This is a genomic window from Bradyrhizobium sp. SZCCHNRI3052, from assembly GCF_032484895.1.
In the GTDB taxonomy this organism is placed as follows: Bacteria; Pseudomonadota; Alphaproteobacteria; order Rhizobiales; family Xanthobacteraceae; genus Bradyrhizobium.
The window spans coordinates 1-55,851 of record NZ_JAUETW010000017.1 but is presented as its reverse complement, the minus strand read 5'-3'; the positions used below and the strand labels follow the sequence as shown (position 1 = coordinate 55,851).

The window sequence follows — 55,851 nt, the reverse complement described above, 5'->3', positions numbered from 1 at the left end:
ACGGCCCACCGTGTCAGCCATCGTGGCGCCGCGGGTGCCAAGTGGCTGTGCGGCGCCGGTGGTGGTGTCGCGCAGGGTCTGATGCTCCAATTCGGCATCGAGCTCAGCACCGATCAGGATCACGATGGCGGAGATCCAGATCCAGGTCATGAAGCCGATGGCGGCGCCGAGCGAGCCGTAGGTCGCGTTGAAGCTGCCGAAATTCGCCGCATACCAGGAAAACAGCGCCGAGCCCGCGAGCCACAGCGCCGCCGCCAGCGCGCTGCCCCAACTGATCCAGCGCCATCTGGGCTCCTCGCGGTCCGGCCCGTAGCGATAGATCAGGGCCAGTCCGAGCGCGACGCAGATGAAGATCGCCGGCCAGCGGCCGATCCGCAGCACCAGGTCGCCGGCCCCGGACATGCCGAGATAGTTCAGCAGCACCGGGAGCACGACGACGGCGCCGATCGCAAGCAGCGCGAACAGGATCGCGCCGCCGGTGAACAGCAGCGAAATCGCGTTCAGCTTGATGAAGCCGCGCCTCTCGGGCTCGCGATAGACGATGTTGAGCGTGTCGAACAGCGACTTCATCGCCGCATTGGCGCTCCACAGCGAGATCGCGAGGCTGACGAGGAAGGTGATGCCCAGCGCCTGACGGCCGTTGGCAGAGACGCGCGTCAACTGGTCGCGCGCGATGTCGATGGCGCCGCCGGGCATCACGCCCTGCAACTGTTCCAGATGTCCGGTGATTTTGGCCGGATCGGAGAACAGGCCGTAGATCGCCACCAACGCGGCCAGCGCCGGAAAGATCGCCAGCAGGGTGTAGAACGTCATGCCTGCGGCGAGCGCAACGATCCTGTGCTCGGTCACGTTTTCATAGACCCGGAACAGGACGTCCTTCCAGCCGCGCGCGGGAAGCTCCGCGGGCGAACGCGCCAGCCGGCCGTGTCCAGCGCCGGACCGGCGCGCGCCTCCCGAGCCTTCCGTCTGTTCGGGCCGCTGATCGAAATAGTGGATCAGGAACGCGAACCCGAGCAGAGCCAGCATCCCGCCGGTGCCAGGTGCGCGCGGGCGGCTCGCGAAAACGCTCGAAGAGTCGCGATGTGCGGCGTCTGACGTCTTGGATCGGCGAAACATGGGATCGGTCCATCACCAGCGGCCAAAAGCAACCGGAGCGGTGGACGAATGTTCCGGCATCACGCCATGACGCGCGTTGCCAAGCTCCGCAACGGTGGGCTCCTCCGATCTTCAAAAGGCCAACTCGGGCAAGCGCCAACATGCAGACAATTTCGTCGGCCAGTGAACGCGTCGCAGCGCCGCCGACACAAAACAGTTGATGTTGCGCGAGGAACGGGCCTGCGCCCCCTCGCGTTGCAACGGTACTTTTCAACGCAAGGATAAACGCATGCGCCGCCTGTTATTTGCCTCGCTGTCTGCCACCGCCGTCCTCGCGAGCTTCGCCGCGATCTCACCGGCTTCCGCCGCGCAAGACCGCTTCTGCCTGCAGGGCAGGATGTGGGGCTATCCGGGCAACTGTCAGTTCTCCACCTATCGTCAGTGCCAGGCGGCGGCCTCGGGGACCGATGCGGGCTGCGGCATCAACCCCGCTTACGCCTATGCCCGGCAGCGCGGCTACGACCCACGCTATTGACGGGTCATTGCGTCAGCCCTCGCGCGGGGAATGAGCCGCGCGATCCATCCAAACCTGGCAACAATTGAAACATGGCTGGCGGCGACATCTCTGGCCGCCACGCCCCCCTGGCCCTGCTCTATTGCATCGCGCAACGGCACCATGATCCTTTGGCTCATGATCCGTTAGCTGTTGCGGCAAGTCCCATCTGAGGCCGGCGGCCACGCGTCCTCTCCTCCTCCTCCTCCTCCTCCTCCTCCTCCTCCTCCTCCTCCGCTGATACGTGCACGGAACATTGCGCCTCGCTGTTGCTTATACGGCGACCAATGTCGAACCGGAGGAGGACCATCATGGACGGACTGATTTATCTCGTGGGGTTGATCGTGGTCATCATGGCCGTTCTGTCGTTCTTCGGTCTGCGCTGAGACGACATCATGGCCATGGAAACTGCGCCGGTCGTCACATCACCCCTTTCAAGCGCGACGGCCGATAGCTGGACCCTGCAATGGACGCCGGTCGTTGCAGGAGCCCTGACCGCCGCCGCGGTCTCTTCGATCCTGATCAGCTTTGCCATGTCGGTCGGCCTCGGTGTCAGCTCCAGCGCGCCGACATGGCGCGACGCCTCGGTGGCGCTCTGGCTCCTGTCCGGCCTCTATCTCGTGCTGCAGGCGCTGATCAGCTTCGGCTGCGGCGGCTACATGGCGGGTCGCTTGCGCGCAACGCACGGGCTTGCCGAAAGCGAAGAGATCGAAAAGCGCGACGGCCTGCATGGCGTCTCAGCCTGGGCGCTGGCAGTCGTGCTCGGCGCTACCCTCGCCGTGCTCGGCGCGTCCGCGGCGACGCGGACCAATCCGCTGACTGCGCCGGCGACGGCCAATGAACCATCGATCCTGAGCTATGAGCTCGACCATCTGTTCCGCGCGCCCCGGCGAGCACCCAGCCCGGATCTCGCCCCCGCACGCGGCGAGGCCGGCCGCATCCTGCTCACGGCGTCGAGCCACAATGGCGTCAGCCCGGAGGATCGCAGCTATCTCGTGCAGCTCGTCAGCGGCACGACCGGTCTCGCTGCTCCCGATGCCGAACGGCGGGTGGATAGCGTGATCGCGGAAGCCAAGACCGCGATCTCGCGCACGCGCGCCGGCACCGTCATCCTGGCGTTCTCGGTGGCCACCGCGCCGCTGCTCGGCGCCGTCGCCGCCTGGGCGGCTGCGGAGAGCGGAGGCCGTCACCGCGACGGCAAGCCTGTCACCGGATGGATGCTGCACGCCAACCGCTTCAGCCGGCGGCGCGACATGTGGCGGCGGCCGATGTCGATGCCGGAATAGAGCACGTCAAGAACAGCGAGCGGCCCGGCCCATCGCCGGGCCGCTACGCATTGTACCCCCCGCCGCGAAAGTAGCGCGCGCAATTCAGGCGAGCCGCAGGATCATCAGGTTCGCGTCGCTGCCATAGCTGCCGGTCGGATCCGCGGCGGCTGCCTTGTCGACCGCAAATCCTTGCCTCTCCCAGAATGGCGTCGAGCCGTTGACGGCGATCAGCGACAGCGACTCCAGGCCGAGCGCACGCGCGTGTCGGATCAGTTCCTCGACGATCACGGTCGCCGAGCCGCTGCCGCGAACCGCGGGCAGCAAGGCGAGATCGTGGATGTAGTAGGTCGATGCAGCCGACGGAATGCTTCCGATCAGCCGGTTCAAGGCCGGCGGCCGGCCGAGATGCCAGGGATGGCTGAGCACATAGCCGGCGATGCCGGCGCCGGTCCCACGCAGCACGCGGCATCCATCAGGGTGGAGACGCAGGCGCTCCGCGAAAACACTCTTGTCCTCGGGATAGTCCGGGTGCACGCGGGCTGCGATCCCATCGACATCAGCAAGATCGCTTGGCGCCATTGCACGCCAACTCATGCGGCCCGCACCGGTCTGGTTCGTCCTCACTCGCCCTTGCTCACTTGGCAAGCGCCAGCCAGCGCTCGCTGGCCGACAGCGCCGTCGGCCACAGCGCCTCCGTCGGCTGCCCGCGATGCAGTGCCTTGCCGACCTCGCAGATCGACATGAAGGCCGCCGAGCGCGCCTCCTCCACCTCGAGCGGCTGCTCCGCGCTCGGGCTGCGGACGAGGCCCATCAGGCCGTTCAACGTCTGCAGTGCCGCTTCCGGGGGGCTCGCCTCCGCCGCCCTCAGCGCAGCCACGATCTGCTGCGCCTTTTCCGATTCGGTCATCACGTCGGTCATCGTCTTATCGCTTGCCCGTGCCTCATGGGAGAACGCTAGCAGCCGGACGAAGGTCGGGCAATGCTCGGGCAGGCGGCACTCCGATGCCGAACGCGCAGTGCCGACGTGCGATTTTCCGCCGGTCGCGGCTCGGCCATCTTGCGAGGCTGCTTCGCCAGCGTCTCGGCCAGCGTCGCATTGGCCTCGTGGTCGGCAACTTGTCCTTCAGATGGCGCGATCATTGGCGATCACGACGCCCGGACGAGGCTGAGGCATCGTGGTCGCTCTGGCCCATGTCATTTCGCCAATGATTTCGCCATGTCGAGGTGCTTCTGCAGCACCGGCACGGTCTGCTGGGCGAAGTCCGACAGCGGTGAGTTTGCCGCGGCCTGCTTCTGATACTTCTTGATATCCTCCTGGTGATCGCGAACCATCGCCTGCGCGAACGCCTGGTCGAACCGACCGCCGGACATGCCTTCCAGCCGGTTGTAGATGGCCTTCTGCTTCTTGCTCGGCTCGGACGGCACCTTCATCCCGTTCTGGCTCGCAAGCTGCTGCGCCTTCTGCAGATGCTCGCTATGGTCCTGCTGCAAGGCCTGCCCGAACTGCTTGACCTGATCGCTCTGCCCCTTCTGCTGCGCCAGCCTGCCCATGTTCACCTCGGACATGTCGCCCTCGATCGCCTCGGTCATGAAATGCTGATCCTTGGCGGGCGACTGACCTTTCGGAGCGGCGACCGCGCCGCCGGCCACCAACACGGTCACGGCAGAGGCGGCCATGGCAATTCGGATCGCTTTCGTCTGATGGTTGTGGATCATCCTGCTCATCGTTGATCTCCGAGGGGTTGGCTCCTGATCGTCCCGACGGCAAGAGCCTCGCCCGACGATCGTTCCTAAGCCCCGCGTGGCTGCCCTGCAGAATGTGTCCGCGCGCAACTACGCGGCGGGTTCCAAATGCTGCGGCACGCCCCCGCAGCACGACGTCGATGACTTCTCGGTATCGGACCCGCGCCAGACAGCGCTCAGTGAGTGCGTGCATCTCCTCCGAGCGCCCGAGCCAGCACGCGTCGAAGCAGGCCGGCCTGCGCCGCGCTCCCGCGCCACGCCACGATCTGATCGGGACGGATCAACGCGAGGTCGGCCTCGTAGAGATCGCGCAGGGCTCGCGGCAAGGTGACGATCTCGACATCGGCACGCAGCGGCCCCATGGCCTCACGTAGTTGATCCTCATCGAGGCCGCTGCCCTCACACCGCAGCAGCGTCCATTCGAAGCCGAAGCGGTCGTACAGCGAGATACCTTGCTCCAGCCAGGCGTGCGGCGCGCGTCCACCGGGACAGGCGCTCGGCACGTAGGCGTTGGCCGCATCCGGCGGCGGCCGGGTGCCATCGGGGACGATGATCGGTGAGCCATCATAGCGGCCGCCGAAGGTGACGCCGGGGATGTTGAACTCGGCGCGCGCATGCTGATCGAGATAGGCGCTGGCGATGCGCCGTGCCTCGTCGCCGGCCGCGGTCGCGTCCTCGATCTCGGGCACCGCGGCAAACAGGCCTAGCGAATCCGCAAAGCCGCGCGCGTAGTCGGTGTTGCGCAGCGCCACCGGACGGCGCTCGGCCTCGTAGCTGTCGAGCAGCGAGACGGGGCTCGTTCCCTTGACGACGCTCGCGAGCTTCCAGCCCAGATTGACCGCGTCCTCGATCGCGGTGTTGTAGCCGAGTCCGCCGGTCGGCGTGAACAGATGCGCCGCATCGCCGCCAAGGAAGACCCGGCCGCGCTGCAGGCGCTCGGCGACCAGCGCATGACCCGCGGTCCAGGTGAGGTGCGAAAGCACCTCGCAGGAAATGGGCGCACCGCAGGCGCGCTGGAACGCTGTCCTTGCATCATCGGCAGTAATCGCGCTTTCGTCCTCGCCGGGCCGCAGCTGGGTGTGGAAGGCAAACTCGTCGCGTCCGTTCACTGCGGCCATGAAGGCGCGGCGGTCTCGATTGAAGCAGACATACATCCAGGCCCGCGCATGCGGGACACTGGCGTAGAACTCCGGCGAGCGGAGATAGACCGCGAGCATGCGGCCGCCCATGAAATCGCGCCGTATTCCCGTCGTTCCGCCGTAGGAGATCCCAAGCGATTGTCGCACCGGGGAGCGCGGACCGTCGGCGCCGATCAGGAAATCAGCCGCGACCTCGCAGCGCACGCCGTCGCTGACACGCTCGACGTCGGCGGCAATGCCGCCGTCATCCGTGACGTAGCCGATCAACCGATGTCCGTAGCGCAACTGAATGCCCGCAAGCTGCGCCGCGTGCCTACGCAGGATCGCCTCGACGAATTTCTGCGACACCCGGTGCGGCAGCTCTGCTGCGCTCCACGAGCCGGACAGACCCTTCACCAGTTCCGTCGCGCGTGCTGCGGACGGCAATTGAAAACGTGCCAGCTCATGCGCCGTGTAGCGCGTGAAATAGGCGACGTCGGTCGGGTAGTCCGCGGGCAGGCCCGCGCGCCGGACCTCGTCGGCGAAGCCGAGCCGGCGGAAATGCTCCATCGTCCGCGCCTGCGTCGCGTTGGCCTGCGGGTTGAAGGCCGTTCCCGGCTTCTCGTCGACCAGGATTGCGGACACGCCGCGGCGGCCAAGCTCGTTGGCCAGCATCAGCCCGCACGGACCGCCGCCCACGATCAGCACCGAAGCACTCAGACGTTCGATCACGGCGCTTCTCCTCGCAACGGAGGAAGGCTACCGCGCCCGGCACAATAGTCAAGCAACCTGACTATCTGGTGTCGTCGAGCGTATCGAAGCGGGCGCCATAGGCCGACAGTCCTTGCAGGATCGCGTCCATCACGACCTTGCCGAGCTCCTTGCGCATCTCGGCTTCGGCCACATCGACGGCATCGCCAAACGCCTCCAGCCATTTCAGTCCGGCCGGCGTGAAGCGGACCAGTCGGGCGCGACGGTCGCTCGGATCGGCCTCGCGCGACACCAGACCCAGCTCGACGCATTGATCGACCAGCTCGCCCATCGCCTGCTTGCTCATCGAGGCCCGCCGCGCGAGCTCGGTCAGCCGGGTGCCCTCGACGTCGAGATTGCGGGTGAGGCTGACATGGGCGATCCGCGTCCCGCCGTGGCCGCCCTCGGCCATCAATTGGAGAACCCGGGATTCGAACCGGCGCACCGCATTGTTGAGCAGCCGGCCGACATTGGCGTGCCGCCATGCCGTCTGCCCGGTGGGCCGCGCCTTGCGTTGATCTCGCGCTGTCATATCGGGACTACCTCTCCATACCGAGCCACGCCGGGTCAACGTCGCAAGCGCAAGGTGAAATGGGAAACGCGTGAGATGTCACGCGAAGAATGGTCGGAGCGGCAGGATTCGAGCCTGCCGCCCCTTGCGTCCCGAACGCAAATAGCGAACGAAAAGGCCAATAAGGACAATGAAGTTTGCGCGTGATTGACGACCATTATCGCCGTCTGTTCACAGGGGTTCGGTGGTCAACCGGTGGCCGGCCTGCTCATGCGCCAAGGCGAGCCCGCTGTACCGTCGCCAATGCAAATAGCTTGACCGCCGCCGCGTCCCGTCGCCAGCTTCAGCAAATGTTCGCAATAGCCGCAAAGCTGGCCGTCAGCTCGTAGCAGCGCACGGCGTACGCAGTGATGCCACGCTTCGCCAGATCGGTGATCGTGCGGACGGTGGCGCCGAACAGGTCCCAAGCGCGGCAGCGCTGATGGTGTCAGCCATGATCCAAATTGCATTAGGCTGAAACGAAGACCGCTAATGCAACGGTGAGGCCAGCAACTAAAACGGCTACCCTATGGCATGACACAGCTTGATGTTCACCAAGCAATCCGCAAAATTGATTATTAGATGTACTATCTATTATGTCTTGGTTTCGCGAGGCAACAATTGCTGCAACGACAAGCACCATGTGTGGGGCAAAACCTGCAGCCCGTGCCGCAAGTTGAAGTATACTCGCATCTACCAATAGGCTCCGCCTTTATCGGCTTATGTGGAGCCCCTTTGGCATGTGCCACGGATAGGCCCAGCGGTATCAACACCGCGAGGAAGACAACCAATCGCATTGACCCTCCTTCTTGCTTGTCTTGCATTACATTTATAGGTTGACTTCTATCGCAAACGCAACTCATAGAAGCGGCATTTATCAACCGCCGATCAAATCAGACCTCCGTTAGGGAACATCGAGTGTGCGGGTCAGATTGATCTCGGGACGTCGAAAATTTTCTTTTTTTGGCAAGCGATATGCCGGAAGGTGGCGTCCCCCAGCTCGAAGCGGGTGCCCTGAACCGCGCCACCAGCGCCGTGGAGATCTTCCACAGCCTTGAAATGCGACCGGCCGAAGACGACGTTGGCGGCGTCCGGCTTGACGATCGGCACCACGAGCGACCATGCGCGCGGCATGAAGCGCCCGATCGCGCAGCGCGGCTTCGATCGCTGACGGCGTCCCCTTGCGTTAGTCCGGCTGACGCAGGCGGCCCGCATGGCGCGTTCATGCATTGCCGCGCATCGCGTCTTCCGCCGCAAGCAGTTCGTCGAAGAGATCCCATGCACTCGACGCTTCGGCTTCTGACATCTTCCGGATGGCGTAACCGACATGAACCACGACGTGATCGCCGGGATCGATCGTTTCATGCTGAAGCAAAAACAGACTCACCATGCGCTCGATGCCTTTGGCCTCGCATCGCGCCATGACTCCGTCACACTCCACGACCCGCATCGGGATGCCAAGGCACATGTCGGTTCCACGCAATTACTTGGGTGCTAAATCATAGCCCGATCGATGAACTCGATTTGACGTGGATCAAGATAAGAGCATCATATTCGCTGCATAGAATATGAGGCGCCTGATCTCGCAGGAGTTCTCCTATGCGGACGCATGTCGCGGCGACCCACACGCTGGTGCTCGGAATCGGCAATATCCTGCTGAGCGATGACGGCATTGGCGTGCACGTCGTTCGGGCCCTCGATGCACTGGAATGTGCGGGCGAGATACCGCATCGTGTTGCTCTGCGGGATGGCGGGACGCTCGGGCTGTCCCTGTTTTCGGAGATCGAAGATTTCGGCTCGCTCATCGCCGTCGACGCCGTGGAACTGGGCGCGAAGCCCGGCACCGTAAGAATCTTTCAAGGTCCGGAGATGGACCGGCAGCTGACGGGAAAGAAGCGGACGGCTCATGAGGTCGCGCTTGCCGACCTGATGTCGGCGGCGCGGCTGACCGGCTGCGAGCCGGCGCGTCGGGCGCTCGTCGCAGTTCAACCCGAATCCACACAATGGGGCCTGTCGCTGACGCCCGCGGTTGGCGCGGCCATTCCCACCGCATGTCAGCAGATCAAAGCGCTCCTCAGCAGGTGGCACCATGACAGTTGAAGCGGATGCCGCAGCGGGGTTCCGCACCGGGATGATCGACAGCCTGCTCCGCGAGATCGCCCATCACCTCGATGTGCTTGCCAATACCGGCGCTTGCGCGGCGATCGATCTGTGCAGCCTGCCTCTCACGGTTGCGGACCGCAGCGAATTGGAGGAGCGGTTGGGCCACGGTGACCTGGAGGCCGTTTTGACCGCAGCCGGCATCAGCGAAATCTGGGAGACGCGCTATGCCGGCGTGTGGTGGGTTCGCCACCTGGGCGCCGGGGACAAGCTCGCCGCCGAACGCATCGAAATCACGGCGTCCCCGGAGATCCTGACAAGCCATGCGGCCGACATCGCTGCGGCCAGCAACAAACTGTCTGAAGATCTGATCGACCGCGTCTCTTCAGAGGATGCCGAAGATGCATGAAACCGAGACAATCGGCGAGCTCTTGACGCGCCGGGGCGTCTCCCGCCGCGCCCTGCTGAAATATACGACCTATCTCGCCAGCCTTCTGGCGTTGCCCCCGATGGCCGCGAAGGGCATGGCGGAGGCGTTGGCAAATACGCGGCGCCAATCCGTGATCTGGCTCTCGTTTCAGGAATGTACGGGCTGTACGGAATCGCTGACGCGTTCTTTCGGTCCGACCATCGAGGACATGATCTTCAATCTCATCTCGCTCGACTATCACGAAACGCTGATGGCGGTGTCGGGTGCTGCCGCGGAAGCGGCCCGCCTCGCTGCCATGAAGGAGAACAAGGGCAAATATGTCGTCGTGGTCGACGGCTCCGTTTCGACGAAAGATGGCGGGGTCTACTCCACCAACGCCGGCAAGACCAACCTCGAGGTGCTGAAGGAGACGGCCGCAGATGCGGCCGCCGTGATCTCCGTCGGGACCTGCGCGGCCTTCGGCGGCATTCCGCACGCAAATCCCAACCCCACCGGCGCAGTTCCTGTCAGCGACATCATCACCGACAAACCGGTGATCAATGTCTCCGGTTGCCCGCCCATTCCGGAAGCCATCGCTGGCACGATTGCGTATTTCGTGACGTTCAACAAGCTTCCCGAGCTCGACGACAAGGGCAGGCCGAAAGCGTTTTTCGGCGATACGATTCATGACCGCTGCTATCGCCGACCGTTCTACGACAAGGGGCAGTTCGCCAAGCAGTTCGACGATGAGGGAGCACGCAAGGGCTGGTGCCTCTATGAAGTCGGTTGCAAGGGGCCCGTGACTTACAATGCGTGCGCGACCGTGAAATGGAATGGTGGCGTCTCCTTCCCGATCCAGTCCGGACACGGCTGTCTGGGGTGTTCCGAACCGAATTTCTGGGATCGCGGCAGCTTCTACCAGCCGCTTTCCTCGAACACGTTGAATGATCCGGAGATCATCGCCGGCGCCGCGGCTGCGGGCGCGGCGGTCGGGATTGCCAGCGCATGGCTGGCGCGCCGGCGCAAACAACGAGCGGAGAGGGAGACCCTGCCATGAGGCTGCTGGATTTCGTGCGCGGGCCCGCGATCGAGATTGCAATCGCGATATTCGTGGGCGGCGTGGTGTGGCGGCTCGCGTCACTGTTGCTCCTGCCCTGGACCAACGACAGATCGGCGAAGCGAGCCGGTGCACCGCACGCCGTGGTTGGCGCGTTCCGGGGCTTCGTGCGTCACCTATGGCCCGCGAACACCCATCTGCGCGCGTCGCTGTTCAGCACGGTGAACGGCTATGTCTTTCACGTCGGCCTTGCCATCGTCGTGTTCGGACTGGCGCAGCACATTCTATTCCTGCGCGGATTGTTCGGCTTTTCATGGCCGAATTTGCCCACCGGCGTGATCTCGGCCGCGTCGGTGCTCACGCTCGCGTCGCTCCTGGCTGCGCTGGCGCGGCGGATGACGAATCCCGTCTTAAGACTGCTTTCGACGCTTGACGACTACTTCAGCTGGCTGGTGACGTTCCTTCCGGTCGTGACAGGGCTGATCGCGGTGAGCCACCTATGGGCGCCGTATGAAACGCTCTTGTCCGTGCACATCCTGACCGTGTGCCTGTTCCTGATCTGGTTCCCGTTCGGAAAGCTCATGCATGCCTTCCTCGTCTTCCTGACCAGAAGCGAGACCGGGATCTTCTACAGCCGCCGGGGAGTTGAGATATGAACCAGCGCATCGTGGTCGATCCCATCACGCGCATCGAAGGGCACCTGCGGATCGAGGCGGAAACAGATCCCCAGGGCGCCATCACCGGTGCGTACAGTTCCGGCACGATGGTGCGCGGCATCGAACTGATCCTCAAAGGACGCGATCCGCGCGAGGCCTGGGCTTTCGCGCAGCGCATATGCGGCGTGTGCACGCTGGTCCACGGCATCGCCAGCGTCCGTGCCGTGGAGAATGCACTGGGATACGCCATTCCGCCGAACGCGCAACTCATCCGCAACCTGATGATTGCCGCACAATATGTGCACGACCATGTCATGCACTTCTATCATCTGCACGCGCTCGACTGGGTCGACGTGGTGTCGGCGTTGAAGGCCGATCCCGCGGCGACGTCGCAACTGGCGCAATCGATCTCGAGCTTTCCGAAGTCGAGCCCAGGCTATTTCGCAGATACGCAGAAGAGACTGAAAGCCTTCGTCGAAGGCGGCCAGCTCGGCATCTTTGCAGGTGGATTCTGGGGACATCCCGGATTCAAGCTGCCGGCCGAAGCAAACCTGATGGCGGTCGCGCACTATTTGGAAGCGCTCGCCTGGCAGCGCGAGGTGGTGCAGCTCCATACCGTCTTCGGCGGCAAGAATCCGCATCCGAATTTCCTGGTCGGCGGCGCCCCGTCGGCGATCAGCCTGAACACCGGCGGCACCGCCATCGGCATCGACGGCCTGCAGACGGTGAAGACTGTGATCGGCCGAATGAAGGATTTTGTCGAGCAGGTCTATCTGCCGGACACGCTGGCCATCGCATCCTTCTACAAGGACTGGTTCGCGCGCGGCGAAGGCGTGGGCAACTTCCTGACCTACGGCGACTTTCCCGAAAAGGGCATGGACGACCCGGCCAGTTGGCTGATCCCGGCGGGCGCCATCCTCAATCGCGACCTGACCACGATCCATCCCGTCGACATGAACAATTCGGAGGAAATCCAGGAGTTCGTCTCCCATTCCTGGTACGACTATGCAACCGGCAAGGACAAAGGCCTGCATCCCTACGAGGGCGAGACCAATCTGCATTACACCGGTCCCAAGCCTCCCTTCGAGCAGCTCGATGTCGGTGCGAGCTATTCCTGGCTGAAGGCGCCTCGCTGGAAAGGCCATGTCATGGAGGTCGGCCCGCTCGCGCGCGTGCTGATGCTCCATGCCAAAGGTCACGAGCCGACGCGCGAACTGGCCGGCTACGCGCTGGGCAAGCTCGAACTGCCGCTGACGGCGATGTTCTCGACCATGGGACGCACTGCGGCGCGCGCCCTGGAAAGCAAGATCGTCGTCGACCAGATGTCGACCTGGTACGACCGTCTTCTTTCCAACATCCGCGCGGGTGATCTGAACGTTCACAATTCGAACAAGTGGGATCCCTCAACCTGGCCCGCCGAAGCCAAGGGTGTCGGCTTCATGGAAGCGCCGCGTGGGGCGCTGGCGCATTGGGTGGTGATCAAGAACAAGCGCATCGATAATTATCAGGCCGTGGTGCCCTCGACCTGGAACGCGGGACCGCGCGATTCCAAGGGCCAGCCCGGACCTTACGAAGCGGCATTGATGGATCGCCACACACTCCACGATCCTCGGCAGCCGCTCGAGATCCAGCGCACGATACACAGCTTCGATCCGTGCATTGCGTGCGCGGTGCATGTGATCGATCCGGAAGGCGAAGAGCTGATGCAATTGCGGGTGAGGTAAGGCGATGGGCGGCGAAATCGACGTCGAAGCAGCCAGCAGAACGTTCCTGGCGCGAACCGAGGGACATCTGGTCAGCTATCTCGAGGCCTGCGTCCATTGCGGGAACTGTGCCGAAGCCTGCCACTTCTATCAGGCCTCCGGAGATCCGCGGCACACGCCCGCCTACAAGCTGTTTCCGATTGCCAAGGCGTATCGCCGGCAGAAATTCCCGCTCTCGCTCTTCGCCCCCCGCGTCACGGAAGAGGACCTCAGGGAATGGGAGGAACTGCTGTTCGATACCTGCACCATGTGCGGTCGCTGCACCACGATCTGTCCGATGGGGATCGACATCGCTTCCATCGTGGGCGGCGCGCGGCAGGCCTTCGTCAAGGCGGGACTTGGACCGAGGGACCTTCTGCAGGCCGCCGACAATTCGCGCGATCATGGAAGCCCGCTGGGCGTGACGGCCGAAAAGCTGCGCGATCGTATCGAATGGCTCGAAGATGAGCACGACGTGCCCATCGCGCTCGACAAGGACAAGGCCGACATTCTGCTGACGCTCTCGTCCGTCGAGACGATGAAATACCCCGATTCCGTGGTGGCCATGGCCAAGCTGCTCAACCACGCGGGGGTTGACTGGACGCTGAGCACGAAGGGCTATGAAGCCACGAATTTTGGCTATCTGGCCGGCAAGGCGGACGTCGCCAGGATCATGGTTCAGCGGATCACCGAGGCCGCCGAGGCGGTGGGAGCCAAGACGGTGGTGATTCCGGAGTGCGGCCACGCGTTCGGTGCGCTGCGCTGGTCGGGTGCCAATATGCTCGGCCGCCCCCTGCCCTTCGCAGTCGTGCACATTTCGGAATTCATGGCGCAACTCAAGCGGGACGGCAGGCTGAGGCTGAAGCCGATCGAGGAGTCGATCACCTATCACGATCCCTGTCAGATATCCCGTCGCGGCGGCGCGACCGAAGATGCGCGATTCCTCCTGCAGGATTTCGCGAAGGACTTCCGCGAGATGACCCCGACCGGAAATCTCAACTGGTGCTGCGGTGGCGGGGGCGGCGTGCAGGCGATCGCGCGCGCTGCCGATCTTCGCCACAAGGTATTCAAGATCAAAATGGATCAGGTCGAGAAGACCGGTGCAAAGACGATGGTCTCGGCATGCTCGAACTGCCGGCTGACCATGGACGAGAGCAAGGCCCATTGGAAATGGGAAGGCGGGCTCGCGAGCCTGGTGGAGATCATTGCGGACCACCTGATCGAGGACGCCCCGGCGAAGACGCAAGGGTGACGGTTCACAGTCGTACGCCTTGCAGCGTGGGCAAACGGCGGCGAAACGCCGGCGGCGGAGCACGCAGACTGCACCGGTCCCCCTCCGTTGGTTGCGGTTCCGCTCTCGGTCAAACCGAAAGGCACTCCGGCGTGGCAGAGATTGCGTAGCGTCAGGACGTTCGCCTGATCAGGAATTCGAACTGCTTGCCTTCCGACTTGGATTCCAAGAGATCATTTCCGGTCGTGCGACAAAACGCCTCGAAGTCCTTCACAGCGCCGGGATCGGTGGCGAGCACTTGAAGCGTCCCACCGATCGGCACGTCCTTGAGTGCCTTCTTCGCGCGCAAGATCGGCAGCGGGCAGTTCAGTCCCTTGGCATCGAGAACCTGGTCAGCCATCCTGTCTCTCCGTAATTTCTGGTGCTGGCTTCGTGATACATTCAAATGAACAGGTTGATGTCGCTCTTGGTCGCCGTCTCGATGTAGGTCGCAGCGCCGCCGAGCACCGGCCCCTCGATCATGTCGTCCTTGGTGTACTCGAATAGATCCATGGTCATCTGGCAGGCGATCATCTTGACTTCGGCTTCGATGGCCATCGTGCGCAACTCCTCTATCGATGCGACCCCCTTTTTCTTGATCAGGTTCTTCATCATTGTCGTCGCCGCCGCGTCGACGCCGGGGATGGCCGATACGAGATTCGGCATGCCGATGTGCATTCCAAACATCGGCATCTCCATGGCCGGATTGCCGAGCGTCGAAATCTTCAGGTCGAGATTCTTCTTGAGCAGCGTCAAGCCGTAGAAGGTGAAGAACATGGTCACTTCGAGGCCCATGGCCGCCGCTGTCGTGGCCAGGATAAAGGGCGGATAGGCCCAATCCAGCGTGCCCTTGGTGACAATCATCGACATGCACTTGGTATTGTTATCATCGGCCATTGCATCTCTCCGTTTGGTCTCTCGCAGGCGCAACCGCGCGCATCACTGGATTCCTGCTTTCCAACGCACGACCATCAGCACGAGAACTGCGAGGAACAACGTCTCGGCGACGATCAGCGCGATCGCCCGGCCGCCGACATCGGCCATCGCCTTGAGCGACGTCTTCATCCCGAGCGCTGCGATCGCCGTCACCAGGCACCACCTTGAAATGTCCTTGATGAGGGCAAGCAGGAATGCGGGAATGACGCCGGCGCTGTTGAGCATCACCAGAACGGCGAACACCACCAGGAACCCCGGCAATTGTCGCCCGGCCCTACCGACGTGATGGGCGCGGAACACGTAGGACAGCATCACCACGACAGGCAGCAGCATGGCGACCCGGAGCAGCTTGGTGAAGGTCGCGACGTTTCCGGTCTCCTCCGACACGCTGAAGCCGGCGCCAACCACTTGCGCAACGTCGTGAATGGTGCCGCCAAGAAACATGCCGACTGCAGCGTGATCGAGATGAAATCCTGCGATCACCAGCGGATAGACGATCATCGCGATCGTGCTGAGCGCGGTCACGCCGATCACGGTAAAGACCGTGTCGCGTTCGTGCTGCTCCCCCTTGGGCAACACCGACGAGATCGCGAGCGCCGCCGACGCTCCGCAAATCGCCACAGCCCCGGAGGTGAGGATTCCGAACCGCCGGCTCAAACCCATGGCACGGGAGGCCAGCGCGCCGAACAGGATGGTCAGGATCACCGCGCCGACGACCGTGATCACGGGCGTCGGACCAAGCTTCATGATCTCGGCAATCGTGATCTGCGCCCCGAGCAGGCCGACGGCGACGCGCAGGATGTGCTTCGAGGCGAGTTCGATGCCGGCAACACAGCGCCCCTCCTGCGACAGGAAATAGAAGGCCATCCCAAGCAGCAAGGCGAACAGCATGACCGGCCCGCCATAGTGCTCGGACAGGAAGGTTGCCGCGATCGCGATGATCAGACTGGCCAGGACACCCGGGAAATAGGTCGGCAGCGACATGAAGGCCGCGAGGCCGCGACTTATCATCGATGTCCTGATTGCGACGGTCTCAGTCACGGCCTATCCACTTCCTTACGCGCAGCCAGCGAAATTCTCGGCAGCCATCTTCGCTTCGTAAGGGGCGGCGGCCGCCGTGCCCGGCACGAGGCCGGCCTTGGCAGCAGCCCAGTCCTTCGGGCGCACCTTGACCATCCATCCCTCGCCATATGGGTCGGTGTTGGCGAGCTTGGGCGCTGCGCTCATTGCATCGTTGACCTCGACGATTTCCGCATTGAAGGCGACCTTTGCCGGGCCGACCCACTTGCCGGATTCGATCGTGGCGCAGGACTTGCCCGCATCGACCGACCGGCCGGCCTTCTTTGGTGTGAAGGCGACAAGCTGACCGGCCATGGCCGCTGCCACAGCGGTCATCCCGAGCGTCACGGTGCCGTCGGCGTTCTCGCGATACCAGATGTTGTTTTCGACGTCGTAGAGGAGGTCGTCGGGAAGGTTGCAGCCGCGGACGATGGGCATCGTCTTCTCCTTGTCTCAAACAGTTTCGTTGGTCTGCATCGATGCATCGAGTTGACGTAGCGGCCGGGACGCGCAGCAGAAGTCGCCGAGCCCGACCACCTCCAGCTTGCCTCCGATGAACAGCACAAGGTGCCGCGCGACCATGGCGCCCAGCCGCAGCCGCCGGGCGACCTCCGCGTGGCCCGGCTCGAGGCGCACCAGATTATAGTGATAGACGAGCTCGCGGCACGTCTCGCGGCAAGCATTGAAGCTTGCATCGCCGCGCGCACCCTGCCGATGCAGCGCCAGCAAGCGGAAGGTTTCGACCTTGCGATCGGTCGCGATCTCGCCGTGCGCAGCGAGCCATGTTTCGAGAATCATTTCGCCGAGCTGCAACAGCTCCTCGGCAAGTGGCGCGGCGTCCGCCGCGAGTGCAGCATCGGACGCGGCCAACATGGCGTCAAGCCGCATCGTGACGTTGTCGAGGCTCGTGATACCGATATCCGCCATCAGCCGAGCCCCCGCGCACGCAACAGACCAGTCGAATCCGAGAAGTTCTCCTGCACGCCGACCCTGCGCGCCGACAGCCCGAGCGCCATACCGAGGAGCTGGGTGAAGTACAGGATCTTGACGCTCGTCTTGCGGCCGAAGACCTTTTCGGCGCGCACCTGATGCATTTCGAGCCCGGTGTGGCAGGTCGGGCATTCGGTGGCGATCACGTCCGCGCCGCAGGCCTCGGCCGTCGTGAGCAGGTTGAGAACGAGCTTGGTCGAGGTGTCACTGTCGGACAGTGTGTGAGCGCCGCCACAGCATGCCGTCTTGAGGGGGTACTCGACATTTTCGGCCCCCGCCGCGGCCAGCAGGTCGTCCATGAAATGGGGCTTGGAGGTCGATTCCGAGCCGGGCCCCTTGTCCTTTTCCGGAAAGATGTGACGCGGCCGCGTGTACATGCAGCCATAGTAGTTGGCGACCTTCAAGCCGTTGAGCGAGTTCTTCACGCGTGCCTTGAGGCCTTGTTCGCCGACCGATTCCTTGATCCAGTCCAGCGCGTGAATGGTCGTGACCTTGCCCGCTTCGTAGGTCGCGTGGCCGGCCTTGCGCGACAGTCGGTCCGTCACCTCGCGCGACGCGGGATCCTTGGCGAGGTCGTATTCGGCCTTCTTGAGATTGTGATAGCAGCCATTGCACGGCGCCATTACGGTATCGAACCCCATCGCATCGGCGATCGAGAGGTTGCGTGCCGACAGATAGGTCTGCAGCTTGGGATCGATGTTCTTGACCTCCATGGCGCCGCAGCAGTTCCAGTTCTTGAGCTCGACCAGATCGAGGCCGAGTGCCTTGCCGACCTCCTTGGTCGAGCGGTTGTAGGCGTGCCCGGTTCCTTCGAGCGCGCAGCCCGGATAGTAGGCGACCTGCTTGTGTTTGTCGCTCATCACTCAGCTCCCTGAACGTCCAGCCGAAGCGCCTTGCGGGCAGCTGCTTCGCACTCATGGACATACTCGTCGATCGCGAGGCTGGCGCCCCGCCATCCGCGCGTGCGGGGACGGATCACGCTGGCAAGTCCCAGCTTCACCAGGAGGCCGACCGGCAATCGGCTGGCGAGACTGCGTATCAGTTCGACAAGCCAGCCCTGCGACAGGGACTGCCCGGTCCGCGCGAAGAACCGGCGCAGCACGCGGCCTTCCTCGATCTTGCCGGTGGCGAAGACCTGCTCGGAGAAGACCTCATCGAACGTGGTGGACGGCTTCTTCTCCGTATAGCCCTTCAGCTCCAGCCAATGTGCCGTGGCCTTCATCACGCCTTCCGGACTGACGTCGCGCGGACAGGCATAGGTGCACTTGTTGCAGGAGACGCACTGCCAGATGATGTCCTTGTCACGCAGCAGCTCGCTTTCGAAGCCCATGCGGATCAGGTAGATCCAATAGCGCGGGTTGAAGTCGGGATTCACGGCGTTGATCGTGCAGGCGTTGGTGCATGAGCCGCATTGCCAGCAGCGATGGATGAACTCGCCTCCCGGGAGCGCCGCGATCTCCTCCTGCATCTGCTCGTTGTAGTCGGTGATGGCGCGCGAGGTGATGAACGTGCTCCAGTGCCCGGAGACATCGACGCCATCGATTTCCAGGTGCTCATGCGTGACGAGATTCTCGGGCCGGATCAGCGATTTTTCGTGAATCGGCATGGATGTTCCCTCATTCGCTCAGCAGGCGAGGCTGCCCGAGCACATAGGCCCTGCCATCGATCAGCTTCAGGCGGGTGCGACCCGACTCGGTATCGACCGCATCGAGTCCCAGGAGACGGCGAGTATGCGCCATCCCGTCGGCCTTGAAGCCGCCGCAGAAGTCCGCGTGCAGGAACTGGCCGCCCTTGTCGTTGATATAGTTTGCATAGGTGTGGGCGCAGAGCAGATCGACATAGAAGGCCAGATCGCGGAAGACACCGTTCGCCTGCAGGAAACCTTCGAGCTCCTCGCGTAGCATCGTGAAAGTGGCGAGGCCGTCGCCGACGGCGATCGTACCGGCCTCGGCATCCCCGTCGTACCATATCTCGCGCAACACGCCGGTATTGACCCTGGCGTCCCACATCCAGCGCGTCATCAGCGGATAGCGATCGGGCGCGGTGAAATGAAGGAGCTCGGCGGCAAGATCGCGCGACCAGCGGTGCTCGCGATCGGCCGGAAAGCTCGCGACGAACGCGGCGACGCGCTGGTCGGTGGTGCCGAGGTCGGACCATCCGCGCAGCAGGGCCTCGAGCCTGCTGCGCATCGCCGCGAATCCGTTGCGGCCGAGCCACGCACCCACACGCCGGCGCACCGGCGTGATGAACGTGGCGAGGTCGCAGAATTCGGCCTCCGTCAGCTCGCTGACCCGCCCCTTGCCCAGCACCTCCTCGAACAGCGAGGCCTTGAGCGCGAGCGCTCCGACATAGCGCTCGACGCCACCGGTGCCGTCGGCGGATTCCACGAGGCTCTCGAACGCCCGCCGCAGCCTGGGGCCGGACAGATCAAGCACCGGCCGCGTCGGCTCGGCCACCACCGTACCTTTATGGCTGGTGATCGGCCACATCACTCGGCCGCTTCCATCATGGCGCCGCGGACCAGGGCCAGCGCGGCCATCGCTGCCGACTGGCCCTGTGCGATGGAATCGTCGATGGTCTCGGGCCCAGTCGCCGCGCCGGCGACGAAGACGCCGGGCCGCGAGGTCGCAGACGTGTCGGAATAGACCGATGCCTTCTGGATATGGCCGTGCTTCTGCAGTTTGACGTCGAACACGGCCGACAACGTCATGTTGTCGACATTGGGATCCATGCCGATGGCGTGCACCACCATGTCGAACGGAATCGAGATCGGCCGCTTCACCAGCGTGTCCTCGCCCTTGACGATCAACCGCCTGCCGTCCGATGTCACTTCGGCGATCCGCGCCTTGATGTATTTGACGCGATGCTTCTCCTGGCTTTCCCAGTAGTAGAGATCCTCGTAGAGACCGAAGGTGCGGATATCCATGTAGTAGATATACACGTTGCACCGTGGCATCGCCTCGCGGATCTCCATGGCAATGTTGGCGGAGACCGTGCAGCAGATCTTCGAACACCACTCGCGACCGATCTGGCGGTCGCGCGAGCCGACGCATAGCAGGATCGCAACCCGTTCCGGCTCGCGTCCGTCGGACGGACAGCGCACGCCCTTGCCGGAGGAGAGCATCTGCTCGACCTGGGTCGTGGTGACCACATCAGGGTAGGTGCCGAAACCCCATTCCGGCTTGTTGACGGAATCGAAATGCGTGAAGCCGGTGCACAGGATCGCCGCCCCCGCCTCCAGCACCGTGCCATCCGACAGCGTCACGCGAAAGTCGCCTGGGCTGCCCGAAAAGGCCTTTACCGTGACGCGCCTTCGGATCTCGACACGGCTGTCGGTTTCGACCCGGCGCACCATGCCACCGATGGCGTCCTTGGCCCATTCGCCGGACGGCACCAGCTTGGCGTAGCCCGACTGGATCGGCGCGCCGCCGAGCTGCTCCGCCTTCTCGACGAGAACGACGCGCTGGCCGGCAGCGGCCAGCGCATGCGCGGCGGAAAGCCCCGACGGCCCACCGCCAACGATGAGAACGGGACGAATCATGATGCGGCTCCTGACAAGGTCGCCGTCGGCTTGACATAGCCTGGGCCCGACGTAATCGCGCGTTTGGGGTCGTAGAGCGTTTCGATGCGGCCGGCCTTCACTTCATCGAGATAGGCCTCGAACTCGGCTTTGGCTTTCTGCCAGTCGATGCCGAGCTTCTCGAGCAGCCCCTCGAACGGCGAGGCGTGCCAGTGAAGCTGCGCGAGCTTGTATGGATGCGCACCGAGGGCGAGCGCCGCGAACTGGCAATCGGCCATGACTGGCAGCGCGTAGACCTTGTCGACGGCTTTGCCGATCCACTGGTTCTTGTCGAGCGTGGTGATGCAACCCGTGTCGTGGCCGATCATGACGTCCGCCCGCGCCTCCTCGACCGCGACCCTGATCTTGCGGTCGATGGCGAAGGAGCGGGTGAACTCACGTTCGCCAATGATATGACGAAAACCGAAGCCGCAGCAGTCGTACCAGGTGGAGTAGTCGATCACCTGTGCACCCAGCGCCTGCATCAGGCCGGTCGATACCGCGACGCGATTGCCGTCCATGACGGTGTCGTCATAGATCACGTCTTCCGGAACCATCTTGTAGACGTGACAAGCCGGATGAACGGTGGCGCGAAGGCTGCTCACGTCTATGACCTGCCGCTCCCGGATGCGATGACGCATGACGTGCAGCCATTCGGAATAGTGCACGATCTCTTCGGGGATCAGCAGCTTGCCGTCGACCAGGCGGCCCAGCTTGCCGAGAATCTTCTTCACCTGCTCGCGCAGTTCAGCCGAATGCATCAAGAAGATGCGCATCTCCTTGTAATTGCCGAACGACGTGCCGCAGTGGACCAGCGGGAAGTAGGTTCCGACCGGCAGCCCCTGCGCCTTGGCCGACATGTATGCCTGGTGGAAGTTGCGCAGGAAGACGGCGGCCAGACTGACGACATTGCCGACCCCGGAGCCGTGATAATTCCAGGCGGTGCAAGAGGTTTGATCGGTCTCGTCGAGATAGCGCACACCGAGCTGGTTCATCAGCCACATCACGCTCGACGGATAGCCGGGGATATTGCCGCACTGTCCGCAGGATTTGTGCTGCCAGAGGTTGGTGGTGGGAATGCGCTTGTCCCAGCCGTACAGCGTGCGCGCCACCACCGGCTCGTGGCGCTCGTCGATCCGATGGACGACGATTTCGCCGTCCTTCTCCAACTCCCACATCGCGTCGCGGATGTCCTGGACACGGTCCTTGTTGGTCAGCATCGAGCGACGGTCGATCCGGGTTTCCACCCAGGCAGTCGCTGTCTGCGCCTCGCCCGGCGTCAGATTGGAAGGGCGCCACTCCGCGCCAAAGCCGGCGTAAGCCGACTGACTGTCACTGCGCTTTTCGTCCATCGTTTCCTCCGTCGTCCACCGCAGCGATTGATCTCGCCGTCTGTTGTGGTCGTCTCAACGGCCTATTCTTCCTGCTGCTCTTCAAGCCACTCGTTGTATTCCTCGCGCTTCTCATCCATCACGTCACTGACGACATCGAACAGATTCTCGTCGATCGTCTCGAGCTGATCGAGCACGCCGGTCGCCTCCCAAATGGTGTAGAGTTCGACGGACGTCTTCAGGTTGACCTCCCAGGCCGTGTCCATGGTGTGCATGGTTGGGACCGGAATGGCCTTGCGCAGGATATTGAGCGGGGCGTCGACCTTGGCGACGTTCGGGCCCCAGTCGGGAAACGCATCGCGCGTGATCATGTTCGGCGCGAGCTGGTTTCCCGTGGAAATGACCTTCAGAAGCACCCGCGAGAACGGCCGCAGCACATCCTTCGCCGACTGCATGCCGTGCTTGATCGCGACCTCGCGCATGATCATGACGAGCCCGCCCGGCGAATTTTCGAACGGACAGCGGGCCGCACAGGTGTAGCACTGCGCGCAGGACCAGATCTTCTCCTGCATCGCGTCGTAGATGCCTTCGAGATTTTCGGTCCACAGCAGCTGGACGATCTCGCGGGGTGAATAATCGTAGTAGTGCGCCGAGGGACAGGTCGCGGTGCAGATGCCGCAATTGAGACAGCCATGCAGCTCATGATCGTAGAGGACGTGCGAGCGAATGTCGTCGAACACCTCTTCCAGCTTCTCGTAGGGAACGACCGGCGCTTCGGAGACCGGGTCGCCGATAGGGGTCAGCTCCATTGAAGCTCCGCTCGTCATCTGGCGGCTCTCCTCAGTAGGTCAGCACCTTGGCATTTTCGTTTTCCATCACCTCCTCGATGACCTTTGCACCCCCGACGATGCCTTCGCATTCAGGGATCAGATCCTGCTCGGTCATGTCGAACAGATCGAGGTTCGGAGAGCAGCAATAGAACTTCACTCCCGCTCCGTGCGCGTCCTTGATGAAGTCATAGACGGTCTTCGGAGACCCGGGCTTGACCACGAGCTTCTCTGCCACGCCCTTTTTCATGAGCTGCCCCGACGTCGCGGTACAGACGACCTCCACCTCGTAGTCCATCGCCGCGGCAACGGTGGCCTGGAAGAACGGCGCGCCCAGTTCCTCGCCGTTGCGAGGATCGGTATTGACCATGATGATGATGAGCTTTTTGGCCATTCTTACGATGTCCTCCCGATCATCTGCTATTGAGCGTGCGCAACGCACATCGACACACGAGCGTGCACAATAAGTTTATCTTGAGGCGCATCACCTTGGAGTTGATGAAGATCAACATGCCCAAGAACCGAAGTCCTGGGTGAACAACAAGCTCACATCGAATTCATCCAATCCGTCGGACGAACGCACAAAACATATTCCATTTTTTGAATGACATCTATAGGCTGAAGAAAATAATTCGTTGCTCGGGAGAACGGTCCTACGGGAGCGGCCGCATCAAATGCGTCGACTCGATCAAACCAATCATCAGCGGTCCGAGCGCCGCAGCGATCTCGCGCTGCACCACGCGCAGGTCGGCGAGCGTTTCCGCCGTGCGATCAGGACATTCTTCGGATTCCATGATCAGATCCTCGATCATGGCCGACTTGATTCCGGGATGGCCGAGGAACCCGAAGCAGTTATCACGAAGCTGAAACACCGCCGGCTCCCCCGCAGCGTCGATCGCGAGAACACGGGCATCGGCCGGCAGCACCGGGCGATCGCGCATGTAGATCGCGACGGGAAAGGATTGCGGCAGATGACCGCCGAGCGCCGCGGGATCGACCCGTCGGGCCGTCTCCACAACGAAGCGGAGCGGAGCTTCCTGAGTGCCGCCGGCGCACGCGGTTGCAACTATGCAGCTGCCGGCTCCGATGCCGATGACGGGCAGGTCGCGCGCCAGGAAATCCTGTACCAACCGCAACTCGGGCCCAAGGCTCGGAAGCAGGTTGCCGCTGACGACTCCGAGCGGTCCGGCGCCAAGAACAACGAGGCCGTCAAAATCCCCGGCCGTCGCAGGTATCGATCCTCCGGCCGTAAACGGCCGGCAATAGCGAAAGCCGACGTTGCGGCCTTCGAACTGGTCTTCCATCAAGCCGAGATAGTCCGCCTCAAAATGCTGCAAGACGCAGAGTGTCTTCATGGCGAACCGCGACAACTGATGAGGCATCAATGACGGCCGAAGCCGACGGCGGACCTACATTATATATGTTTTTTCGCATATGAAAAGCGAGGAACGCAATGGCGTGGTATGAGAAGCTGCAGGAGATCGAACCGCTCGACGACCTGCGTTTTGATCGCGAGCTCGTCGACGCACTCGAGGCGGCAGCCCGCGAGCGCGCACTCGGACCGATGCGGTTCTACACGCCGACGTTCCGCGCCTATGCCAGCGAGGAGCTCAAGGGCTGCGGCAAAGCGAGTTTTCCCGCCTTTTCCATCACCGGCGGCGCCTGCGCGCTGAATTGCGATCACTGTCAGGCGAAGATCCTCGAACCGATGATCGCGGCAACGACACCGGACGAACTCGACCGCAAGGTGCGCGATCTCATTCTGCTCAAGGATCTGCGCGGGTTCCTGCTCTCAGGCGGATCCAACCGGCGCAACGAGGTTCCGTACGATCGCTTCTATCCGACCATCGAAAGGCTCAAGCGCGACTTTCCCCATCTGCGCATCGCCGTCCATTCCGCGTTGCTCGACGAACGGCGCGCCCGATCCATGGAGGCCGCCGGGGTCGACGTCGCGATGCTCGACGTGATCGGCTCGGAGCAGACGATCCGCGAAGTCTATCACCTCGACCGTCCCGTCGCGGATTTCGAGGCGACGCTCGCCGCGCTCTCGGGCACCAAGATGCAGGTCGTGCCACACATCGTCATCGGTCTGCACTATGGCCGGCTGCTCGGCGAAGCGACCGCACTGGACATCGTTTCGCGCCATGCGGTTGCCGCGTTGATCCTGGTGGTGGTGACTCCGATCTATGCGCCGCCGGATCGGCCCTTCGCCACGATATCCACCGACGACGTGGCGAAGGTGCTGGTCGCCGCGCGGCAACGCATCAGTCACGCGCCGGTTCAACTTGGCTGTATCCGCCCCGCGGGCCGCCATAAGCTGATGACCGACGCATACGCCGTCATGGCGGGATTTGACGGTATCGCCTATCCCGCGGACGGCATCGTGGCTCTCGCCCGCGCCATCGGCCGGCCGGTCGAGCAGGAGCATGCCTGCTGCTCGATCGCGCTTGACGGCCTCGCCGGACGGCGGGCTTGCGCAGCCTGAGGTGCACCATGAACGCCGAGGCAGCGGATATCGTCGTCGTCGGGCTTGGACCGGCCGGGAGCCGTGCGGCTGCAATTGCCGCGAAAGCGGGCTACCGCGTCGTCGCCGTCGATCGCCGGCTCGAGGCGGGTCGCCCGGTCCAATGTGCCGAGTTCGTGCCCGCCATGATCGAGCGGGACATTCCGAACATCACGGCCGTCGCCCAACAGAAGATCACGCGCATGCTGACCTTCACCGAAGCGACGGATTGCGAGGAAACGCCGGACTTCCGCGGCTGGATGATCGATCGCGCCGCCTTCGATCGAATGCTCGCTGATGAGGCGGCGAATGCGGGAACCGCGTGCCGATACGGCACCTCCGTGGTTGCCATCGATATCGACGGCACAGTTCATACGTCCGATGGTCTTGCCCTCAAACCGCGCGTCCTCATCGGCTGCGACGGCCCTCGCTCGCGGGTCGGCGCGGCCATCGGCCAGATCAATCGCGCGCTTGTCGATACGAGGCAACTGACCGCGCCGCTGATCGTGCCGCACGATGCCACGGATATCTTCCTGAGCGCCGACTACCGCGGCGGCTATGGCTGGCTGTTTCCCAAGGGCGCCGTGGCCAATATCGGCGTCGGCATCATGATAGAGGACCGGCGGCGACTGAAACCGATGCTCGCCGCGCTCTTCGCCTCGCTGTCGGCATCGCGCCGCATCGGAACACGCCCGTTCGCGTTGACGGGCGGGGCGATACCCGTGGGCGGCAGGGTAGGTTCGACAGGCCGGCTCGGCGCAACCCAGGTGTTGCTGGCCGGCGATGCGGCAGGCCTGACCAACCCCGTGACCGGCGCCGGCATCGCCTCCGCCGTGCAATCGGGGGCACTCGCCGGGCACGCCGCGGCAGACATGCTGTCTGGCCGCAGCGGCGCCCTCGATGACTATGACGAAGAGCTCGGCGACATTTTCGATGCGGCCTTGAGCCGGGCATTGCTGCGACGACGGCAAGTGCTGGCGCACTATGGCGACGGCCGTCGCCCCGACGCGACTGCGCTCGCCGAGGGATGGATCAGTTCGCCGAACTATTGGGCGTGAAGATGCAGGATCAGGGGAGGACGTCATGAGCTGTCTCGAAGGACCGACGCATCCGGTGCCGGATTTCCTCACCGGGGAGACGCGCACCTTCAACGCGGCCGAAGCCATGCGGCCGCGCGCGCCCGGCGCCGTGCCGGCGGAAGCACGCAACGGCGGGCGCGTGAGAGCGCAGGATGTGCGGCCGGTCGGCACGTACCTGCCGAACGACAATGTTCTGACGCCGAACATGCGGTCGCCCGAGTACGTGCAAATGTCGACGGCGGCGGCGATCACCCTCGGCATCATGAACGGCTACATGCATCGCACCAGTTGCACCCGTTGCCTGAACCTGCTGCTGACCTATCCGGAAGGTTGCCGCGCCAACTGCGCCTATTGCGGGCTTGCGCGCCATCGCGAAGCGGAGCGCAACTATGCCGACCGCAACTTCATTCGGGTCGACTGGCCTGCGGTGCCCTACGACCAGGTGATTGACATCGTTGCATCGGGCGGCGACGGCGGGCGCTTCCATCGCATGTGCATCAGCATGATCACGCATCCGCGGTCGGACCAGGACACCCGCATCGTCCTGCGGAAATGGGTTGAACGCATCAGGCACGTGCCCGTGTCCATCCTGTCCAATCCGACGACGATGACCCGACTGGATGTGCAGGAGCTCAAGGATCTCGGCGCCGAGATATTTACGGTCGCGCTCGATGCAGCCAACCCGGTCATCTTTGACCGCACCCGCGGCCGCGGGGTTCAATCGCCGCATAGCTGGGACAAATATTGGGAGATCCTGCTGGCCGCCGCCGAGATATTTGGCCCGGAACGTTTCGGCGCCCATCTCATCGTCGGGATGGGCGAGAGCGACCACGACGTTCTCTCGCAGGTGCAGAGAATTCGCGACCTCGGCGGCCACAGCCACCTGTTCGCGTTCTTTCCCGAACAAGGCTCATTGATGGATCATCTCCCGCCGGCGCCGCGCCCGCAATGGCGACGCATCCAGCTCGCCCGCTATCTCATCGACTATCGAAGCCATTCCCTGCAGCGCATGCGTTTCGACGAGCGCGGTCAGCTCGTCGATTTCGGTCTGCCGCAGGACGAAGTCGACGCGATCATCGACGCGGGCGTGGCCTTCCGCACGTCCGGCTGCCCCGGCAAGGAGGCCGCCGATGTGTCCGCCTGCGACCGCCCCTATGGCGACTCGCCGCCGCGCGACATTGCTTCATACCCTTTCAAGCTCGATCGCCGCGACATTCGCCACGTGCGCGGCCAACTCCGGCGCGGACTACCCAAATAACCGGGAGGAAGATGCGATGGCCAGCAGCGACAAGTCATTTCGGGTCATCGACACCGGGATTCGAGGCGGACGCGCCAATATCGCCTTCGACCAGGCGCTCATCGACGCTCATAAGGCACGGCGGATTCCCGATACCATCCGCTTCCTGCGGTTTCGTCCGTCGGCGCTGGTCGGAATCCACCAGATCCTGAGCCATGAGGTCCGGCTCGACTATTGCCGGAGCAAGGGAATCGAGGTCGGCCGGCGGATCACGGGAGGCGGAGGTCTCTATCTCGACGAGGGTCAGATCGGATGGGAGCTCGTGTTCGGCCGCTCCAGCCTCGGCGCCATGGATCTCACCGAAACGACGCGCCGGATCTGCGAAAGCGTCGCACTCGGGCTCAACAAGCTCGGCGTCCCCGCGCGCTACCGCCCGCGCAACGACATCGACGTCGACGGCCGCAAGATCAGCGGCACCGGCGGCTTCTTTGACGGCGATACGCTGTTCTACCAGGGAACACTGCTGATCGACTTCGACCCCGAGCAGATGATCGCTGCGCTCAAAGTGCCGGTGGAAAAGCTCGCCAAGCGCGACCTCGCCTCGGCCCGCCAGCGCGTCGTCAGCATGCGCGAGATCCTCGGCGACAAGCTTCCTGATCTGGCCGCCATCCAGCAAGGCCTGCTCGACGGCCTGGCGGAAGGCCTCGGCATTGTTCCGCAATGGGGCCAGGTATCGATGCTCGAAGAAGAACTCGCCGAGCAGCTATATCGCGACGAGATCGGCCGTGACGACTTCGTCGAGATGGTCGACGCTCCCGAGGTGGACGGCTCGCTGGTCAGTGCCACTCTGACACGGCGCGGCGGCAGCCTGCGCGCGGATATCCGCCTCGAGGGCCCAGACCGCAGGCGGATTCGCGAAGCTCTGATCACCGGCGATTTCTTCGTCACACCGCCCCGCGTCATCTTTGATCTCGAGGCGGCGCTGCGCGGCGCCGAACTGGCCGATGCCGGATCGGTCGTTGAGGACTTCTTCTCGCGCACGTCGGCCGATTTCGTCAATCTCGGCCCGCCGGACATTCGCGATGTGGTCGTCGCGGCGGCGCGGCAGCTCAGCTTCGTTGCGGCCGGCCGGAGGCTTCGCGGCCATTGGCTCGCGGCGACGCGACCGGAACGTCCGCCGCTCGTCCTGCTGCATGACGCCTTGGGCTGCGCCCGGCTCTGGCGCGATTTTCCCGAACGGCTTGCGGCTGCGACCGGCTGCTCCGTCCTGGTCTTCGACCGCTGGGGCTCGGGTGACTCGGAGCCGCTCGAGCCGCCCCATTCGCGGCAATATCTGCTCGCCGAGGCTCTGGATGCCCTGCCCGAAGTGTTACGGACGACCGGAGCGCGGCGTCCGATCCTGGTCGGCCACTCCGACGGTGCTGCGATCGCGTTGACGTTTGCCGGCGCGTTTCCCGATGAGGTCAGCGGGGTCGTCGCGATCGCCCCTCACCTCTTCCGCGAACAGCGGACGGTTGACGGCATCGCCGCCCAGATCAGGGACTTCGAGCACGGCGACCTGAGGGCGAGGCTCGCACGGTATCATGGCAGCAGAACCGATCATCTTTTTGGCCGGCTGGTCGATGCTTGGACTGGAGAAGAACCGCGCGACTGGGGTATCAAGCCCTACGTTGGACGGGTTCGCGCCCCGGTGCTCGCCGTTCAGGGCAGCGAAGACGAGTTCTTCACGCATACTCAGCTTGAGACGCTCCGCGCCCTCGTGCCAGCCCGGATCGAGACCTGCGTGCTGGAAGGCTGTGGACATGCGCCTCATCAACAGGCGACCTCCGCGGTGATAGCCGCGGCAGCCGGGTTCATCGATCGCGTGACCGCAGAAAACACAGTCGCCGCTGTCCCCGGCTCCGCCTGACGGACGATCCCCGCGGGCAGCGAGACTCCATCAGTGCCACCTAGCAGAAAGCGCGATAGAGAGCGGACATGACCTCGATCACTTCCGGCCGCGAGACCGAATAATACACGTTCCTGCCGTCCCGGCGCACCTTGACGAGATCGTCCGCGCGCAGCCGGGCAAGTTGCTGCGACACCGTCGGCTGGCGGAGCTGCAGCGAATCCTCAATGCTGCTGACGGACTTCTCTCCGTCAAGCAGCAGACACAGAATGGCAAGCCGCGCTTCGTGCGACAGCGCCTTGAGGAATTCGCTTGCCTTGTGAGCCTTCTCGAGCAACGCGTCAGGCTCGAGCGAAGACCTGCTGCGTGCACGCTTGGTTGCCATATTCGTCCGCATATTCCTCAATCGACCAATTCGGTCCGTTACATCGGCGGCCACGGCGTCATGCCGCAAGGCCGCCCCGTGTTGCTATCACTTTGGCGAGACGATAACAAACAGGCGGTCGAGCCTGTGCCAGCGCGGTTCGTGCGAGACGGTATCGAGCCGCCGGCGCGATCGTCCCCTGCTCACGCGCCTGCCGCGTCTGACGGGCTGATGAACTACGATCCGGCTTCCAGTTCACCTAACTTGCGATCAAGGGTTCGCAAGCTGATACCGAGGAGCTCGCAAGCTCCTTGCGGCTGCCAACAAACACGCTTGTCATCTTCAAAGTGGGACTGCCGATGGTCACGAACGTACCGCCAGACGCCGACGCCGGCCGCTGGAACCGACGATTCGAAGGCGATGATTTCGTTTTCGGAACCGAACCCAATCAATGGCTGCGCCGCCATGTCGGCACGTTCCCGTACCGCAGTCGCATTCTCTGCGTCGCCGACGGAGAAGGCCGCAACAGCGTCTGGCTCGCCCGGCAGGGATTTCAGGTCGACGCCTTCGACATCTCGGAGGTGGGTCTGGCGAAAGCGAGCAAACTTGCCGCGTCAGCCGGAGTCAGCGTGAACTACCAGCTTGCCGATTGCGACGGCTTCGCGTGGCCAAGTGCGGCGTATGACGGCATCGCAGCGACTTTCGTGCAGTTCGCCGCCCCAGATTTGAGGAAACGGCTGTTCGCGCGCATGATCGCAAGCCTGAAGCCGGGCGGGACGCTGATCCTGCAAGGCTATACGCCCAAGCAGTTGGAGTACAAGACGGGCGGCCCTTCCGCCCTCTCGCACCTCTATACGGAAACCATGCTCCGAGAGGCGTTCCGTGAGCTGGAAATCATCGAACTGCGCGAATACGAGACCGAGCTCAGCGAAGGCAGCGGCCATCACGGTCGCTCTGCGCTGATCGGAATGGTCGCGCACCGGCCTTCCTGATCGCGCTCTGCTGGTCCCCGGAATTGATCGCGCGCACGCGTCTCGCATCGTCGAGAAACGATCTTTACGACCGACTGTCAACCTTTCCGATCCTTCTGCCGGCATTGCGCGGCCGCGCCTCTGATCGACCGCTTCTCGCCGCAGCGCTGCTTGCAGCGAACCGCAACAAAGCTGGCGCCTGCTGACGATGAGAACTCGCCGTCATCGAAGGAGCGCGAGGCGCGAGCGCTTCGGACCGCCCTGTTGACGCATCGCGGCAATCGAGAATCGCTTGCAAAACCCCTCGGCATCAGCCTGCGCACGCTTGACCGGAAGCTGAAGGAATTGGACGCTCCATGAAGCGCTGTCGTCTGCCGCGGCGAAATGCTCACGAATAGCCGGATGGGTGCAGGGTGGCGCCGTGTGATTTCGTTGCGCTTCTCGGGAGATGAAAAGCTAGGCGCCTGAAAAAATGGTCGGAGCGGCAGGATTCGAACCTGCGACCCCTGCGTCCCGAACGTAAGTAGCATGCGAAAAGATCAACAAAAACAATGAAGTTTGCTCGCGATTGACGTCCTTTATCGCCGTTTGTTCACGGGGTTTCGGTGGTCAACCGGTGGCCAGCTTCGGCTTGCACCTGAGCAATTCGCTGCAACGACATCTGCGCCCGTCAACAGCATTGGCAGCTCCCGGCAGAGCTAGTCGATCGCACCAGGGCTTTGGCCGGAGAAGTTCAAATAGCTGCTCCGACCCGATGGACCGCCCGCCTCCTCTCAAGCTGCCAACCGGGGAAACAAGCGGAGCGACACCCCCTTCAGTACTGCGATCACTATTACGGCAAATCACACGCAGCACTCGATGGTGGGTACGACAGGGGAGAAAGCCAAGAGCAAGATCAATGACTTATGGCCCCCTACCTACTTTTAAGGCGCCTTGATTTCAAATGAGAATTTTTGGCGGCGCCCGCACCCTCCAAAGGTGGGGCTCGGCTGGGACGACCTCGAAGGCCTGCCAGAGTGACGGCCTCGGATCACACCCACGCTCACGGGGAAGGCGCGGAACCATCTCAAATGCCGTGCCATAGATGCCACAAGCATCAGAGGGCTCAACGCCTAGCGCGACGGCCAGGGCTTGGATGTTGTCGAGTGTGAGGTTAATCAGCCCGGCCTCAATCTCCTAGAGCCTCAAGGCTTGCGATCCTCGACCTTCAAGCTCGATCGTCCCGTCCTTTCGGAGCAGCGCAAGCGGCAGGAATTTCTCCATAGCGCGGGGTTCAAGACGCTTGGCCAAGTTGAGCTGTTCAAGTCGAACAGCGACTTCCACGAGGCGCTCGCCCTTATGTCGGGTAACAGGTTCTTGGCCCAGACCGTCGCCCGTCAGAACGAATTGCGGCGCCTGATCGAATACCGTCAGACGCTCGACCGCGATCGGGTATGGCGGCAACCAGGCGAGCACCTAGCCATCATCGATCTGCTGGAGAAGGGCTCGCTCGAAGGCGCCGCCAAGCTTCTCGACAAGCATATCGGCGGAGCCTTGAAGGAGAAGGCCCCGCCTGAGCTTTTCGGATCGTAGCTCAGGATTCGGCACGAATGAGCGCGGCCATCGAAAATAACGCATGCGAATTGCCAGACCTTGTGCTCCCGATGTCCCGCGGGACGTCAGCTCTTGTGAAGGATTGCGGATGCCGGCCGCAGCGGTGACGGTGTGGAATATGCGGGCGGCTTGCGCCCGAAAGCCTCCAAGGGAGGAAACCGCGCATGATTGGCAGGTCACCCGTCCGAGTGCCGGATGCTTGCTTGCCAAGACCTCAGCGTACGGATCCTTGTAGAGAACCGAGCGCCCTGGCCTATAAGCTACGAACATCGGCTCGCTTGATCCCAGGATAATTTGGACAAGCGTTGTCAGCCGAGGAGACCAATTCCCCAGAGACCCGACTCTCAAGCCTGGTCGCGAGATCGGCCTCCATCTGCCGCATCAAATCGCGGGTAAACGCTCTGAGGTTCTCCATGTCGGCTGCGTCCTAGGGAGAGACAATGAACCGGAAATGATGCCGGTCACCCCTGCCCAGCGCCTCGAACGCAGCCTCATTCGCCTGATCGCCCGCGGCGTCGAACATCCGTGCCGGCTGGCCATCGCGAGTGACCCCGTCCCTCTTGAGATAGGTGAGATGCGCCGCCAGGGGCGCTGACCTGGACGCCCGGCCCTTGTGCCTAGCGATCCGCGCCTTCACCGTGACGCGCCGCACCGGGGCGAACAGCCGTTCACCAGAAACCGGTCAAGCTCGTCACTCCAGAGGCTCATCTTCGGAAGCGGCTGCGTCTCTCGCTCGTATCGGACTTCGTTGCCTCGGAACCGATGACCTCGCGTACTACTTTGCACGATACGCCAAGCTCGCGGCAGATCGCCTTGACCGGTTGACCATGAACAAAATAGGCGCGACGGATCTTCGCAATCGTCGACACCACCAGCACCCCAACCGCGGCTTCCATCACTTGTTCGAAGCCGCGGCGGCCCTTGCCGCGGAGGGCATCGATCCGAAACAGATGTTTGTTGGAAGGAAACAATACGCCTTGATCAGATGGACAGGCGCATCGGCCACGGCAGCGCAGCTCGCGAAAACAAAACTGGCGTCTTATGAAGCCACCTCACTTGAAACTCTTGATTCCATCTTAAGATTGTATTCTATTACCACACAATTAAAAGGTGAGGGCACTCGCCGTACAATGGACTCCAACGGAAACTGAACCGTGAGTCAACGCTGGCGCCCATCGCTAGAGCCAAGCAATAGAGCCCGTTTCTGCAGCGGGCTTTCGATCTGCGTTGAGTTTTGGACGAGCCTTCTCGGAATGGTCTGGCAGATGCGCCCTCGCCTCCCCCCGTTGAACGCGCTTCGCGCCTTCGAAGCAGCAGCTCGCAACCTCAGTGTCACGAAAGCAGCCGACGAGCTCTGCGTAACGCCAGCTGCGGTGACGCAGCAGCTCAAGATTCTGGAAGACGCACTTGGTCGTCGCCTGATCCGCCGCGTTGGCCGCGGCGTAGAGTTGACAGAAAACGGCCAGCAACTCTTTCCCGTACTTTGCCGAACATTTTCAGATATTTCGTCGGCAGTCACAGGGCTGACGTCGCATAGCGCGTTGAAACTTAGAACCAGCTTTCTGGCGACCGTCGCACAGAGATGGCTGGCGCCGAGGTTGATCGGCTTTCGGCAACAGTTTCCGGATATCGCCGTCGCCGTCTCAACGTCGTTCCGCCTGGTCGATTTTACGAGAGAGGATATCGATGTCGCCTTGCGGCTAGGCTACGGATCCTGGCCGGGGCTCCATTCGACGTTCGTGATGAACGAAGAGCTGTTCCCCGTTTGCTCGCCCACCCTGTTTCGCGAAGCCGCACTTCCTGCTGGATCAGACCTGCTTCGTCGCCATTCACTGGTCCATACCATCGTTCGGCCGACGGACTGGCAAGCTTGGCAGGTCGAGGCCGGACTCGAGGATTTCGATACCACTTCAGGATTTCATTGCGAAAATTCTGCGCTCGCGCTCGAGATGGCCGAATATGGGTTGGGACTTGCCATCGGCCGAACGCCGCTGGTCATCTCTGCACTCGCATCAGGACGACTGATGGCGCCATTTGCGGCGCGCCTCTCGAATCCAATGTCCTACTATCTGGTCTGTCAGGACACCGCCGCGCGGCGCCCCGAGATCGCACGCTTTCGCGACTGGATCGTAAATGAAGGTATCGAAACGATGGAGGCGATCAAGAAATACATCCGGCGATCCCATCCCTAGGTCAACGGCGCTATTCAATCACTTGTTTTCAGAGCTGCACAAGAAGAGCCGTGCCGTAGTCCGCCATCGCGCGATCCCAATTCACATCCATGTGTGCAGCCATGACCTGGAGATCGCACCAGTGGCGCTGCACCGGGTGCGTCTGCGCGATGACGGAAGTTCCAAGCTGGGACATCAGCTGTTGCACGGCGTTCATGCATAAGCGGGTCAGCCTGGCCCGGTCGCGCTTGATCGCTGCGTAGTCTCTATCGGAGAGATCGCGGCCGTTGCAGCCCGCCTCATGCAGTCTCGATAAAATGCTGCGATACAAAAGCCGTGCGCATTCGATATCGGCGATGATCTCGCCGGCGCGCATGGCAAACGCCCATTGGTTCCCGTTTGGCTGCCGTCCATGCCGCTCTCGCATGATCGCAAGTCCCGCCGCCACCGCTCCCTCCGCACAGCCGAGCAGAGGACCGACGATCACGCTGGTCAGATAGGGAATAAGAGAAACCGACTGCAAGTAGTGACCGCCGCGTTCCGCCGAACGCCCGAGAACATTGTCCAGCGGCTGCGCCCAGCTTTCTGAAAGCGAACGATCGCGGATAATGATGTCGCGCGACCCGGTCCCTGCCATTCCGATGGCCTGCCAATCATCGCCGATCTCGATGTCGATGGCTGGCAGCAGCGCCATAACCGTCCGGGCGTCGCGTCGAGACGGATGCAGGCATGAGCCGGACACGATCACCCATGTCGCATAGTCCACGCCGGAGCCGAGCCGCCAGCGACCATCGACCCGATATGCGCCACCGTCCCGCGATATTCCGCCGGCCGCCGTCGCCGATCCTGTCGTGACAAGTTGACGAGCTCCGCCGCGGAAGACCGCGTTCAACGCCTCCGCTGGAAATCGCGATACGATCTGAATGTGTCCTCCAACGAGGCCCACGATCCATGCTGTCGAAGGGCACGCGCGCGCCGCGAGCCTTGCAACTTCTGCAAGGACAGGCCAATCCAATTCAAGGCCGCCGAAACGCTTCGGCATCGCGAGCTGAAGCAATCCGGCGTCGAACAGCTCATCGACGGACTCGCGCGGCAGCTTCCCAAGCCTGCGGGCTTCCTCCGCACGTTTGTGCCATCGTGGCAACAACGCCTCGACGCTCGCATAGAGCGTCGCGAGCGACGGCTGGTCCGCTCCCCAATAGACCGTCCCGTCCAGCCTATCCATGCGCACGCTCCAGCACCTTTCGCAACATTGGCCGCTCGAAGACGAACTGATCTTCAATCAAGGGCGGGCCGAGAAGGCGGACGAACTCCTCGATGCGCTGCCCGTCGTTCGAGGCGACGAACTCGTAGAAATTCGTGCTATTCCACAACAGATAGCAGTGCGAGAAGTGTCGTCCAATCGAGCTCACGAGCTCGTCGAGGAGAACCTCGCCCTCATACATGCGCAGCAGCATCTGCTGCCGTTTCCACTCGATCTCTTCGGGCGTAAAATAGTGCGCCTTGTGCTGCTCGTCCTTGACGCGCTCCCGTCGTTCGTACTCGAGGCGGTCGGTGTGATCGAGCTTTTCGAGAAAGAAGACCAGCCCGTCGTCCCTGAGCATGCGACAGCCCTGCTCGATCTGGAAATCGCGGTCCTTGCCGTAAAACTGAAAGGCGGCCGTTTCGTAGATATAGTCAAAGCCGCCATGGAAATCCTCGTCGTCCACCAGCGTGCGAAGTACGTCCCCGTCGAGCTTGAGGAACGACGTCGGAATGAATCTCGACAGGGCCGGATCGGCAAAGCGCTCAAAATGCTCTTCGTTCGCCCTGTTCGGAGAACAAGTCAGTGTCTTGACCGCGCCGCCGGAAAACGCAGCAAGCGTGCGTCCGTTGGAACCGTCGAAGGCATCGATCTCATAAAGCAGGCAGGGCCGACCGCTGCTTTCGGCCCGCTGCCTCGACAGACGGCTCAGCGCCACGCCCACGCGCGACACTTCCTCGAGGATGCCTGGAATGCTGGCGAGGAAATGCGAGAACAGTGGTCCCGCCTTCGGTACCAGCCGGTCGTGATACTCCAGCACGTCGGTATCCGCTATCCGGTTGCGGATCCGCGTCAGCACTGGCTGCCGCGGCACCTGTGCCGCTCCGGTCGCCAACTGCTCGAATTGCTGCGCCAATCTGATCATCGAAGATTGCTGAAGATAGGCGTCGACGTCGGTCGCAGGTCGATTGGTCATGCCCGAAGACCTCCACTGATGCTGGGCCGAGGATGAGAATGAGGATGAGGATGGGGATCAGGACAATGCGCGGGTCGCGGTCTTTCCCGACGCGGTCCGCGGCAGCGCCGGTACGAACTCCACGAAGGCGGGCACCATGTGCCAATCGAGATGCATCGTGCAGTACTCGACCAGTTCGTGGCTCGTGATGGACGTCGCCTGCTCCGCAACGATCAATGCCTTGGGGAGATGTCCGACGGATTCGTCGGCGACGGGGACTACAGCCGCTTCCGAAACCGCGGGGTGGGCCATCAGCAATTGCTCGATCTCTCGCGGATTGACCTTGAACCCGCTCCGCGCAAAAGCGTCGTCCTTCCTTGCGACGTAGTAGAGATACCCCTGGCCATCGACGCGGAATAGGTCGCCCGTCAGGAACACCCGAGCTTCACCGGCCGCCCCCTCAATCATTCGGGCGGAGGTTTCGTCCGGCATGTTCCAATATTTCTGCATCAGCAGGTCGCCGGCAACACCGAGCTCGCCGACCTGCCCCGGCTCGGTCACGAGGGAGCGATCCTCGGCAAACAGATAGGTCCGCACGCCGGGAATGGCCCGGCCGACCGACTGCGGCCGTTGATCGATCTCGTCGGGCGGCAGAAACGAGACGCGCTTGCACTCCGTGAGCCCATAATTCGAGAAGATCTGGACGCCCGGCCACGCCTCTCGCAAGCGGCGGATATGCTTCACCGGCAGGGCCTGCCCGCTCGTGGAGATATAACGCAGCGATCTCGGCGCGCGCCTTCCCAGCGCGCTCGCCTTTAACAGATGGAAGATGAAGGGAGGAAACACCTGCAGCCCAGTCACGCCGTGGGCATCGATGAGATCGATGATCTCATCGGGATCGTCCGGCAACGCGCGCTCGACGAGCGCGGTCCCTCCGAACATGAGCGGCATCATCACATTATAGAAGCCGTAGTCGGAGCCCAAGGTCGAATAGCTCAGAACCACATCCTCGGACGTGTTCCTGAGATAGCCGGTCACCGATTCGAACGCCGCAATCATATTCTTGTGATTGACGGCGACGCCCTTCGGGCGCGACGTCGAGCCCGACGTATAGAAGATGACTGAAATATCCTCTTCCCGCACCTCCCGGAAAAACGAGCAGTCGCGTTCTGGCACGGCAGCAGAAAAATCATCGTTACAACTATAGATTGTATAATCTAACTGGCGCTCCCGCAATTCGGCCGCCCGATCGGTGATCACCGCACAAGCACCGGAGTCCCGAAGCTCGAACATCAGCTTTCGGAGCCCGAAGGTGTGATGAACTCCCACGAGGACTGCACCGGCCTTGAAGATGCCGAGAACAACACCGAGCAAACGGATGGAAATCACGCCATAGATCGCGACCCTGTCTCCAGCACGGATGCCGTCATCGACGAGACGACCGGCGACCTGATTGCCGATATCATCCAGCTCGCGATAGGTCGCGCACGCGCCATCGATCTTCACCGCGATCTTCTCTGGGCAGTCTCGAACACTGCGTTCAATATAGTGATGGAAAAGGCACACTCGGAAGCTCCCGCAACCTCTGGATGAGTTTTTATAACAAAGAGTCGCAGCTCATGGTAGGAGAATTCCGTTACACGTCGTGTTGTGCAAAATGACTGAGGAAACATGTTTGTACGCGATCTCGAAGAAGTCGAAAAAACAGGCCGGTTCGTCGAGTGGGGAAATGGCACGAGCCACCGGCTATTGACGGCGAGCGATGGAATGGGTTTCGCCGTATGCCATACCGTGGTTCGCGCCGGCACAGTATCAAGGTTGCAATACCGATCTCACCTGGAAGCATGCTATTGCATCGCGGGGGAAGGTGAAGTCGAGGACATGCAAGGCAATGTGTATCGGCTCCGCCCGGGCAGCATCTATGTTCTCAACGAACATGACGAACACTATCTGCGCGGCGGCCCGACGCAGGATCTGGTGCTGGTGAGCGTGTTCAATCCGCCCCTTGCCGGTCACGAGCAGCACAATCTCGACGCCGACAGCGGATCGTCTTACTAAGGCGGTTCATCAGCTGGTTGGGGTTGCTCGTTGGAACTGAAGCATCAAGCCTTCTTCTACTCTCTCTTCCTCTCACGGCTCGCGGACCAGATCCTTCTGTTTCTGGTCCCGCTCGTCATCTTCCAGTTGACCGGCAGCGTCGCCTGGTCGGGAGCGGCATTCCTGCTCGAGACATTGCCGCGCTATTTGTCGTTTCCGATCTGCGGGGTGCTGTGCGATCGAAAATCCCCTTTGGCGCTGTTGCACATTAGTCAGCAGCTTCGTGCCGTGGCCTGCTTCGCAGGCATGATCGCCTACGCGGGCTTCGGCGGAATCGGCTGGCTGATCGGGATATCTGTGGCCTGCGGCGTTCTGACGACGCAGGGGCTGATGGCGCGCGAGGTTCTGCTGCCTCAAGTCTTTCATCGGCACAGGTTCGAGAAGGTCGCCTCCTACACCCAGATTGCCGATCAGCTCGGCATGGTGCTCGGGCCGCTGGTCGCCGCCGGTCTTCTCAAGCTATGGTCCTGGGAATACGTGGTGATCTCGACGACCGCCCTGTTCATGGCGGCTGACGGCGCCATGATCATCTGGCAGCGATTCGTCCGGCCGACATTGGCCGAACCGACGCCGGCGCCAAGCGGCTGGACACTGCCGCTGAAAACCGCACTTCGGCACGTCATCGGACGACCGGGCCTGGTCGAGACCGTCCTTCTCGCAGCCGCCGTCAACCTCATCATTGGCGTGACCCTCGCAACGTCAGCGGCAATGGTGACCGGTGTCCACGGAGAAACAGACTCCTACTATGCCGTTCTTCAGGCCGCAGGCGCGATCGCGACCGTGGTCATCTTGTTCGCCACCGCGCATGCGCCTGCGTCCCTGCAGGTCTTGGGCGTCATCAGCTATGCGATGATCTTTGCCGGCGGCGCCGTCTCCGGACTGGCTTCCCACGCCCACGTCTACGCGCTCGGCTTCGTTCTCGTTGTCGGTTTCGACAAGATGTTCAGTGTCTTCATTCGCAGCCTGCGCATGAAGATCATTCCCCGGGAAGATCTCGGCAAGACGACGGGCCTGATCATCATGCTGAACAACCTGTCCCAACCTCTCGCCGGCCTCCTGGTCAGCGTATTCGCCGGCCGTTACGGCGCCGGCACGGTCATTGTCGCGCTGTCGCTCTTCATGGGCCTGCTCGGCCCGCTCGTCGCGGCGATCTGGCTTCGCCGGACCGCCCCGACGGTCAGGCTGGACCAACGATGATGTCCCCGCCGCGTCATCGACCGTGGCGGGGGCTCGGCGCCGACACCGAAGCTGCCGCCGTTGACGCAGGCGCGCGATTGCCGCCCGATTGCGCCAGATGCTCAACGAGCATCTTGGTCACGGTCGAGAGCCCGGCGGGATCGCGGGTCACGATCTTCAATTCCCGATAGGCCCAGTCGTCCCTGAGCGGAACCGCCTTGATGCCCATGCCCGAAGCCAGCACTTCGAATGCCCGATCCGGGATCAACCCGACACCCAGGCCACACTGCACCATCCGACAAATGGCATCAAAGCTCGGTACGTTGATCCGCAGATTGACCGCCTTTCCAGCCTCCGCGGCTGCCGCGCGCGAACGGGTGTAGATCGCGCTATCGGCGTGAAAGCCGATATGATCAAAATCCAGGCTTTCCACGAAATCGATCGATGCCCGATCGGCCAGCGGATGATCTTGCGGCACCGCCAGCGCAAGCCGGTCGCTGCGATAGGGACGCGCAAACAGGTCACGGCTGTTGGTCGTGGACACACAGATGCCCACTTCCGCATACCCTTCCTCGACGGCCTTGACGACACCCGCACTCAGTCTTTCCTCAAGGTGGATCTTGACCAGACTGTGGGTCGCGAAGAAGGCCGGCAGGTCGTCGGGAAGGAATTCGACGATGGCCGATACGTTCGCGAGCATCCGGATGTGGCCCCTGATGCCCATGCGGTATTCGTCGAGCTCCGCGCCCATCTTCTCGACGCTCGTCAGCATCGATCGCGCGTGATGCAGCAGGGATTCCCCGGCGGGAGCCAGCATCATGCCCTTGGAGTGCCGGACAAAGAGGTCGGTTCCAAGCGCCTCTTCAAGCTCCGCAAGGCGCTTGCTCACCGCGCTCATGGCAATGTTTTCCCGCGACGCCGCGCGCGTCAGCGTCCCCTCCTCGCACACCGCGACGAAGAGCTGGAGCGACGTCAGATCGATACGCCGGATGAGATTGTTGATTTGTCGCATCAGTCCTTCAATTCCCGTGGGCCATGAGCGATCCTCCCGACGATCTCCGCCCCCCGCGCAGCCAGTGCGCGGCACTACCGTAAGTAAGCCTGACCCACCACACCCCGGTCAAGGTCGAAAGAGACCGTAAATCCCTCCTGGGCGTGAGTGATCTTCGATGTCCGATGTCTCGCCGTAGCGGCCGGCGGACCTTCGTCGAACGCGAAGGGTGCCTTGCCTAAAAAGCGTTGGCGCTCTCCGGCAGGGCTCATCATCCTGCCGCCACCTGGGAGTCAGTGAGACGGACTATGGCCGGAATCTCCGAAAGACATGACCTCGCAATCTCGCGGCCGCTCGGGCCTGCGCCGGAGGCGCTCGGCCCCGGCGCGTCAACGACGACCGTGTCCAGGACACACAATATTGTCGGCGTAGCGCTGGCGGCGATCGGGGCGGTGGCGTTTTCCCTTCGCGCGATATTCGTCAAGCTCGCCTATGAGGACATGAGCGATCCTGTGACGCTGCTGGCCCTGAGAATGATCTTCTCACTGCCCTTCTTCGTCATTGCGGTTGTCCTGTATCGGGGGCCTTCCGGCGGCCGGACGCTTCCGTCAATCACCGCACACGACGCGATGGCGCTCGCCGCCCTGGGCTTCGTCGGCTACTATCTGTCAAGCTTCCTCGACATGATCGGGCTGCAATATGTCGCCGCCGGCGTCGGCCGGCTGATCCTGTTCGTGTATCCGACCATCGTGGTGGTGATCTCCTCGGTCGTCCTCAGGAAGCCGATTACCCGGCGCGAGCTGATCGCGCTGGCGATTACATATATCGGTGTCGCGCTGGTTCTTTCGGGGCAGCTCGACAAGAGCAGTGAAAATTTCTGGCTCGGTGCGCTGCTCGTCATGCTGAGCGCGGTGAGTTTCTCGGTCTATCTCGTTGGAAGCGGCGAAGTCGTGCCGAGGCTCGGTTCGATACGCTTCACGGCCTATGCCACGACCACGGCCAGCGTGTATTGCATCGTTCAGTTCATGGCACTCCGCCCGCTGAGCGCGCTCGTGCTGCCCACCCGGGTCTACCTGCTCGCCCTCTGCATGGCGCTGTTCAGTACCGTGATGCCGGTCTTCATGATGGCCGAGGCGCTGCGCCGGATCGGCGCAAGCCGCGTCGCGATGATCAGCGCCCTCGGCCCTGTGGCCACCGTCGTTTCAGGATATCTAGGGCTGGACGAGAGGATGTCGCCGATTCAGTCGGCCGGCGGCCTGCTGGTCGTGATCGGCGTGCTCATCGTTGCCGCCCAGGCCCGTGCCATGGACAGGAAATAGCCGATCATCCGGCAAGGGCCGCGGCAGATGCTGCTCAGGGGATGAGAAGCGTCTTTCCGACCGTCTTGCGGCTGTGAAGATCACGGTGCGCCTGGGCCGCCTCCATCAAGGGAAGGGTCTGGCTGATCCTCGGCTTGATGGTTCCTCGCGAGACGGCAGCCATCAGCTCCGAAGCAGACGCCACGAGATCCTCGCGACGTGCGATGTACGTCCAAAGCGTCGGCCGCGTCAGGTATAGCGAGCCCTTTTCGGCGAGAATTCGCGTCTCGAAGGGCCCGATCGCCCCGGAGGATTGGCCGAACGAGACCAGCAGCCCGAACGGCTGAAGGCAATCCATCGAGCTCACGAAAGTATCGCGGCCAACCGAGTCGTAAACGACGCGTAGCTTCGCACCCTTGGTGAGGTCGCAGACACGCTCGACCAGATTCTCGCTCCGATACAGGATCGTATGGGTGCATCCGTTGGCGCGCGCGAGCTCGGCCTTCTCTTCCGTGCCTACGGTTCCAATGACGGTCGCACCGAGACTTGCCGCCCACTGGCAGAGAATGAGACCGACACCGCCGGCGGCAGCGTGCACCAGGATCGTGTCGCCGGGCTGCACGGAATAGGCGCGCCGAAGCAGATAGTGCGCGGTCATGCCCTGAAGCGCGATGGCGGCGGCTTGATGATCGGTGATGTCATCGGGCACCTTCACCAGCCGCTCAGCGGGAACGTTGCGCAGTCGGGCGTAGGCGCCCAGGCTTGCAATCGCGTAGACGACGCGATCTCCGGGCCGCAGACCGGCCACCCCTTCTCCGAGGCATTCGACGATCCCCGCGGCTTCGAAGCCGATGCCGCTGGGCAGCGGCGTCTTGTAGAGCCCGGTGCGGTAGTAAGTATCGACATAGTTCAGGCCGATGGCGGTCTGCCGCAATCTCACCTGGCCCGGCCCTGGCGGATCGAGCCTCGACTGCTCCACGGAGAGCACCTCCGGTCCCCCGGTTTGACGAATGAGGACGACCTCCGTGTCCTCGGCGAGCGCGTCGGTGCGGCCCGCAATCTTCGACGGCATCGCGGTCATCGGTACTCCCCTGTCCCGTACTGCAGATTCGTGTCGCCGCCAGGCCAGGCCTGCTGCGCCGACTGGCGCCGAAATCGTTCGCGCCAGCGGAGCAGCGCGGCCGGATTGCGGATGTGCAGCGGATCCCGCCCCTGGATCACGCGCATGACGTTCTCAACCGCGGTCGGCGCGAGCGAGGCGAACAGCTCCCGCGTACAGCCGACCGTATGCTCGGTGAGGATGACATTCTCCAGCCCGCGAAGCGGATGATCCACAGGGGGAGGCTCCGTCTCAAAGACGTCGATGGCCGCGCCAGCGATCCGTCCGGCGGAAAGCGCCTGCGCCAACGCCGCCTCGTCGACGATGCCACCGCGCGAGGTGTTGATGACGCAGGCCTCGCGCTTCATGCGCGCGAACTCCGCAGCTCCGAGCAGCCCGCGCGTCTCGGCGGTCAGCGGCAAGTGAACGCTGACGACGTCGCTGCGCGCCAGCAGTTCGTCAAGCTCGACGAAACGCACGCCGGCGACCGGCGTCTCATCCGGATGTCTGTCATAAGCCAGAATCTCGGTGCCCCAGCCTTGCAACCGTCGCGTGACGGAGCGCGCGATGCGGCCGAACCCGATCAGCCCGATGGTCTTGCCGGACACCATGCGCGCCGACAGTTCATCCGCCCGCGCACGGGCGGACCGCAACGCGAACTGGCGCTGCTTGCGCGGCAGGTCCAGCAGGAGAGCCGCAATGAGCATCACGGTTGCCTCCGCCAGGCTTTCGACGTTTTCGGCCGTCGCGCCGTTTGCGACGATGATGCCGCGATCGGTCGCCGCCGGCAGATCGATCGAATCCGTGCCTATCGAGGCAAAGACAACAGCGTGTAGCCGAGGCGCGACCTCGAGCATCGCCGCGTCGATGATGGTCCGCGAGCTGATCAGGAGCACTGATGCCGCCTCGAAGTATCGTCGGGCGGTCGAAAGCGCGTAGCGCGTGCGGTGTGGCGGCGGTTCGGCGTGGCCGCGGATAACATTGCAACCTGCCGCTCCCAAGGCTGCGGCCGCGTGGTCCAAGGTGTCGCCGAGAACCCGGTCGCTGCCGACGAACACCGTGGCGCCAGCTACTCGGGCTTGCGCCGGCTCAGACAACACGACGGACACGCGAGTCGTCTCCACGAATGGCAAAATCGACCGCGGCACCGACAAACGCCTCCAGCGCCTCCTCGCTCATCCATGCCATGTGCGGCGACAGCAGGACGTTGTCGGTCTGGAGCCAGGGCGATCCCGGTCCGATCGGCTCATCCTCAAAAACGTCGAGTGCCGCACCGGCGATCCGACGCGCGTTCAACGCCTGCCGCAATGCTTCCCCATCCACGAGACCGGCGCGGGCGGTGTTGATCAGAAACGCCGTGGGTCGCATCAGATCGATCAATCGCGCATCGAACAGGCCTTTGGTCGTCGGGCTCAATCTCATATGCAGACTGATCACGTCACTGCTGGCTGCGAGCTCGTCCAGCTCTGTTCGCCGGACACCTAGTTCCGCGGCTCGTCCATCCGTCAGCGACGGACTCCAGGCGACAACCCGCGCGGAGAACGCCTTACACAGTTCAGCGACACGGCCGCCGACGCGGCCCAGCCCGACGATACCGACCGTCTTGCCGAACAGCCCTCGGCCGAAGCTCGCATGCCATCGTCCGGATCTCAGCTCCAGGCACCCATCCGTCATCCGCCTGCCAATGGCGAGCGCCAGCGCGATCGTGTACTCGGCAACCGAGGCTGACGCCAGCCCGGGGGTCTCGTACACCGCCATGTTCCTGCGTCCGGCCGCATCGAGATCGACGCTCGCGCCGATCGGGCCCGCCACAATGATCCGCTTGGCCGACGACGCCTCGAGCACCCCGGCAGACAGCGGGCGCGCCGAGAAGAACTGGAGCACCGTTGTCACGTCGCCGATCCGCCGTGCCAGCGCATCGGCGTCCTCCGGACGGTCGTGATGTATGAGCACGCCGGCCTGCCCCTGCAGGTGTCGCCGGAAAGCTGCTTCAATGACCGGGTTGCCGCCGCAATCCGGAACGGCGATGTCGACGCGGCGATCGTGCAGAGGCGACCCGGATACGGCAAGATGTCCTCCGTCGGTCATCTCTGCAACTCCTCGACTGGAATCGCGCAAGCCGCAAGCCAGTCCCAATAGCTCTCTTGTTGCCGGCTGAACTCGATATAGTGATGCCTCGTTGCGAACACCGTTTCACGATAGGGCCCGATCAGCCTGCCGAGCCAACGGCGCGCAACGGCGAGATCGATGATCGGATCACGCTCCGGCGCCGCGAGGAACGTGGGTACCCTCAGCGTCGCTCCGGTCTCCGCGTATGCGTCTTCGAGATGCACCAGCGTCGACCGCGTGCTGTCCGTAACCTCGCGAAGCATCAGGGCATCCGCCGACATGAAGCGCAGATAGACCTCCTCCTCCGTGTAGTCCTCGTCCTTGAGCGTGACCGCGACTCGGCCAAGACCTCTGCACGCGCGGAAGCGGCCGAGCTTCTCCGGATCATGGCGAGCCCGCTGCTGCCCCAGTGCCGGCGCGCAGAAAATCAATGCCTCCGCGCGCAACTGCCCACTGGTGCATAATCCAGCGAGAACGCTGCCGCCCAGGCTCTGGCCCAGCACCGCCAGCGGCGCATCCGGCACCACTTCCCGCGCGGCCTTTATACCCATCAGATAGTCCGACAGCAGAAGCTCGAGCGTGGCGACGTGACCACGCTCGCCGCCACTCCGTCCCGATCCGCGACGGTCCAGCGCGACAACTGCCACGTCCCTGGCCGCCAGTTGCGGCCCGGTCTCGAACAACCATCCGGCATGGCTCTGGATGCCGTGGATGTAGAACAGGGCAGCTCGGGGCTCGGCAGGCGCCCAGTAATGTAGGGCAAGCTCGGTGCCATCCACCGCCCGTATCCACTTGATCGCCGTCCCCTCCATCTCAGACGCCTCAGGCTGCGGGAGTCGAAGCTGCGGCAACGTCCTTCACTGGAAAGCTCGGATATTCGCCGGCCTCCCACCGCCGAATCATTCCGTCCGCGACGACCTGTGCGAACTCACGCCGCCCTGGTAGCGGCAGCTTCTGACCCGCAAGCATCGCGCGGGCATCCTCCCAGGATTTCCGCCATGCTCCTGCGTCGACCACAGCAGAACCGGGATCTGCCTTGCTGCGCACGCGGATATTCGGGAACCACGGCCGATCGGTCGGTTGATGCGCCGGGTAGTAGCGGAAGTCGAAGCTCCAGCGCACCTGTGCCGTCTTGTTCAACCTGGAGCCATGCGGCGCCTTCTTGTGCAACAGCACGATATCGCCGAACTTGACCGGCAACGGGATGCTGTTCCTCTCAAGGCGATCGATCAGCGCGGCATCCATCGGCCAAGGCAGCAACGTGTCGTCATTGTGCTCGCCTCCCACGACCGCCAGGCATCCGTTTTCCTCGTCGACGTCGGTCGTCGGAATCCAGACCGTCAGCACGGTCGTTTCGTTCGACTGCGGGAGCTGGCCCATCGCGTCCTGGTGCCAGAGGGTCGGCGCGTAGATCGTCTCGCCCTTCCGGCCGCCGAACTGCTGGACCTCTCGCGCCGGCAGCTTGATCCGGCAATGCTGATTCGGGCTTGCGTTGATCTCGGATCCGAGAATGCACTCGACGACATCCAACACCTTCGGATTCTGGAGTAGCGACAACACGCCGGGGCCGACATGAAACTCGCTGTCATCCTGGATGAACGAGAACGGCATGTGCGGCAACGTGATATCGAGCTCGGCAAGCAGCGTAAGCGGAAATCCCGGAAGCTCGACCAGCCGCCTGAGGTGCTCCTGGAACGGCAGCCCGCCATGATCCTCACCGCCCGAGAACAGTCCCTTTGCGCGCCATGTCCTGACTCGCTCCCGCAGCAGCTCGTCGTACTCACGTCTCACGGGAACGAAATCCGCCTCATCCAGAACACCTCGGACAACCAGATATCCCTGCTCTTGGAAGCGAGCGACGTCGGCTGCGTCGAGCGCAGGCGTGCGCGAACCTGATACGGTCATGGTGGCCAACTCCATCTATGGATCGATTCACGTCGATGACGGGATGAACGAGCCTGCCCCGTCGAGCAGCATGCCAATATCGCGAAGGATCTTCAGCCCCGAGGCGTCGCGCTGAAGCCAATGATGCTTGACCTGCGCCGAAGCCACTCCACCGCTGATCTTGTGCTCGGCAAGCCTGGCGAAGGCGCCGGGGACCAGCTTGACTATCGTCAGCGGCGCCAGCCGGCCGCTGGACAGCTTGTCGGCATATTCCAGATTGACCCTGCTGAGCGCTGCATCGATGCGCGTTGCCAGTGTCGCTTGCATCAGCTCGAGCTTCGGCGACCACTCGAGCGCGACAGCGTAGTGAGGCGGCGTGCCCCAGACCGGGAAGCAGCAGAAGTTCGGCGTCCCGGCCGACCCAGATTCGATCGTACGCGACACCGCCGAGAACACATCAGCTTCGGTCAGCTTTTCGCCGGTGAACGAACTACATGCGCCGCTTCTTCCGATGAATTCGAGCCTTGGCACCGCCCCAACCCAGCCCACGACGCGATACACGTCGCCGACGTCATACCGATAGAGACCGTTGGCCTGGGTCATCACGAGCCTGTAGCAGCGCCCGACCTCCAGTTCCTCGAAAGTCAGCGTTTCGGCACTTTCCGATGGAGCGACGTTCTCCAAAATATCATCGACCGGAACGAACTCGTAGAGTCCCTGGGTCACCGCGAGAGGGCCGGCACTGCGGTGCATGTCGACCGGGAGCGTAACGATGCCTTCGGTGCCCGTCGTGCTGAAGGGAAGCCGCGTGGCATCGGGGACCAGGCGATCAAGCCAATTCTCGTAGAGTTGCGCCGACGCGCTGTTCCAGCAGACGATGAGCGACAGATTGGGCCACAGATCCGAGAGAAGCAACTCACCGCCGCGCAATTTGAGCTGCCCTTCCAGGCGGCGCGCGAGGTCCTGGCCGCCCGCAGCCGAGGCGCTGCCCCTGACGTCACGGATCAGCCGCGTTGCGAATTGCCGCAACGTCTCTGCCAACATGATGATCTTGCTCGGGTTCACCGAAACAATCAGCCGCACGTCACAGAATGCCTGCATGCACAGCCGCTGATAGAGCCGCTCGGCATATCCGTCGGGATCGCTCTCGCATGAGAACCAGGGCGCGCCGTACCATGGCGGCAACCAGTCGGATTCCCCGAGCGGCTCCGGCCGCTGTGTAATGCTGTAGACGGGAAATCCATGAATGCTCTGCCTCGCCGTCTGCGGCTCCCATGACAGATCCAGCACGTTCTCAACCTTCGGCGTATCGAGCCGGAGCATCCTGAAATAGAGGCCCCATTGCGCGTAAAGCGCCGGTCCGCGATAGGCGAGCCGCCAATGCCGTGTCGTCGGAACCAGCTTTGCTTGGCCGGTGGTTCCTGACGTCTTCAGGAACGCATAGGGATCGTCCCGCGTCAGTACCTTTCGCTCTCGGGCAAGCTGTCGATCGATATACCCCCTGAGCTGGCCGTAACTGCGGATCGGCACTGCCCGCCTGAATTCATCGAAGCTGCACACACCTGCGAGCGCGTGCTCCCGCTCGAATGCCGTTCCAGTCAGTTCGCGCAACACATCGTGGAAGACGGTCCCAACGGTCGCATGCGGAGATTGACAGATCAGGCGCTGACGATCGAGCGCCGCCTCACTCTGTGCGCAAAAGCGGGCCATGCGGCTCACGTCGTCGGCGGCGCCTCCGACGCTCGTCGTTCGGACGCCGGCCGTTCCACCATGCTGGATGCGGGAAACTCGACTCTGTTCTGTGGAGAGGTCCTGCATGATGTCCGACCTATCTTCATTTGTAGATCACCGCCGTCTCGCAGGGATTGATACTGACGGCTCGCGCAAAGCGTCAATTTAGATTTCCTGTCCCGGTTCTAGAAATTCTAAAACGACCTTCGCTTCGCAGTTTGGCAATGTCCTGATCTCAGCAGATCGGACGGATGCAATGATACAATTGATGGACGTCTACGCGATTGCGATGCCGATGCGCCGGACATTCGTTCATGCAACCATGGCACGCCACGAGAGCGACGGCATTCTTGTCTGCGTCGACGTCGATGGCGTAACCGGCTATGGCGAAGCAGCTCCTCGTCCCTATGTCACTGGCGAAACCACCGCGACCGTTCTGAAGGCCCTCGCCTCTTGCGCATTGAACGAACTCGATGCGCAGATCGACTGGCGTTCGCTTCAGACCGTCGTCGCAAGCCTGAAGGCTCTGGCGCTGCCGAAGATGCTATCCGTCGGTGGTCGGCTGTCGCCCGCTGCAGCCTGCGCCTTGGAGACCGCCCTTCTCGACGTGGCCTGCCGACTCCACGGCCGACCGATGGCTTCTGCATTGCACGCCGCGGGCCTCGGCGAAGACATGTTACGACCCGTGCCTTGCGCCGTTTCAGCCGCTCTGGTCGTCGACCTCTCGACCTCTCCGGAGGAGATGGTCGCGCGCGAGTTTGCGCTCGCGAACGGCATCAAGCACGTCAAGCTGAAAGTCGGAGCGGATGGCGATCAGGCAGTGGAACGCGTGAGACGGTTTCGCGACCTGATTGCGCCATCGATCTCGCTTTCGGTGGATGTGAACGCGGCTTGGACCCTGCCACAGGCGATTGCCGCCTGCCGGCAGTTGCAGGGTCATGGCGTGGCATGGCTCGAGGAACCGCTGCGGCCCAGGGACTGGGCGGGCCTCCGGCAATTGCGCGAAGAGGCTGGGATCCCTTTGATGCTGGATGAATCATTCGTGGACGAGAACGATCTCGCCACGGCGATCGACCAGCGCGCCTGCGACCTCGTCAATATCCGCGTGTCGAAATGTGGTGGCCCACTTCGAGCGGCAGGCCTGGCCGATACGGCGTTTCATTCCGGCCTCGGCTATCAGATCGGCGTCCAGGTTGGCGAACATGGTCCGCTCTGGGCCGCGGGACGCGCGCTCGCGACATCGCTACGCAACGCCAGCGCGTGCGAGGTTGGGCGCGCAGACGAATGGTTTCCTCGCGACACGACGATCCCACCCTTCCCGATCGATCGCAAAACCTATCTTGCGCCGCCACTGTATGGCCACGGACACGGTCTCGTTCCGGGACCGGCGTTGTGGGCGCACGCAAGGCACGCCTTTTCGCATGTCGCGACAACACCTCGTTCCGCTCTCGTCGAGGCAGAACGGCGCGTCACAACTTGGAACGCTGAGGCTCGGGGATGACGACATCGTTGGTCGAACACAAAATGGCCCTGGTCACCGGTGCGGGCGCCGGCATCGGCGCAGAGGTCGCGCGCCGCCTTGCAGATGCGGGAGCGCGGCTCCTGCTGGTCGACAAGGACACGACCGCACTCAACTCCATTCGCCGTCAAATCGGCGATCACCGTGCCGCGTGCCTGCCGATCGACGTCACCGATATCGCAGCCGTCAGCGACGCCATCCAATGTCTCTCGGACGCACAGCGTCCGGACATCCTCGTGAATGCCGTCGGAGGAGATGCGAACTCCATCCTGCTTGCGGACCTCGATGAAACGTACCTGGAGACCTCGATGAGACACAATCTGACGAGCGCCTTCACCATGACGCGTCTATGTGCGCCAGCGATGCGTCAGCGACGGTGGGGTCGCATCGTCAACTTTGCATCGATCGCCGGCCGCACCTACTCCTACTTCAGCAACGCCGCCTATGTCGCGGCAAAGGCGGCCGTCATCGGGCTCACCAAGCAAACGGCCTATGAGCTTGCCCCCGACGGCGTCTGCGTCAATGCAGTCGCGCACGGCCCGATCGCCACCGACCGCATCCAGGCAGCCTGGGCGAAGCATAGCCCTGAACGGCGGCGAGCGATTACCGAACGCATTCCGATCGGGCGACTGGGCACTGTGGACGAGGCAGCTGCCGTTGTGATCCATCTGTGTTCGCATGAGGCGGGTTACACCACCGGGACGGTGATCGACATCAATGGGGGGCTGTTCATATGAACTGGACGACCACGGAACGAACGACGACGGCCGAGCGGGTCGCCGGCCCATCAGCGGACTACGGGTTGGGCGGCAAGGTCATCATCGTCACCGGCGCCAGCCAAGGCATCGGCCGCGCCGCCGCGCTGGCATTCGCGGCCTGCGGAGCTCGTGTCGTCCTGGCGGGACGGCAGACCGGCTCCTGCGAACAGGCGTTGGCCGCGCTACCGCCAGATCAAACGATGATCGTGCCGACCGACGTGCGAGACGAGCAGAGCGTCGCGCGTCTCGTCGACATGACCGTCCGCCGGTTTGGTCGGCTGGACGCTGCGTTCAACAACGCAGGCACGTTCGGCAATTTCGTTCCGCTGCACGAGGACGATAGCGACAATTTCGATCAGGTCGTCGGGACCAATCTGCGCGGAACATGGCTTTGCACCAAGCATGAGATTCGCGCGATGCTGGAGTCAGGCGGTGGCGCGATCGTCAATTGCGCATCGGTCGCGGGGCATATCGGACACGCCCAGAGTGCCATTTACAGCGCAACCAAACATGGCGTCATCGGCCTCAGCAAGTCGGCCGCACTTCAATACGCGCGCCGCGGCATTCGGGTCAACGCAGTGAGCCCTGGCAGCACGGACACGCCGATGCTCAGGAGCATCTACCCGACCGAGGAGCAACTGAGCGCTCGCGGATCACGCGCGCCACTCGGCCGGATCGGACAACCGGACGAGATCGCACAGGCTGTTCTCTGGCTCTGCTCTCCCATGGCTTCCTATGTGACAGGGCAGACCGTGGTGGTCGATGGCGGCGTAACGGCCGGCCAGGCCTTGGTGGCCGAACGCAAATAGCAGCCGGGAACGCATATCAATGGAGGAAGCACCGAATGTCAGTCATCCTGGGCAGCGGCGATTTCCGCTACATGGTCACCGAGGGGTGGGGCGAACTGCCGGACGGCTGGTCTTATGGCGACGTAGCCGCGGTCGGCGTCGACCAGAAGGATCACGTCTACGTCTTCAACCGCGGCGCGCATCCCGTGATCGTCTATGATCAGGACGGCCGGTTTCTCCGGTCCTGGGGTGAAGGCCTGTTCTCGCGTCCGCATGGGCTGCACATGGGACCGGACGACACGATTTTCCTGACCGACGACGGCGATCATACCATCAGACAGTGCACGTTGGATGGGAAGGTTATGCTCACGATCGGAATTCCGATGCGGCCGTCCCCTTACATGAGTGGAGAGCCGTTCCATCGTTGTACGCACACGGCTCACTCGCCGAACGGCGACATCTACGTGTCCGACGGCTACGGCAACGCATGCTGCCACAAGTTCTCGCCATCGGGGAAACACCTCATGTCATGGGGAGAATCCGGCAGCGACCCGGGTCAGTTCAACATCGTGCACAACATCTGCTGCGACGCGGAGGGATGGGTCTATGTTGCGGATCGGGAGAATCACCGAATCCAAGTGTTCGATGCGAACGGTCGCTACGAGACTCAATGGAACAATCTCCATCGCCCATGCGGACTTTACATGCCGCCGGGAAAGAAGCAGCTCTGCTACGTTGGTGAGCTCGGCCCCTCGCTTCCTGTCAACAAGAATGCTCCGAATCTCGGACCCCGCGTGACCATCGTCGACAACCGTGGCGGGACTGTCGTCCGGCTCGGCCATTTGCATGCCGGCGAAGCGCCCGGTCAGTTCATCGCACCGCATGGTGTTGCGGTCGATTCTCACGGAGACATCTACGTTGCCGAGGTGTCGAATGCGGTCTGGCCGTCCATCAAGCCGCCACTCGAGCCGCCGCGGGAGCTGCGCTGCCTGCAGAAGCTGACCAAGCTTTCCTCTTAGCTGGAATGCGTGCAGTTTTCTCCTCCATTGAGGCACAGCGGCTATTTTGCCGGTTGGCAAACAAGCGCGCTCCGCACAGATGGGCGATATCAGCCGCTGCCGGCAACTCAGGTCAAGGTGCCGGCTGTCTGCGAAGGGGCACGTCTCCGCATTTGAATCTGTGAGTTCATCGTGAGTCCCCGGCGACGGCCGCCTTGCGCCGGAGCTGACGCTTGTTGAAGCCATAGGACTAGTCCCGGAACTAGTCCTATGGCCAAAGCGGAAGTGGAAGTGATCACGTCGGAGCGGCGACGGCGGCATTGGTCGCGGGCCGACAAGGAGCGTGTCGTTGCTGCAGCGCTTCAGCCGGGCGCGACGATCCTACGAGTGGCGCGAGCGTTCGGGGTGCATTCCAGCCAAGTGTTCCGCTGGCGCCAGCAGCTGTGCGGGAAGGAGACGCCGCCGCCCGGCTTTGCCGCCGTGACGATCACTGCCGATCCGCACGCGCCGGCTGCCCGTACGCAGGGGCTGATCGAGGTCGAGATCGGGGCGGAGGCGAAGATCCGGATCAGCGACGCGGCGGATGCCGCGACGGTGACGGCGGTGATCGCGGCGCTTCGGGCGGGCTCGCGATGACGATCCCGATCCTCTCCGGCACCCAGGTCTGGCTGGCGACCGGCCATACCGACATGCGCAAGAGCTTCGACGGTCTTGCGCTGCTGGTCCAGGAGACGCTGAATCGCGATCCGCATGGCGGCCATCTGTTCGTGTTCCGTGGCCGCAGCGGCGGGCTGATCAAGATGCTGTGGCACGACGGCCAGGGCATGTGCCTGTTCGCCAAGCGGCTGGAGCGCGGCCGATTCATCTGGCCACAGCCCGTGGATGGAGCGGTGGCGATCACGCCGGCACAGCTCGGCTATCTGCTCGAAGGTATCGACTGGCGTCATCCGCAGCGGACGTGGCGGCCGGAAGCCGTTGGCTGAGCGCTTGAACGTGACGAGGCTGATGCACGCAGGACGGAGCTGTGATTCCATCTCCTGCGATGATCACAGCCGATTCACTCCCCGATGATGTCGCGACGCTGAAGGCGCTGGTGCTCGCTGGCCAGGCCGCGCTCACCGAGGCGACGACGGCCCAACTCGCGGCAGAAGCCAAGGCGCGCAATCTGGAAGCCGAGGTCCGTGCCCGGGCGCTGCTGATCGAGCAGATGAAGTTCACGATCGCCAAGCTCAGGCACGAGCTGTACGGGCCGTCGTCGGAGCGCGCGTCGGTGCTCGAGCAGCTCGAGCTCGAACTCGCCGATCTCGAGGAGGCCGAGGATGAGGCTGCGGCGCAGATGGCAGCCGAGCGGGCCAAGGCCGAGAGGGTCGACGTACGTCCGTTCGAGCGGCGGCGCCCGGCACGGCGGCCGTTGCCCGAGCACTTGCCGCGCGAGCGCATCGTGCATCCTGCGCCGGCCTATTGCCCGTGCTGCGGCGGCGACAGGCTGCGCAAGATCCGCGAGGACGTGAGCGAGACGCTGGAGCTCGTGCCACGGCAGTGGAAGGTGATCCAGCATGTCCGTGAGAAGTTCTCCTGCCGCGCCTGCGAGGCGATCACGCAGCCGCCGGCACCGTTCCATCCGATCGCGCGCGGACGCGCGGGACCGCGCCTGCTGGCGCACATCCTGTTCGCCAAATACGGGCCGCACCTGCCGCTCACCCGACAGAGCACGACCTTTGCGCATGAGGGTGTGGCGCTCGACGTCTCCACGCTCGCCGACTGGCTCGGTGCAGCGGCTGCGACCTTGATGCCGCTGGTCGATGCGATCAAGGTGCACCTGCTCGCAGGTGAGCGCATCCATGCCGACGACACCACGGTGCCAGTTCTCGCCAAGGACAAGACGCGCACCGGCTGGGTGTGGACCTATGTCCGCGACGATCGTCCCTTTGCCGGGCACGCGCCGCCAGCAGCTGTATTCTACCGTACCGGCGCACATCCCGAGACGCATCTTGCCGGCTATGCCGGGCTGATGCAGGCTGCATCGGCCAAGGCTCCGAGATACGACGGCGCAACACGATTGATCGGTCAACCCACACTCCGAGTCGCAGATCCTGCACTCGCGCGTAGCTCAACCGAGTTCTTCGCCGGAGTTCGCTAGACTACGATCAGTGCCGAAATCGCCTTTGACTTTGCTGACAAAAAGCTCGATTGCGGCACTCAGCTCGACTGACCGGCACGGTTGAACGTAAGCCATGTCAATGGCTTGGTGTTCAACCGGCGAGCCGCTTTTATCTTGCAGCTTTAATCGGCCGGATGTAACCGTCCGGTCTGCACACCTTCCCCCTCGTGTGTTGTCGTTCCATTTCGAGTTCTCTGCTGCTGTGGAGAATCTCCGGTGGGATCC

General features: G+C 63.1%; 58 protein-coding genes and 3 pseudogenes (1 of these 61 only partly in view). 27 read left to right on the top strand and 34 right to left on the bottom strand.

Annotated features, from left to right (window positions below):
* Positions 1–1,026, bottom strand: the 5' portion of a protein-coding gene (locus QW887_RS31495) for a YihY/virulence factor BrkB family protein (RefSeq protein WP_315828053.1). Its footprint begins 9 nt before the window's first position; only the first 1,026 of its 1,035 coding nucleotides appear in the window; its start codon is at positions 1,024–1,026; its stop codon lies off the left edge, out of view.
* 358 nt (positions 1,027–1,384) lie between these two features.
* Between QW887_RS31495 and QW887_RS31490 the strand changes: the two genes are divergently transcribed.
* Both QW887_RS31490 and QW887_RS31485 read left to right on the top strand, forming a co-directional pair.
* On the top strand, positions 1,385–1,630 hold the full coding sequence (locus tag QW887_RS31490) for a DUF3551 domain-containing protein (protein ID WP_315715474.1): 246 nt from the start codon (positions 1,385–1,387) through the stop codon (positions 1,628–1,630).
* A gap of 413 nt (positions 1,631–2,043) precedes the next feature.
* Positions 2,044–2,934, top strand: coding sequence for a hypothetical protein (locus QW887_RS31485; protein ID WP_316174775.1), 891 nt, complete (start codon positions 2,044–2,046; stop codon positions 2,932–2,934).
* An 84-nt stretch (positions 2,935–3,018) separates the two neighbouring features.
* Here the strand turns inward: QW887_RS31485 and QW887_RS31480 are convergent, their stop codons facing one another.
* The 7 genes from QW887_RS31480 to QW887_RS31450 all read right to left on the bottom strand — a co-directional run bounded on the left by QW887_RS31480 (position 3,019) and on the right by QW887_RS31450 (position 8,545).
* Positions 3,019–3,495: a GNAT family N-acetyltransferase gene (locus tag QW887_RS31480; RefSeq protein ID WP_316186027.1), complete on the bottom strand. Its 477-nt coding sequence runs from the start codon at positions 3,493–3,495 to the stop codon at positions 3,019–3,021.
* A gap of 55 nt (positions 3,496–3,550) precedes the next feature.
* Positions 3,551–3,823 (bottom strand): hypothetical protein, encoded by a 273-nt coding sequence (locus QW887_RS31475; protein ID WP_315715796.1) that lies wholly within the window; start codon positions 3,821–3,823, stop codon positions 3,551–3,553.
* Positions 3,824–4,110: 287 nt separating this feature from the next.
* On the bottom strand, positions 4,111–4,641 hold the full coding sequence (locus QW887_RS31470) for a DUF4142 domain-containing protein (protein ID WP_410052636.1): 531 nt from the start codon (positions 4,639–4,641) through the stop codon (positions 4,111–4,113).
* 194 nt (positions 4,642–4,835) lie between these two features.
* Positions 4,836–6,509 (bottom strand): FAD-dependent oxidoreductase, encoded by a 1,674-nt coding sequence (locus tag QW887_RS31465; RefSeq protein WP_316174778.1) that lies wholly within the window; start codon positions 6,507–6,509, stop codon positions 4,836–4,838.
* Between the two features lie 61 nt (positions 6,510–6,570).
* Complete coding sequence (locus QW887_RS31460) at positions 6,571–7,059, bottom strand: MarR family winged helix-turn-helix transcriptional regulator (protein ID WP_316174780.1); 489 nt, start codon at positions 7,057–7,059, stop codon at positions 6,571–6,573.
* Positions 7,060–8,004: 945 nt separating this feature from the next.
* Positions 8,005–8,307: a hypothetical protein gene (locus tag QW887_RS31455; protein WP_316174782.1), complete on the bottom strand. Its 303-nt coding sequence runs from the start codon at positions 8,305–8,307 to the stop codon at positions 8,005–8,007.
* The gene (locus tag QW887_RS31450; protein ID WP_315752106.1) at positions 8,300–8,545 is read right to left on the bottom strand and encodes a HypC/HybG/HupF family hydrogenase formation chaperone; all 246 of its coding nucleotides are present in this window, start codon (positions 8,543–8,545) and stop codon (positions 8,300–8,302) included. Before QW887_RS31450 ends, QW887_RS31455 begins: the two co-directional genes overlap by 8 nt.
* A gap of 131 nt (positions 8,546–8,676) precedes the next feature.
* Here QW887_RS31450 and QW887_RS31445 point away from each other — a divergent pair, with 131 nt between their 5' ends.
* From QW887_RS31445 to QW887_RS31420, 7 genes and pseudogenes are all read left to right on the top strand, one after another.
* Complete coding sequence (locus QW887_RS31445) at positions 8,677–9,177, top strand: HyaD/HybD family hydrogenase maturation endopeptidase (protein WP_316174784.1); 501 nt, start codon at positions 8,677–8,679, stop codon at positions 9,175–9,177.
* The gene (locus QW887_RS31440; protein ID WP_316174786.1) at positions 9,167–9,586 is read left to right on the top strand and encodes a hydrogenase expression/formation C-terminal domain-containing protein; all 420 of its coding nucleotides are present in this window, start codon (positions 9,167–9,169) and stop codon (positions 9,584–9,586) included. The genes QW887_RS31445 and QW887_RS31440 overlap by 11 nt, the downstream gene beginning before the upstream one ends.
* Positions 9,579–10,643, top strand: coding sequence for a hydrogenase small subunit (locus QW887_RS31435; protein ID WP_316174787.1), 1,065 nt, complete (start codon positions 9,579–9,581; stop codon positions 10,641–10,643). The genes QW887_RS31440 and QW887_RS31435 overlap by 8 nt, the downstream gene beginning before the upstream one ends.
* Positions 10,640–11,299 carry a hypothetical protein gene (locus tag QW887_RS31430; protein WP_316174788.1) on the top strand — a complete coding sequence of 220 codons (660 nt, stop codon included), beginning with the start codon at positions 10,640–10,642 and terminating at the stop codon, positions 11,297–11,299. Before QW887_RS31435 ends, QW887_RS31430 begins: the two co-directional genes overlap by 4 nt.
* Positions 11,296–13,023: a nickel-dependent hydrogenase large subunit gene (locus tag QW887_RS31425; protein ID WP_316174790.1), complete on the top strand. Its 1,728-nt coding sequence runs from the start codon at positions 11,296–11,298 to the stop codon at positions 13,021–13,023. Before QW887_RS31430 ends, QW887_RS31425 begins: the two co-directional genes overlap by 4 nt.
* 4 nt (positions 13,024–13,027) lie before the next feature.
* Positions 13,028–13,339 (top strand): annotated as a pseudogene (locus QW887_RS34980) (4Fe-4S dicluster domain-containing protein); the annotation flags it as partial.
* Positions 13,340–14,293 (top strand): (Fe-S)-binding protein, encoded by a 954-nt coding sequence (locus tag QW887_RS31420; RefSeq protein ID WP_315729375.1) that lies wholly within the window; start codon positions 13,340–13,342, stop codon positions 14,291–14,293.
* Between the two features lie 151 nt (positions 14,294–14,444).
* Here the strand turns inward: QW887_RS31420 and QW887_RS31415 are convergent, their stop codons facing one another.
* The 13 genes from QW887_RS31415 to QW887_RS31355 form a co-directional block, all read right to left on the bottom strand.
* Positions 14,445–14,672 carry a sulfurtransferase TusA family protein gene (locus QW887_RS31415; protein ID WP_315715462.1) on the bottom strand — a complete coding sequence of 76 codons (228 nt, stop codon included), beginning with the start codon at positions 14,670–14,672 and terminating at the stop codon, positions 14,445–14,447.
* Between the two features lie 41 nt (positions 14,673–14,713).
* Positions 14,714–15,208: a sulfur carrier protein DsrE2 gene (gene dsrE2, locus QW887_RS31410; RefSeq protein ID WP_316195847.1), complete on the bottom strand. Its 495-nt coding sequence runs from the start codon at positions 15,206–15,208 to the stop codon at positions 14,714–14,716.
* 42 nt (positions 15,209–15,250) lie between these two features.
* Positions 15,251–16,288 carry a YeiH family protein gene (locus QW887_RS31405; protein ID WP_315715459.1) on the bottom strand — a complete coding sequence of 346 codons (1,038 nt, stop codon included), beginning with the start codon at positions 16,286–16,288 and terminating at the stop codon, positions 15,251–15,253.
* Positions 16,289–16,303: 15 nt separating this feature from the next.
* Positions 16,304–16,744 (bottom strand): glycine cleavage system protein H, encoded by a 441-nt coding sequence (locus QW887_RS31400; protein WP_315715458.1) that lies wholly within the window; start codon positions 16,742–16,744, stop codon positions 16,304–16,306.
* A 15-nt stretch (positions 16,745–16,759) separates the two neighbouring features.
* Complete coding sequence (locus tag QW887_RS31395; protein ID WP_316195845.1) at positions 16,760–17,194, bottom strand: hypothetical protein; 435 nt, start codon at positions 17,192–17,194, stop codon at positions 16,760–16,762.
* 38 nt (positions 17,195–17,232) lie between these two features.
* Positions 17,233–18,156 carry a CoB--CoM heterodisulfide reductase iron-sulfur subunit B family protein gene (locus tag QW887_RS31390; RefSeq protein WP_315715456.1) on the bottom strand — a complete coding sequence of 308 codons (924 nt, stop codon included), beginning with the start codon at positions 18,154–18,156 and terminating at the stop codon, positions 17,233–17,235.
* Positions 18,156–18,902, bottom strand: coding sequence for a 4Fe-4S dicluster domain-containing protein (locus tag QW887_RS31385; protein ID WP_315715455.1), 747 nt, complete (start codon positions 18,900–18,902; stop codon positions 18,156–18,158). Before QW887_RS31385 ends, QW887_RS31390 begins: the two co-directional genes overlap by 1 nt.
* Before the next feature lie 10 nt (positions 18,903–18,912).
* Positions 18,913–19,788, bottom strand: a complete 876-nt coding sequence (locus tag QW887_RS31380) for a hypothetical protein (protein ID WP_315715454.1) — start codon at positions 19,786–19,788, stop codon at positions 18,913–18,915.
* A complete protein-coding gene (locus tag QW887_RS31375) occupies positions 19,785–20,837 on the bottom strand; it encodes an FAD-dependent oxidoreductase (RefSeq protein ID WP_315715453.1) in 1,053 nt (350 codons plus the stop codon). Before QW887_RS31375 ends, QW887_RS31380 begins: the two co-directional genes overlap by 4 nt.
* Positions 20,834–22,207, bottom strand: a complete 1,374-nt coding sequence (locus QW887_RS31370) for a heterodisulfide reductase-related iron-sulfur binding cluster (RefSeq protein ID WP_315715452.1) — start codon at positions 22,205–22,207, stop codon at positions 20,834–20,836. Before QW887_RS31370 ends, QW887_RS31375 begins: the two co-directional genes overlap by 4 nt.
* A 62-nt stretch (positions 22,208–22,269) precedes the next feature.
* Positions 22,270–22,995, bottom strand: a complete 726-nt coding sequence (locus QW887_RS31365; RefSeq protein WP_315715451.1) for a 4Fe-4S dicluster domain-containing protein — start codon at positions 22,993–22,995, stop codon at positions 22,270–22,272.
* A gap of 31 nt (positions 22,996–23,026) precedes the next feature.
* Positions 23,027–23,407, bottom strand: coding sequence for a DsrE/DsrF/DrsH-like family protein (locus tag QW887_RS31360; RefSeq protein WP_315715450.1), 381 nt, complete (start codon positions 23,405–23,407; stop codon positions 23,027–23,029).
* A gap of 259 nt (positions 23,408–23,666) precedes the next feature.
* Positions 23,667–24,383 (bottom strand): hypothetical protein, encoded by a 717-nt coding sequence (locus tag QW887_RS31355; protein ID WP_315729374.1) that lies wholly within the window; start codon positions 24,381–24,383, stop codon positions 23,667–23,669.
* A gap of 83 nt (positions 24,384–24,466) precedes the next feature.
* On the opposite strand from QW887_RS31355, the gene QW887_RS31350 reads away from it, so the two are divergent.
* From QW887_RS31350 to QW887_RS31335, 4 genes are read left to right on the top strand one after another with little or no spacing between them, the layout of a single operon-like run.
* A complete protein-coding gene (locus tag QW887_RS31350; protein ID WP_315715446.1) occupies positions 24,467–25,498 on the top strand; it encodes a radical SAM protein in 1,032 nt (343 codons plus the stop codon).
* An 8-nt stretch (positions 25,499–25,506) separates the two neighbouring features.
* Positions 25,507–26,574 (top strand): NAD(P)/FAD-dependent oxidoreductase, encoded by a 1,068-nt coding sequence (locus QW887_RS31345; RefSeq protein ID WP_315715445.1) that lies wholly within the window; start codon positions 25,507–25,509, stop codon positions 26,572–26,574.
* Between the two features lie 25 nt (positions 26,575–26,599).
* Positions 26,600–27,853 carry a radical SAM protein gene (locus QW887_RS31340; protein WP_315715444.1) on the top strand — a complete coding sequence of 418 codons (1,254 nt, stop codon included), beginning with the start codon at positions 26,600–26,602 and terminating at the stop codon, positions 27,851–27,853.
* Positions 27,750–29,741: an alpha/beta fold hydrolase gene (locus QW887_RS31335; RefSeq protein ID WP_315715443.1), complete on the top strand. Its 1,992-nt coding sequence runs from the start codon at positions 27,750–27,752 to the stop codon at positions 29,739–29,741. The genes QW887_RS31340 and QW887_RS31335 overlap by 104 nt, the downstream gene beginning before the upstream one ends.
* A gap of 40 nt (positions 29,742–29,781) precedes the next feature.
* Here the strand turns inward: QW887_RS31335 and QW887_RS31330 are convergent, their stop codons facing one another.
* Positions 29,782–30,105, bottom strand: coding sequence for a metalloregulator ArsR/SmtB family transcription factor (locus QW887_RS31330; RefSeq protein ID WP_315715794.1), 324 nt, complete (start codon positions 30,103–30,105; stop codon positions 29,782–29,784).
* Positions 30,106–30,395: 290 nt separating this feature from the next.
* Here QW887_RS31330 and QW887_RS31325 point away from each other — a divergent pair, with 290 nt between their 5' ends.
* The 3 genes from QW887_RS31325 (at position 30,396) to QW887_RS31320 (ending at position 32,627) form a co-directional block, all read left to right on the top strand.
* On the top strand, positions 30,396–31,076 hold the full coding sequence (locus QW887_RS31325; RefSeq protein ID WP_316195840.1) for a class I SAM-dependent methyltransferase: 681 nt from the start codon (positions 30,396–30,398) through the stop codon (positions 31,074–31,076).
* Positions 31,077–31,226: 150 nt separating this feature from the next.
* Entirely contained in the window at positions 31,227–31,415 is a 189-nt protein-coding gene (locus tag QW887_RS34975) for a helix-turn-helix domain-containing protein (RefSeq protein ID WP_409977933.1), read from the top strand.
* 771 nt (positions 31,416–32,186) lie between these two features.
* Positions 32,187–32,627 carry an FCD domain-containing protein gene (locus tag QW887_RS31320; protein ID WP_315715441.1) on the top strand — a complete coding sequence of 147 codons (441 nt, stop codon included), beginning with the start codon at positions 32,187–32,189 and terminating at the stop codon, positions 32,625–32,627.
* A gap of 364 nt (positions 32,628–32,991) precedes the next feature.
* Here the strand turns inward: QW887_RS31320 and QW887_RS31315 are convergent.
* Both QW887_RS31315 and QW887_RS31310 read right to left on the bottom strand, forming a co-directional pair.
* Positions 32,992–33,324, bottom strand: a pseudogene (locus QW887_RS31315) (type VI secretion protein); the annotation flags it as partial.
* A pseudogene (locus QW887_RS31310) lies at positions 33,321–33,526 on the bottom strand (IS21 family transposase); the annotation flags it as partial. The pseudogenes QW887_RS31315 and QW887_RS31310, both read right to left, overlap by 4 nt.
* Before the next feature lie 375 nt (positions 33,527–33,901).
* Here QW887_RS31310 and gcvA point away from each other — a divergent pair.
* A complete protein-coding gene (gene gcvA, locus QW887_RS31305; protein WP_172179974.1) occupies positions 33,902–34,840 on the top strand; it encodes a transcriptional regulator GcvA in 939 nt (312 codons plus the stop codon).
* 28 nt (positions 34,841–34,868) lie between these two features.
* Here gcvA and QW887_RS31300 read toward each other — a convergent pair whose 3' ends face one another.
* Genes QW887_RS31300 through QW887_RS31290 form a run of 3 tightly spaced genes read right to left on the bottom strand, consistent with a single transcriptional unit; the run spans position 34,869 to position 38,583 of the window.
* Positions 34,869–36,044: an acyl-CoA dehydrogenase family protein gene (locus QW887_RS31300; RefSeq protein ID WP_172179972.1), complete on the bottom strand. Its 1,176-nt coding sequence runs from the start codon at positions 36,042–36,044 to the stop codon at positions 34,869–34,871.
* On the bottom strand, positions 36,037–37,038 hold the full coding sequence (locus QW887_RS31295) for a hypothetical protein (protein ID WP_315752130.1): 1,002 nt from the start codon (positions 37,036–37,038) through the stop codon (positions 36,037–36,039). Before QW887_RS31295 ends, QW887_RS31300 begins: the two co-directional genes overlap by 8 nt.
* Before the next feature lie 57 nt (positions 37,039–37,095).
* Positions 37,096–38,583 carry a class I adenylate-forming enzyme family protein gene (locus QW887_RS31290; protein ID WP_315752131.1) on the bottom strand — a complete coding sequence of 496 codons (1,488 nt, stop codon included), beginning with the start codon at positions 38,581–38,583 and terminating at the stop codon, positions 37,096–37,098.
* A gap of 105 nt (positions 38,584–38,688) precedes the next feature.
* On the opposite strand from QW887_RS31290, the gene QW887_RS31285 reads away from it, so the two are divergent.
* A complete protein-coding gene (locus tag QW887_RS31285) occupies positions 38,689–39,075 on the top strand; it encodes an ectoine synthase (RefSeq protein WP_172179966.1) in 387 nt (128 codons plus the stop codon).
* 30 nt (positions 39,076–39,105) lie between these two features.
* Positions 39,106–40,311, top strand: a complete 1,206-nt coding sequence (locus tag QW887_RS31280) for an MFS transporter (RefSeq protein ID WP_172179964.1) — start codon at positions 39,106–39,108, stop codon at positions 40,309–40,311.
* A gap of 13 nt (positions 40,312–40,324) precedes the next feature.
* Here QW887_RS31280 and QW887_RS31275 read toward each other — a convergent pair whose 3' ends face one another.
* On the bottom strand, positions 40,325–41,302 hold the full coding sequence (locus tag QW887_RS31275; RefSeq protein ID WP_316195838.1) for a LysR family transcriptional regulator: 978 nt from the start codon (positions 41,300–41,302) through the stop codon (positions 40,325–40,327).
* A gap of 287 nt (positions 41,303–41,589) precedes the next feature.
* Between QW887_RS31275 and QW887_RS31270 the strand changes: the two genes are divergently transcribed.
* The gene (locus QW887_RS31270; RefSeq protein ID WP_172179960.1) at positions 41,590–42,600 is read left to right on the top strand and encodes a DMT family transporter; all 1,011 of its coding nucleotides are present in this window, start codon (positions 41,590–41,592) and stop codon (positions 42,598–42,600) included.
* 34 nt (positions 42,601–42,634) lie between these two features.
* Here the strand turns inward: QW887_RS31270 and QW887_RS31265 are convergent, their stop codons facing one another.
* From QW887_RS31265 to QW887_RS31240, 6 genes are read right to left on the bottom strand one after another with little or no spacing between them, the layout of a single operon-like run.
* Complete coding sequence (locus tag QW887_RS31265) at positions 42,635–43,651, bottom strand: quinone oxidoreductase family protein (RefSeq protein WP_172180200.1); 1,017 nt, start codon at positions 43,649–43,651, stop codon at positions 42,635–42,637.
* A gap of 5 nt (positions 43,652–43,656) precedes the next feature.
* The gene (locus QW887_RS31260) at positions 43,657–44,787 is read right to left on the bottom strand and encodes a 2-hydroxyacid dehydrogenase (protein ID WP_172179958.1); all 1,131 of its coding nucleotides are present in this window, start codon (positions 44,785–44,787) and stop codon (positions 43,657–43,659) included.
* Positions 44,768–45,766, bottom strand: a complete 999-nt coding sequence (locus QW887_RS31255) for an NAD(P)-dependent oxidoreductase (RefSeq protein ID WP_172179956.1) — start codon at positions 45,764–45,766, stop codon at positions 44,768–44,770. The genes QW887_RS31260 and QW887_RS31255 overlap by 20 nt, the downstream gene beginning before the upstream one ends.
* The gene (locus QW887_RS31250) at positions 45,763–46,599 is read right to left on the bottom strand and encodes an alpha/beta hydrolase (RefSeq protein WP_172179954.1); all 837 of its coding nucleotides are present in this window, start codon (positions 46,597–46,599) and stop codon (positions 45,763–45,765) included. Before QW887_RS31250 ends, QW887_RS31255 begins: the two co-directional genes overlap by 4 nt.
* A gap of 10 nt (positions 46,600–46,609) precedes the next feature.
* Positions 46,610–47,692, bottom strand: coding sequence for a phytanoyl-CoA dioxygenase family protein (locus QW887_RS31245; protein ID WP_315752133.1), 1,083 nt, complete (start codon positions 47,690–47,692; stop codon positions 46,610–46,612).
* A 27-nt stretch (positions 47,693–47,719) separates the two neighbouring features.
* Positions 47,720–49,489, bottom strand: a complete 1,770-nt coding sequence (locus QW887_RS31240; protein WP_210261705.1) for a GH3 auxin-responsive promoter family protein — start codon at positions 49,487–49,489, stop codon at positions 47,720–47,722.
* A gap of 181 nt (positions 49,490–49,670) precedes the next feature.
* Here QW887_RS31240 and QW887_RS31235 point away from each other — a divergent pair, with 181 nt between their 5' ends.
* The 7 genes from QW887_RS31235 (at position 49,671) to tnpC (ending at position 55,605) form a co-directional block, all read left to right on the top strand.
* Positions 49,671–50,903 (top strand): enolase C-terminal domain-like protein, encoded by a 1,233-nt coding sequence (locus QW887_RS31235; protein WP_315752134.1) that lies wholly within the window; start codon positions 49,671–49,673, stop codon positions 50,901–50,903.
* A complete protein-coding gene (locus tag QW887_RS31230) occupies positions 50,900–51,658 on the top strand; it encodes an SDR family NAD(P)-dependent oxidoreductase (RefSeq protein WP_316185961.1) in 759 nt (252 codons plus the stop codon). The genes QW887_RS31235 and QW887_RS31230 overlap by 4 nt, the downstream gene beginning before the upstream one ends.
* Complete coding sequence (locus tag QW887_RS31225; RefSeq protein ID WP_172179946.1) at positions 51,655–52,488, top strand: SDR family NAD(P)-dependent oxidoreductase; 834 nt, start codon at positions 51,655–51,657, stop codon at positions 52,486–52,488. The genes QW887_RS31230 and QW887_RS31225 overlap by 4 nt, the downstream gene beginning before the upstream one ends.
* Positions 52,489–52,523: 35 nt before the next feature.
* A complete protein-coding gene (locus QW887_RS31220) occupies positions 52,524–53,486 on the top strand; it encodes a peptidyl-alpha-hydroxyglycine alpha-amidating lyase family protein (protein ID WP_172179944.1) in 963 nt (320 codons plus the stop codon).
* Positions 53,487–53,735: 249 nt separating this feature from the next.
* Positions 53,736–54,101 (top strand): IS66-like element accessory protein TnpA, encoded by a 366-nt coding sequence (gene tnpA / locus QW887_RS31215; protein ID WP_172179942.1) that lies wholly within the window; start codon positions 53,736–53,738, stop codon positions 54,099–54,101.
* Positions 54,098–54,448 (top strand): IS66 family insertion sequence element accessory protein TnpB, encoded by a 351-nt coding sequence (gene tnpB, locus QW887_RS31210; protein ID WP_172179940.1) that lies wholly within the window; start codon positions 54,098–54,100, stop codon positions 54,446–54,448. The genes tnpA and tnpB overlap by 4 nt, the downstream gene beginning before the upstream one ends.
* Positions 54,449–54,507: 59 nt before the next feature.
* Positions 54,508–55,605 carry an IS66 family transposase gene (gene tnpC, locus QW887_RS31205; protein ID WP_316159601.1) on the top strand — a complete coding sequence of 366 codons (1,098 nt, stop codon included), beginning with the start codon at positions 54,508–54,510 and terminating at the stop codon, positions 55,603–55,605.
* Positions 55,606–55,851: the final 246 nt, after the last annotated feature.

Coding starts and splice junctions, on each gene's coding strand:
- QW887_RS31490 (WP_315715474.1), top strand. CDS start 1,385: ATGCGCCGCCTGTTATTTGCCTCGCTGTCTGCCACCGCCGTCCTCGCG.
- QW887_RS31485 (WP_316174775.1), top strand. CDS start 2,044: ATGGCCATGGAAACTGCGCCGGTCGTCACATCACCCCTTTCAAGCGCG.
- QW887_RS31480 (WP_316186027.1), bottom strand. CDS start 3,495: ATGGCGCCAAGCGATCTTGCTGATGTCGATGGGATCGCAGCCCGCGTG.
- QW887_RS31475 (WP_315715796.1), bottom strand. CDS start 3,823: ATGACCGAATCGGAAAAGGCGCAGCAGATCGTGGCTGCGCTGAGGGCG.
- QW887_RS31470 (WP_410052636.1), bottom strand. CDS start 4,641: ATGAGCAGGATGATCCACAACCATCAGACGAAAGCGATCCGAATTGCC.
- QW887_RS31460 (WP_316174780.1), bottom strand. CDS start 7,059: ATGACAGCGCGAGATCAACGCAAGGCGCGGCCCACCGGGCAGACGGCA.
- QW887_RS31455 (WP_316174782.1), bottom strand. CDS start 8,307: ATGCATGAACGCGCCATGCGGGCCGCCTGCGTCAGCCGGACTAACGCA.
- QW887_RS31450 (WP_315752106.1), bottom strand. CDS start 8,545: ATGTGCCTTGGCATCCCGATGCGGGTCGTGGAGTGTGACGGAGTCATG.
- QW887_RS31445 (WP_316174784.1), top strand. CDS start 8,677: ATGCGGACGCATGTCGCGGCGACCCACACGCTGGTGCTCGGAATCGGC.
- QW887_RS31440 (WP_316174786.1), top strand. CDS start 9,167: ATGACAGTTGAAGCGGATGCCGCAGCGGGGTTCCGCACCGGGATGATC.
- QW887_RS31435 (WP_316174787.1), top strand. CDS start 9,579: ATGCATGAAACCGAGACAATCGGCGAGCTCTTGACGCGCCGGGGCGTC.
- QW887_RS31430 (WP_316174788.1), top strand. CDS start 10,640: ATGAGGCTGCTGGATTTCGTGCGCGGGCCCGCGATCGAGATTGCAATC.
- QW887_RS31425 (WP_316174790.1), top strand. CDS start 11,296: ATGAACCAGCGCATCGTGGTCGATCCCATCACGCGCATCGAAGGGCAC.
- QW887_RS31420 (WP_315729375.1), top strand. CDS start 13,340: ATGGGGATCGACATCGCTTCCATCGTGGGCGGCGCGCGGCAGGCCTTC.
- QW887_RS31415 (WP_315715462.1), bottom strand. CDS start 14,672: ATGGCTGACCAGGTTCTCGATGCCAAGGGACTGAACTGCCCGCTGCCG.
- dsrE2 (WP_316195847.1), bottom strand. CDS start 15,208: ATGGCCGATGATAACAATACCAAGTGCATGTCGATGATTGTCACCAAG.
- QW887_RS31400 (WP_315715458.1), bottom strand. CDS start 16,744: ATGCCCATCGTCCGCGGCTGCAACCTTCCCGACGACCTCCTCTACGAC.
- QW887_RS31395 (WP_316195845.1), bottom strand. CDS start 17,194: ATGCGGCTTGACGCCATGTTGGCCGCGTCCGATGCTGCACTCGCGGCG.
- QW887_RS31390 (WP_315715456.1), bottom strand. CDS start 18,156: ATGAGCGACAAACACAAGCAGGTCGCCTACTATCCGGGCTGCGCGCTC.
- QW887_RS31385 (WP_315715455.1), bottom strand. CDS start 18,902: ATGCCGATTCACGAAAAATCGCTGATCCGGCCCGAGAATCTCGTCACG.
- QW887_RS31375 (WP_315715453.1), bottom strand. CDS start 20,837: ATGATTCGTCCCGTTCTCATCGTTGGCGGTGGGCCGTCGGGGCTTTCC.
- QW887_RS31370 (WP_315715452.1), bottom strand. CDS start 22,207: ATGGACGAAAAGCGCAGTGACAGTCAGTCGGCTTACGCCGGCTTTGGC.
- QW887_RS31365 (WP_315715451.1), bottom strand. CDS start 22,995: ATGGAGCTGACCCCTATCGGCGACCCGGTCTCCGAAGCGCCGGTCGTT.
- QW887_RS31360 (WP_315715450.1), bottom strand. CDS start 23,407: ATGGCCAAAAAGCTCATCATCATCATGGTCAATACCGATCCTCGCAAC.
- QW887_RS31350 (WP_315715446.1), top strand. CDS start 24,467: ATGGCGTGGTATGAGAAGCTGCAGGAGATCGAACCGCTCGACGACCTG.
- QW887_RS31345 (WP_315715445.1), top strand. CDS start 25,507: ATGAACGCCGAGGCAGCGGATATCGTCGTCGTCGGGCTTGGACCGGCC.
- QW887_RS31340 (WP_315715444.1), top strand. CDS start 26,600: ATGAGCTGTCTCGAAGGACCGACGCATCCGGTGCCGGATTTCCTCACC.
- QW887_RS31335 (WP_315715443.1), top strand. CDS start 27,750: ATGGCGACTCGCCGCCGCGCGACATTGCTTCATACCCTTTCAAGCTCG.
- QW887_RS31330 (WP_315715794.1), bottom strand. CDS start 30,105: ATGGCAACCAAGCGTGCACGCAGCAGGTCTTCGCTCGAGCCTGACGCG.
- gcvA (WP_172179974.1), top strand. CDS start 33,902: ATGGTCTGGCAGATGCGCCCTCGCCTCCCCCCGTTGAACGCGCTTCGC.
- QW887_RS31300 (WP_172179972.1), bottom strand. CDS start 36,044: ATGGATAGGCTGGACGGGACGGTCTATTGGGGAGCGGACCAGCCGTCG.
- QW887_RS31295 (WP_315752130.1), bottom strand. CDS start 37,038: ATGACCAATCGACCTGCGACCGACGTCGACGCCTATCTTCAGCAATCT.
- QW887_RS31285 (WP_172179966.1), top strand. CDS start 38,689: ATGTTTGTACGCGATCTCGAAGAAGTCGAAAAAACAGGCCGGTTCGTC.
- QW887_RS31275 (WP_316195838.1), bottom strand. CDS start 41,302: ATGCGACAAATCAACAATCTCATCCGGCGTATCGATCTGACGTCGCTC.
- QW887_RS31270 (WP_172179960.1), top strand. CDS start 41,590: ATGGCCGGAATCTCCGAAAGACATGACCTCGCAATCTCGCGGCCGCTC.
- QW887_RS31265 (WP_172180200.1), bottom strand. CDS start 43,651: ATGCCGTCGAAGATTGCGGGCCGCACCGACGCGCTCGCCGAGGACACG.
- QW887_RS31255 (WP_172179956.1), bottom strand. CDS start 45,766: ATGACCGACGGAGGACATCTTGCCGTATCCGGGTCGCCTCTGCACGAT.
- QW887_RS31250 (WP_172179954.1), bottom strand. CDS start 46,599: ATGGAGGGGACGGCGATCAAGTGGATACGGGCGGTGGATGGCACCGAG.
- QW887_RS31245 (WP_315752133.1), bottom strand. CDS start 47,692: ATGACCGTATCAGGTTCGCGCACGCCTGCGCTCGACGCAGCCGACGTC.
- QW887_RS31240 (WP_210261705.1), bottom strand. CDS start 49,489: ATGCAGGACCTCTCCACAGAACAGAGTCGAGTTTCCCGCATCCAGCAT.
- QW887_RS31235 (WP_315752134.1), top strand. CDS start 49,671: ATGGACGTCTACGCGATTGCGATGCCGATGCGCCGGACATTCGTTCAT.
- QW887_RS31230 (WP_316185961.1), top strand. CDS start 50,900: ATGACGACATCGTTGGTCGAACACAAAATGGCCCTGGTCACCGGTGCG.
- QW887_RS31225 (WP_172179946.1), top strand. CDS start 51,655: ATGAACTGGACGACCACGGAACGAACGACGACGGCCGAGCGGGTCGCC.
- QW887_RS31220 (WP_172179944.1), top strand. CDS start 52,524: ATGTCAGTCATCCTGGGCAGCGGCGATTTCCGCTACATGGTCACCGAG.
- tnpA (WP_172179942.1), top strand. CDS start 53,736: ATGGCCAAAGCGGAAGTGGAAGTGATCACGTCGGAGCGGCGACGGCGG.
- tnpB (WP_172179940.1), top strand. CDS start 54,098: ATGACGATCCCGATCCTCTCCGGCACCCAGGTCTGGCTGGCGACCGGC.
- tnpC (WP_316159601.1), top strand. CDS start 54,508: ATGATCACAGCCGATTCACTCCCCGATGATGTCGCGACGCTGAAGGCG.